The 47051-nt window shown below is 67.1% G+C and carries 32 protein-coding genes, 2 tRNA genes and 2 pseudogenes; 21 read left to right on the top strand and 15 right to left on the bottom strand.

Features of this window, described 5'->3' with window-relative positions; translation table 11 throughout:
* Window positions 1-150 precede the first annotated feature (150 nt).
* From F6X53_RS26840 to F6X53_RS26825, 4 genes are all read right to left on the bottom strand, one after another.
* Window positions 151-762 (bottom strand): PAS domain-containing protein, encoded by a 612-nt coding sequence (locus tag F6X53_RS26840; RefSeq protein WP_151004127.1) that lies wholly within the window; start codon window positions 760-762, stop codon window positions 151-153.
* Window positions 763-1169: 407 nt separating this feature from the next.
* Window positions 1170-2537 (bottom strand): aminotransferase class I/II-fold pyridoxal phosphate-dependent enzyme, encoded by a 1368-nt coding sequence (locus tag F6X53_RS26835; protein WP_151004125.1) that lies wholly within the window; start codon window positions 2535-2537, stop codon window positions 1170-1172.
* Entirely contained in the window at window positions 2534-9955 is a 7422-nt protein-coding gene (locus F6X53_RS26830; RefSeq protein WP_191971021.1) for a type I polyketide synthase, read from the bottom strand. Before F6X53_RS26830 ends, F6X53_RS26835 begins: the two co-directional genes overlap by 4 nt.
* Before the next feature lie 454 nt (window positions 9956-10409).
* A complete protein-coding gene (locus tag F6X53_RS26825) occupies window positions 10410-11735 on the bottom strand; it encodes a UDP-glucose dehydrogenase family protein (RefSeq protein ID WP_151004121.1) in 1326 nt (441 codons plus the stop codon).
* Window positions 11736-12168: 433 nt separating this feature from the next.
* On the opposite strand from F6X53_RS26825, the gene F6X53_RS26820 reads away from it, so the two are divergent.
* Window positions 12169-12243 (top strand) — tRNA-Val (locus tag F6X53_RS26820).
* Between the two features lie 151 nt (window positions 12244-12394).
* On the opposite strand, the gene F6X53_RS26815 is transcribed toward F6X53_RS26820, so the two are convergent.
* Window positions 12395-12976, bottom strand: a complete 582-nt coding sequence (locus F6X53_RS26815) for a CoA-binding protein (protein ID WP_151004119.1) — start codon at window positions 12974-12976, stop codon at window positions 12395-12397.
* 102 nt (window positions 12977-13078) lie between these two features.
* On the opposite strand from F6X53_RS26815, the gene F6X53_RS26810 reads away from it, so the two are divergent.
* The 3 genes from F6X53_RS26810 to rpsI all read left to right on the top strand — a co-directional run bounded on the left by F6X53_RS26810 (window position 13079) and on the right by rpsI (window position 14644).
* On the top strand, window positions 13079-13507 hold the full coding sequence (locus F6X53_RS26810; protein WP_151004135.1) for a PaaI family thioesterase: 429 nt from the start codon (window positions 13079-13081) through the stop codon (window positions 13505-13507).
* A gap of 190 nt (window positions 13508-13697) precedes the next feature.
* Window positions 13698-14159, top strand: a complete 462-nt coding sequence (gene rplM / locus F6X53_RS26805) for a 50S ribosomal protein L13 (protein ID WP_151004133.1) — start codon at window positions 13698-13700, stop codon at window positions 14157-14159.
* Between the two features lie 2 nt (window positions 14160-14161).
* Window positions 14162-14644: a 30S ribosomal protein S9 gene (rpsI, locus tag F6X53_RS26800; RefSeq protein ID WP_151004117.1), complete on the top strand. Its 483-nt coding sequence runs from the start codon at window positions 14162-14164 to the stop codon at window positions 14642-14644.
* A 141-nt stretch (window positions 14645-14785) separates the two neighbouring features.
* On the opposite strand, the gene F6X53_RS26795 is transcribed toward rpsI, so the two are convergent.
* Window positions 14786-15295, bottom strand: a complete 510-nt coding sequence (locus F6X53_RS26795; protein ID WP_151004115.1) for a DUF5872 domain-containing protein — start codon at window positions 15293-15295, stop codon at window positions 14786-14788.
* Window positions 15296-16051: 756 nt separating this feature from the next.
* Here F6X53_RS26795 and argC point away from each other — a divergent pair.
* From argC to F6X53_RS26765, 5 genes are all read left to right on the top strand, one after another.
* Entirely contained in the window at window positions 16052-17002 is a 951-nt protein-coding gene (argC, locus tag F6X53_RS26785; protein WP_151004111.1) for an N-acetyl-gamma-glutamyl-phosphate reductase, read from the top strand.
* Between the two features lie 128 nt (window positions 17003-17130).
* Window positions 17131-17601 carry a nuclear transport factor 2 family protein gene (locus F6X53_RS26780; RefSeq protein WP_151004109.1) on the top strand — a complete coding sequence of 157 codons (471 nt, stop codon included), beginning with the start codon at window positions 17131-17133 and terminating at the stop codon, window positions 17599-17601.
* Window positions 17602-18136: 535 nt separating this feature from the next.
* Window positions 18137-18679, top strand: a complete 543-nt coding sequence (locus F6X53_RS26775; protein ID WP_151004107.1) for a Ros/MucR family transcriptional regulator — start codon at window positions 18137-18139, stop codon at window positions 18677-18679.
* A gap of 336 nt (window positions 18680-19015) precedes the next feature.
* A complete protein-coding gene (selD, locus tag F6X53_RS26770) occupies window positions 19016-20071 on the top strand; it encodes a selenide, water dikinase SelD (protein ID WP_151004105.1) in 1056 nt (351 codons plus the stop codon).
* A 147-nt stretch (window positions 20072-20218) separates the two neighbouring features.
* Window positions 20219-20295, top strand: a tRNA-Arg gene (locus F6X53_RS26765).
* A gap of 244 nt (window positions 20296-20539) precedes the next feature.
* Here F6X53_RS26765 and F6X53_RS34080 read toward each other — a convergent pair.
* Both F6X53_RS34080 and F6X53_RS26755 read right to left on the bottom strand, forming a co-directional pair.
* Window positions 20540-20731, bottom strand: a pseudogene (locus tag F6X53_RS34080) (IS481 family transposase); the annotation flags it as partial.
* A 37-nt stretch (window positions 20732-20768) separates the two neighbouring features.
* Window positions 20769-21656: a LysR family transcriptional regulator gene (locus F6X53_RS26755; RefSeq protein ID WP_151004103.1), complete on the bottom strand. Its 888-nt coding sequence runs from the start codon at window positions 21654-21656 to the stop codon at window positions 20769-20771.
* Between the two features lie 388 nt (window positions 21657-22044).
* Here F6X53_RS26755 and F6X53_RS26750 point away from each other — a divergent pair, with 388 nt between their 5' ends.
* From F6X53_RS26750 to F6X53_RS26725, 6 genes are all read left to right on the top strand, one after another.
* The gene (locus F6X53_RS26750; protein ID WP_151004101.1) at window positions 22045-23328 is read left to right on the top strand and encodes a ribulose-bisphosphate carboxylase large subunit family protein; all 1284 of its coding nucleotides are present in this window, start codon (window positions 22045-22047) and stop codon (window positions 23326-23328) included.
* On the top strand, window positions 23325-24707 hold the full coding sequence (locus tag F6X53_RS26745; RefSeq protein WP_151004099.1) for a four-carbon acid sugar kinase family protein: 1383 nt from the start codon (window positions 23325-23327) through the stop codon (window positions 24705-24707). The genes F6X53_RS26750 and F6X53_RS26745 overlap by 4 nt, the downstream gene beginning before the upstream one ends.
* 17 nt (window positions 24708-24724) lie before the next feature.
* A complete protein-coding gene (locus F6X53_RS26740; RefSeq protein WP_151004097.1) occupies window positions 24725-25510 on the top strand; it encodes an SDR family NAD(P)-dependent oxidoreductase in 786 nt (261 codons plus the stop codon).
* A gap of 41 nt (window positions 25511-25551) precedes the next feature.
* Window positions 25552-26571 carry a TRAP transporter substrate-binding protein gene (locus F6X53_RS26735; protein WP_151004095.1) on the top strand — a complete coding sequence of 340 codons (1020 nt, stop codon included), beginning with the start codon at window positions 25552-25554 and terminating at the stop codon, window positions 26569-26571.
* A 232-nt stretch (window positions 26572-26803) separates the two neighbouring features.
* Window positions 26804-28696 carry a TRAP transporter large permease gene (locus F6X53_RS26730; RefSeq protein WP_151004093.1) on the top strand — a complete coding sequence of 631 codons (1893 nt, stop codon included), beginning with the start codon at window positions 26804-26806 and terminating at the stop codon, window positions 28694-28696.
* A gap of 59 nt (window positions 28697-28755) precedes the next feature.
* The gene (locus F6X53_RS26725; protein ID WP_151004091.1) at window positions 28756-29373 is read left to right on the top strand and encodes an FUSC family protein; all 618 of its coding nucleotides are present in this window, start codon (window positions 28756-28758) and stop codon (window positions 29371-29373) included.
* Between the two features lie 344 nt (window positions 29374-29717).
* Here F6X53_RS26725 and F6X53_RS26720 read toward each other — a convergent pair.
* The 4 genes and pseudogenes from F6X53_RS26720 to F6X53_RS32710 all read right to left on the bottom strand — a co-directional run bounded on the left by F6X53_RS26720 (window position 29718) and on the right by F6X53_RS32710 (window position 32658).
* Window positions 29718-30794: pseudogene (locus F6X53_RS26720) on the bottom strand (DUF1254 domain-containing protein).
* Between the two features lie 29 nt (window positions 30795-30823).
* Window positions 30824-31759, bottom strand: a complete 936-nt coding sequence (locus tag F6X53_RS26715) for an efflux RND transporter periplasmic adaptor subunit (protein WP_151004089.1) — start codon at window positions 31757-31759, stop codon at window positions 30824-30826.
* A complete protein-coding gene (locus F6X53_RS26710; protein ID WP_151004087.1) occupies window positions 31756-31995 on the bottom strand; it encodes a DUF3302 domain-containing protein in 240 nt (79 codons plus the stop codon). The genes F6X53_RS26715 and F6X53_RS26710 overlap by 4 nt, the downstream gene beginning before the upstream one ends.
* A gap of 522 nt (window positions 31996-32517) precedes the next feature.
* Entirely contained in the window at window positions 32518-32658 is a 141-nt protein-coding gene (locus F6X53_RS32710) for a hypothetical protein (protein ID WP_191971020.1), read from the bottom strand.
* Window positions 32659-32902: 244 nt separating this feature from the next.
* On the opposite strand from F6X53_RS32710, the gene F6X53_RS26705 reads away from it, so the two are divergent.
* Together F6X53_RS26705 and ppk2 are read left to right on the top strand one after the other, a co-directional pair.
* On the top strand, window positions 32903-33511 hold the full coding sequence (locus F6X53_RS26705; RefSeq protein WP_373875972.1) for a hypothetical protein: 609 nt from the start codon (window positions 32903-32905) through the stop codon (window positions 33509-33511).
* Between the two features lie 145 nt (window positions 33512-33656).
* Window positions 33657-34496, top strand: coding sequence for a polyphosphate kinase 2 (gene ppk2, locus F6X53_RS26700; RefSeq protein WP_151004129.1), 840 nt, complete (start codon window positions 33657-33659; stop codon window positions 34494-34496).
* 257 nt (window positions 34497-34753) lie between these two features.
* Here the strand turns inward: ppk2 and F6X53_RS33765 are convergent, their stop codons facing one another.
* Window positions 34754-34882, bottom strand: a complete 129-nt coding sequence (locus F6X53_RS33765; protein ID WP_280526073.1) for a hypothetical protein — start codon at window positions 34880-34882, stop codon at window positions 34754-34756.
* Between the two features lie 263 nt (window positions 34883-35145).
* Between F6X53_RS33765 and F6X53_RS26695 the strand changes: the two genes are divergently transcribed.
* A complete protein-coding gene (locus F6X53_RS26695; RefSeq protein WP_151004085.1) occupies window positions 35146-35574 on the top strand; it encodes a potassium channel family protein in 429 nt (142 codons plus the stop codon).
* A 165-nt stretch (window positions 35575-35739) separates the two neighbouring features.
* Window positions 35740-37410, top strand: coding sequence for a SulP family inorganic anion transporter (locus F6X53_RS26690; protein ID WP_151004083.1), 1671 nt, complete (start codon window positions 35740-35742; stop codon window positions 37408-37410).
* A gap of 210 nt (window positions 37411-37620) precedes the next feature.
* Here the strand turns inward: F6X53_RS26690 and F6X53_RS26685 are convergent, their stop codons facing one another.
* Window positions 37621-40860: a glycosyltransferase gene (locus F6X53_RS26685; protein ID WP_191971019.1), complete on the bottom strand. Its 3240-nt coding sequence runs from the start codon at window positions 40858-40860 to the stop codon at window positions 37621-37623.
* Window positions 40861-41768: 908 nt separating this feature from the next.
* On the opposite strand from F6X53_RS26685, the gene F6X53_RS26680 reads away from it, so the two are divergent.
* Together F6X53_RS26680 and F6X53_RS26675 are read left to right on the top strand one after the other, a co-directional pair.
* Window positions 41769-42818, top strand: a complete 1050-nt coding sequence (locus tag F6X53_RS26680) for a hypothetical protein (RefSeq protein WP_151004079.1) — start codon at window positions 41769-41771, stop codon at window positions 42816-42818.
* A 571-nt stretch (window positions 42819-43389) separates the two neighbouring features.
* Window positions 43390-45561 carry a glycosyltransferase family 2 protein gene (locus tag F6X53_RS26675; protein ID WP_238296502.1) on the top strand — a complete coding sequence of 724 codons (2172 nt, stop codon included), beginning with the start codon at window positions 43390-43392 and terminating at the stop codon, window positions 45559-45561.
* 114 nt (window positions 45562-45675) lie between these two features.
* Here the strand turns inward: F6X53_RS26675 and F6X53_RS26670 are convergent, their stop codons facing one another.
* A complete protein-coding gene (locus F6X53_RS26670) occupies window positions 45676-46680 on the bottom strand; it encodes a hypothetical protein (RefSeq protein WP_151004074.1) in 1005 nt (334 codons plus the stop codon).
* Between the last annotated feature and the right edge of the window lie 371 nt (window positions 46681-47051).

Below are 47051 nucleotides of genomic sequence, written 5' to 3'. Positions count from 1 at the left end.
GGTCCTGGGCGTCGCCGCCTCCGTCGCAGGACCCATCGGATCCGCCGCCTCCGTCTACGCCTATACTCGATGAGCCAAACGCGCGCGGCCGTTCCGGCCGCTGCGGGGAGAGAGGAAACCGGGTCCCGAACCGATCGTTCGGGGCCCGCCTCAGTTCATCGCCCGCCGCCGCTGCGCGCTCTCGGCGCGGGCGAGTTCGCGCCCGATCTCCCAGAGCGCCACGTCGATCAGGTTGCGAAGGGCCGGATTGTCCACGAGGTCGAGGGCGCGCCGGGCCGCGATGCAATGGTCCGCCGCCCGCTCGAGCGGATGCGCGCCGGGATCTTCCGGCGTCGCGAAGTAGCCGTCCCCGTCGAGGCGGGTCTCCGTCACGTCGATGAGGATCCCGTAGCCGCGGGCCGGATGCCCGGAGGGGCCGAGCTCGACACGTCCGCGGCTCAGCAGCCAGCGCGTGCCCTGGCTCGGATGGCACACCCGGTACTCGCACAGGAAGGGCCCGGCGGCCTTGCTGCTGTGCCGGATGTGATCGGAGAGCCAGGACGAATCGTCCGGGTGCACGCAGACGAGGTCGGTATCCAGGTCGAGGGCCTGGCCGGCGAGGTCGCCATCACCCGTAAGCAGCAGCGCTGCCCCCTCGTCGAAGACCGCGCTCGAATTGGCGATATCCCATTCCCAGATGCCCACGACGCCAGAGGCGTTCAGGGCCGCGCGCAGGCTCCCGCTCAGCCCCGCGTCACGGTCAGTCGGCTCCGAGGACGCCATACTCGCTCCCGCCTGCAGCCGCAGCGCCGGATCGGCGCAGCCATCGATCACCACTCATAGCAGCCCGCTGCGGCCATGTGAGCAAAATTTGCGTGCTTCGCTCCAGTGATCGATGCAGTTTTTGCTATTTTTGCGTCGGCTTCAAGCGGTACCCGGATCGGCGTGATTGATTTTGAGATCAAATCTTCCGGGGAGTACCAATGCCGCTATCTAAGATTGCAGTAAGACCGCAGGCACAGCCAAAATGCAGGGCGGAAAAAGCAACTAAAAGTAGAACAGGCTGCGGTTTAGGTCGATAAAATCGAAATTGCGCGGCGCCGTCCGGCAGCCGCGCAATGCGCTCGTGATTCGTCCTGGGACGCGAGGGTCTCGGCGCGGCGCTTCACCGCGCGCGTGAGGCCGCAGGCTCAGCCGCGCTTGGCCATGAGTTGCTCGATCAGCGAGCCGCCCTTCTCGATCGCGGCGAGTTCCTCGGCAATCGCCGTGACGGTCTCGCGGATCTGCTCCGGGGTGTGCTCGGAGGTGAGGAAGAAGCGCAGGCGCGACGCCCGTTCCGGCACCGCCGGATGGATGATCGGCTGCACGTTGATGCCGCGCTTGAACAGCCGGTCCGACAGGGTCACGGATTTCAGCGAATCGCCGACGATCACCGGGATGACCGCGAGGCCCAGGCTCGTGCCGGTGTCGATGCCGAGCTCCTTGGCGCAGGCCAGGAACAGGTTTCCGTTGCGGCGAAGCCGCTCGACCCGCTCGGGCTCCTCCAGCATCACCGCGAGCGCCGCCTCGGCGGCGGCCGCGAGGGGCGGCGACATGCCGACGCTGTAGACGAAGCCGCCGGCGGTGCACTTCAGGTACTCCACCAGGGCGCCGGGGCCGCAGATATAGCCGCCGCAGGTCGAGAGCGTCTTCGAGAGCGTGCCCATCCAGATGTCGACGGCGCGCGGATCGACGCCGCAATGCTCGAACAACCCGGCACCGGTCGCGCCGGTGACGCCGAGGCCGTGCGCCTCGTCGACCATCAGCCACGCATTGTAGCGCTCCTTGAGGGCGACGAACCCCGCGAGGTCGGGCGCGTCCCCGTCCATGCTGTAGAGGCCCTCGATCACGATCAGGGCGCGGCGATGCTCGTGGCGCGTCGCCGCGAGCAGGCTCTCCAGGGCATCGAGGTCGTTATGGGCGAAGGAGCGCCGCTGCGCCCCGGAGAGCTGGGCCCCCGTGACGATGCTGTTGTGGCTCAGGGCGTCGTGGAAGATCACGTCGCCGGGCTCGAGCAGGGCGCCGATCGTGGTGGTGTTGGTGGCGTGCCCGCTCACCATCACCACGCAGGCCTCGGTGCCGTAATGCCTGGCCAACGCCTTCTCCAGGGAGAGATGTCCCGGGCGCTCGCCCGCCACGATGCGGCTCGCGGAGGCCGAGGTGCCGTAGGTCTCGATCGCCTCGCGGGCGGCCGCGTTCACCCGCGGATGTCCGTTGAGGCCGAGGTAATCGTAGGACGAGAAGTTCGTGAAGGTCCGGCCGTCGATCCGCGTCGTCGCGCCGGCCTTGGCGTCGTGGACACGGAAGAACGGATTGCCGAGACCGATGAGGTCGGCGGCCGAGCGCTGGAGCTTCAGCTCACGGTAGCCGGGCAGGGTCTCGAAATCCTGCGCCGCCGCGTCGCCGGTCTTCGGCTGGGGCCGCGCCGGCGCCGGCCGGGGCGCGCTGCGCCCGAGCCGGTTCGTCACGAAACCCGCGAGCGCCGCGCGCCCATCATCCGGTCGTGCCGATTGTGTCATGGCAGGATCTCTTTGATCTCCAGGCTGTTCTGCTCGACGAGCGTCTGGAACGGCGCCAGGGCCTGCACGTCGACATCGGCCCCGACATGCTTCTGCGCGAGGCTGAGCGCCACGCCCGCGGCCTCGTCGACCGGCGCCGAGACCGACTGGATCAGCGTCTCGGACAGCTCGTTGACGGTGAGGCCCGACGAGATGCCCGAAGGCGGTGCGTCGAGGGCGAAGCGTTCCTGCAGGCTGGCGCCGAGCTCGACGCCCATCAGAGAATCGAGGCCGATCTCGGAGAGCTGGCGCACGCGGCTGATATCGTCCTTGGGCAGGCGCAGGATGCGGGCGATATCCTCCACGATGGCATCGGAGACGGTCTTGCGGACCGCGTCGATGTCCTGCGTCTTGAGCAGTGCGCCGATATTGATCGCCGCCACCGAGCCGGATTCCATCTGCTGATCGGATCCGAGCTCAGCGTAGCTCGGCGAGCGCATGGTGGCGAGGCGCTCGCGCGCCTTGCCCCAATGCATCGCCGCGATGGCGATCACGCCGTCATCCGAGCTTTGCCCCTGGCCCTCCAGCGCCTCGGCCATCAGGTCGAGGCAGCGGCGGGCATCCATCGGCGTCACGCCGACGCGACCGGCCAGGGTCTCCATCACGGCGCGGTTGCGGGCGAGGACGCCGACATCGCCGATGGCGCCCCAGGCCACCGCGAGGGCCGGCAGGCCGAGCCGCCGGCGCTGGCGGGCCAGGCCCTCCATGAAGCCGTTGGCCGCCACGTAGGCGCCCTGTCCCGGGTTGCCGATGAAGGTCGTGGCCGAGGAGAACAGCACGAAATAGTCGAGCGTCCGGTTGCGCGTCGCCGCGTCGAGGTGCTGGGCGCCGATCACCTTCGGGCGGATCACCGCCTCGAGGGCCGCCGGCTCCATGTTGGCGATGAGGCCGTCCTGCAGCACCATGGCCCCGTGGACGATGCCGGCGAGCTTGGCGCCGCCGCGCTCGATCTCGGAAAGCAGCGCGTCCACCGCCGGGCGGCTGGTGATGTCGCAGGCCTTGGCGACGACGCGGACGCCCCGCGCGGTCAGCTCGGCGAGGAGCGCCTTGGACTCCTGCGTCGTCGCGCCGTTGCGGCCGACGAGGACGATCTCCCGGGCGCCGCGATCGGCGAGCCAGCGCGCCGCCTCGAGGCCGAAGCCGCCGAGCCCGCCGGTGACGAGGTGAACGCCCGTCTCCGAGATCGCGAAGGCGCGCTTGGGCTGAGCCATGATGCGGCCCGGCGCCGGCGGCGCGATCACGATCTTCCCGATATGCCCCGATTGCTGCATCAGCCGGAAGGCGTCCGAGGTCTCGTCCGCCGTGAAGGGCTGGTAGGGCAGCGGCTTGAGGCCGCCATCGGTGAACAGCGCCATCACCTCCCGGAACAGCCGCGCCCCGTCCTCGCCCTGGTGCTGAAGCACCTGATCGAGATCGACGCCGAAATAGGTCAGGTTCCGGCGGAACGGGCGCAGGCCGATATGGGTGTTGGCTACGTAGTCGCGCTTGCCCAATTCGATGAAGCGGCCAAACGGCTTGAGGACGTTGAGCGAGCGCTCCATCGCCTCGCCGAACAGGCTGTTGAGCACGACGTCGACACCCTCGCGGGTGATGCGGCGCACGTCGTCCACGAAGGCGAGCGAGCGGGAATCGAGCACGTGCTCGGCCCCGAGCGCCTTGACCAGCGCCCGCTTCTCCCGGGAGCCGGCGGTGGCGATGACGCGCGCGCCCTTCAGCCGGGCGATCTGCAGGGCCGCGAGGCCGACGCCGCCGGCGCCGCCATGGACCAGCACCCACTCGCCCTTCTTCAGGTTGGCGAGGGAGACGAGGCCGTAATAGGCGGTCAGGAAGGCGACCGGGACGGTGGCGGCCGCGAGCGGATCGAGCCCGGGCGGGCAGGGCGCCACCACGAGCTCCGGCACCACGATGTGGGTGGAGAAGCCCGATTGCGCGAAGGCCACCACGGGATCGCCGACGCCGAAGGCCTTCACGCCCTCTCCGACGGCAACGACCCGGCCGGCGCATTCGAGGCCGAGGCGGGGCCCCGCGAAGCCGTCCTCGAGGATCTCCTCGGGCAGCATCGAGAGCGCCCAGAGCACGTCGCGGAAGTTGAGACCGGTGGCCTCGACCGCGATCTCGATCTCGCCGGCCCCGGGCTTGCGGCGCTCGGCCGGGCCCCAGGCCATCTCGTTGAGGCCGCCGGTGTTGCTGCGCTCGAGGCGCGCGGCCTCGGCCGGCACCGCGTCGGCCGCCGGCCGGCGCGGGGCCTGCCCCGGCGCGAAGCGGATCACCCGCGTGCTGTCGTCGTCGAGGATGATCTCCGTCTCCGGCGTGCCGGAGAGGATCAGGTCGCGCAGGCGCTCGGAGGCGCGCTTCGAGGACATGCTCGGCGCCAGGTCGATGCGGCGCACGTCCAGATTCGCGACCTCGTTGGCAAGCGTCCGGGTGAAGGCCCAGACGCCGGCCTCGACGCTCGCGGTCGAGCCGCCGCGGTCGCGGGTCGCGCCCGGCGCCACCACCCACAGGCGGGTCTGGCGGGTGCTCAGGTGCTCGACGCAGCGCTTGAGGCTGAGGCAGCGGTCGCGCAGGCGCTCCGCGGCCTCGCCGCCGCGGGCGAAGGCCCCGGCGAGGAACACCACGGTGTCAGGCGTCTCGCGCTCCAGCTCCAGGAGCGAGGTCTCGGAATCGAGGATGATCGAGACGTGCACGCCGCTCGCCACGAGAAGCGTCGCGAGGGACGAGGCGGTCTCGGCCGCGAAGGCGTCATCCGAGCCGATCACGAAGGCGAAGCTCTGCGCCGCCGCCGGGCCGGGGCGCGGGGGCGCCTCGCCGAGGAGGATCAGGTCGTTGCCGTTGCCCGAGGCGGCGCGGTCCACCGCGACGCTGACGAGGCCCGTGGCGCTGAGCGCGCGCTGCCAGCCGGTGATGTCGTCGAGGCGGCCGATCGGCATCTCGCCGGCGGAGGCCTCGAACCAGCCCGGGGTGAGGCCGAAGACGAGGTCGCGGAACAGCGAGGCGCCGGGCTCCACGGCGATCAGCAGGCCGCCGGTCGCGAGGGCGTCGGCGAGGCGCTTGGCGAGGTCGCGCTCGCCCCGATGCAGCACGCCGCTGGCCAGGATCACGTCGAAGCCCGCCGCCGGAAGCTCGGCGGCTTCCTCGACGACGCTCACGCCGCGCGGGAGGGCGAGGCGCGCCCGCTCGGCGAGGCGCCGGTCGGTCTCGAACACGCTGAGGCGTGCCTCGATCGTGTCCGCGAAGACGGCGGCCTGGGCGGAGAGGGGGCCGAAGCCGACCTGCAGGAGGCGCAGGGCCCGGTCCTTCGGCAGCCGCTCGCGGCTCGCCTCGACGATCCGGGCGACGACGTCGGCCGAGGCGCGGGCGGTGGCGCTGCGCAGCGCGAAGGCGTCGAGGGCGTTCTGCGGCAGGGTCGGCTGGTCGTTCAGCTCGCCCGCCAGGAGCTTGTCCGCGAGGGCGGCGACGTCGGCGATGAGCACCAGCTCGGCCGAGAGCTCGGGATGATCCGCCGCGATCCAGTGCATGATCGCGTCGGGCGCCGGGAGCGAGACGTCCTGGCGGAGCGTCCAGCGGCCGCGGTCGAGCTCGGCGAGGCCGCTGCTCTCCAGGGCATAGAGGGCGTTGACGAGCCAGAGGCGCATCTCGGCCGGGACCCGCGCGTCGATCGCGACGGCGCCGGCGCGCTGCAGGCCCGCGGCGAGGCGATAGGCGAGGGAGGTCGCCCAGCCTTCGAGGAGCAGGTGGCCGGGCGAGAGCGGCGCCTCGGCCGGCGCGCGGGCGGCCTTCGCCTGCGGCTGCAGGATCGCCGCGATGCTCGGCCGGCGCTCCATCGGGATCGCGGTCGGCTCCGTGGCGAGCTCGGGGCGCTGCGTGATGGCGTAGGCGGCCAGCTCGCCGCCGGACTTGGCGCGCAGGGCCTGGAAGCGACCCTCGCGGATCGTGGCGATGACCTCGCCGTCAGCGTCGAGCACGGTGAAATCCGCCAGGATGCTGCGCTCGTTGCAGCGGCGCGTGCGGATCACCGCCCGGGCGATCGTGGCCCCCGGACGCAGCAGCCGGACCTCGCCGAAGCGAACCGGGATGTAGGCCTTGGTGGCGTTCTCGCCGAGGAGGTCGGCGAAGAGCAGGATCAGGCCGTGGAAGCAGGCATCGAGGCGGGCCGGCACGAGGCCGTAGCGCGCATCGGCCTCGGCGGGCTGCAGCTCGGAGACGATGGTGGTCTCGTCGATGCGGGCGCTGAGCGCCACCTGGCGGAAGCTCGGGCCGAAGCCGAGGCCGGCGGCCTCGGCGCGGGCATAGAGCTCGGCGCCGCTGATCGCGTGCTCGGCCGGAACCTCGACCGCATCGGCGACCGGCGCCGAGAAGGTGCCTTCGACGATCTTGGCCGAGGCGTGGAGCTGCCAGGGCGCCTGGGTCAGGCGCGGCCGGCTCAGGATCTGGATCTGGTTGCCGCTGCCCGAGAGCCTCGCCGTGACCTCGCGCAGGGCCTCCTCGCCGAACACCATCGGCGAATGGATCTCGAAATCGGCGAGCACCACGCTGTCGCTGCGCAGGGACTCGCGGGCGGCGGCGAGCGCCATCTCGACGAAGCCGGCGCCCGGCATGATGGGCTGGCCCTCGATCCGGTGATCGTCGAGCTCCGGCACCGTGGCGACGTCGACATAGCCGTGCCAGTCGAGGCTGTCGGGGGCCGTGCGCGAGCCGATCAACGGGTGGTAGGGGCGGGGCGCGGTGGCGCCGACGCCCTCGGTGGTCTCGGCCAGGCGGAAGCTGCGGCGCTGCCAGGGATAGGTCGGCAGGGACACGTCGCCCTGCGGCTCGTCACCGAAGACACGGGCCTCGTCCACGGCCGCGCCCTGGACCAGCGCCGCCGCCAGGGTCTTGCGGATGGGGTCGCCGCCGGCGGCCTTGCGGTGCATCACGCCGACCGTGGCGGTCTCGATCCCGAGGGGCTCGATGGCATCGCCGACATGCGACATCAGGGTCGCGCGGGGGCCGACCTCGATGAAGACCCGGGCGCCGCGGCGGGTCGCCTCCTGGACGGCGTCGCAGAAGCGGACGGGCTCGCGGATGTTGCGCCACCAATAGCCGGCCCCGAACTCGGTGCCCGACAGCAGCGTGCCGGTCACGGTCGAGATCATGGTGGTGGTGCCCGCCGACGGCTTCAGGCCGGCGAGGTCGCGCAGGAGCGGCTTCTCGGTCGGATCCATGATCCGGCCGTGGAACGGATAGGCGAGGTCGAGCTTGCGCCCGCGGCGACGCTTGCGCGAGGCGGATTTGAGGGCGGCGTCGATCGTCGCCTCGGGCCCCGCGATGGTGATCGCCTTGGGGCTGTTATAGGCCGCGATGTCGAGGCTCGGGTAATCCTTGAGGAAGGCTTCGCTCTCCTCCACGGGTGCCAGCATCACCGCCATGGTGCCGAGGCCGCGCGTCGTCTCCTGATGGTGGCTGCGGTAGAAGATCACCCGCACGGCCTGTTCGAGGCTGAGGATGCCGGCGGCCTCCGCCGCCGCGATCTCGCCGACGCTGTGGCCGAGGACGAAGGACGGGTTCAGGCCCTGCGCCCGCAGGGCCGTGGTCGAGGCGCTCTGGATCGCGAAGATCAGCGGCTGCGAGACGCTCGTCAGGACGAGGCGCGTCTCGAGGTCGTCGGCGAAGAGCGCGTCCTTGAGCGACCATTTCGAGTAGGGCTCGAACAGGGAATCGATCCGGTCGAAGGCCTCGCGGAAGGCCGCGTTCTCGGCATAGGCCTCCTGGCCCATGCCGGCCCATTGGCTGCCATTGCCCGAGTAGACGAAGGCGATCTCGGCGGCACGGTCGACCGCGGTGCCGATCAGGGCGGCGTCGTGATCCTCGGATTCGCCGACGGCGCGCAGGGCCTCGACGAGATCGATCCCGGCATCGAGGGGGATCGCCAGCCGGGCGGGCAGGCGCTCCCGCCGATGGGCGGCGCCGGCGGCGATGCGCGCGGCCTCGGCGGGCTCGGCCGCCGCGAAGCGCTCGGCGTAGTCGAGGGCGAGGTCGTTCAGCGCGGCGCGGCTCTGGGCCGACAGGAGCAGGATCTCGGGTGCCGTCTCGGGCGCGCGGCCGGCGGCGGCAGGCTGGCCGTCGGTGAGGACCACGTGCGCGTTGGTGCCGCCGAAGCCGAAGGAATTCACGCCGGCGAAGCGCTCGCGCGGGCCGCGCTCCAGCGCCAGGGCGCCCTGGACCACGTGGAGGTTGAGCTCGTCGAAGCGGATCTCGGGGTTCAGCTCGGCGGAATGCAGCGAGGCCGGGACCAGATCGTGCTCGAGGGCGAGGCTCGCCTTGAGCAGGCCGGCGAGACCCGAGACCGGCTCCGTGTGGCCGATATTGGTCTTGATCGAGCCGATCGGCAGCGGTGCCCGGCGCGGACGGCCGAGCTTGCCCCCGATGGCGCTGGCCTCGATCGGGTCGCCGACCGGCGTGCCGGTGCCGTGCGCCTCGACGAACACCACGGAATCGAGGTCGATCTCGGCCTCGCGATAGACCTTCTCGAGGAGCGTGCCCTGGGCGTAGCCGGAGGGCAGCGAGATGCCGGTGGTGCGGCCATCCGAGTTGACGCCGCTCGCCGCGATGACGCCGCGCACGGTGCGGCCCTGGCGCCGGGCCGCCTCGGCCGATTGCAGCACGAGCACGACGCCGCCCTCGGAGCGCACGTAGCCGTCCGCGCTCGACGAGAAGGCCTGGCACAGGCCGGTGCGCGAGAGCATCTGCGCGTTCGAGAAGCAGATGAAGTTGAAGGGGCTCGCGAGCAGGTTCACGCCGGCGACGACGGCCGTGTCGACCCGGCCGGAGGTGATCGCCGCCACCGCCGCGTCGAGGGCGACGAGGGAGGAGGAGCAGGCGGTGTCGACCGTGAAGCTCGGGCCCTTGAGATCGAAGATGTAGGAGATGCGGTTCGACAGGATCGAGAGCGTGTTGCCGGTGGCCGCGTAGGCATCGCCCGACGACGCGTCGAGGATGCGCAGGTTGCCGTAATCGAGGGAGGAGGCCCCCACGAACACGCCGATATGGGTGCCGGCGACCGCGGAGGGGCGCAGGCCCGCATCCTCCAGGGCTTCCCAGGTGAGTTCGAGCAGGAGCCGCTGCTGCGGATCCATCTGCTCGGCCTCGCGCGGCGAGATGCCGAAGACGCCCGGATCGAAGGACCAGATCTCGTCGAGGACGCCGGCGGCCCAGGTGTAGCTCTTGCCCCGCTCCTGAGCGCGCGGATGGCCGAAGCGATCAAGCGACCAGCGGTTGTCCGGGATGCGGCTGACGGCGCACCGCGCCTCGGTCAGCATTTGCCAGAGCCCGTCGACGCTGGGGGCGCCCGGGAGCCGGCACGAACGACCGACGATCGCGATGTCTGTACGTTGTGTCACGTTCGATTCGCACACGCTCGTTAACGGGGAGACGATTCGGTTGCCGACGAGAGAGCAATCCCGTCCACCCTTAGTATGGCACCACTGTGGTGTCCAACCTGCGACCGGGGGTTGCTGGCGCGAAAGTTCGAGTTTGCGACAGCCTGTGGCACGTATTCATCAGCCCTAGCCTCGCAGAGAGGGCCAATAGGCGCCGGTCTAGGCCACCACCTTTCCGCAAAATCCACAGATCTGCACCCCACAATTGCCACAATCCAGGATGTGCCGAGCAACTGAATTTGCCTGGCCTGCGGGCGGACAGTTCCTAAACTTCGGTTAGTCGTGGTGGCAACACGCTGCCGGTGCGGCATTCAAAGCATCGCCTGCCCGATTCTAGGGCTATAGCCAAGCTGCAACACCTTCGCGCGACGACGGCGCCGCCGATCCCGACCCACCAGATCTTGGAGACGCGCCGTCACGCGCCCGCCTCCCGCGCCGATGGCCGGCCGACGCTGGTGTAGCGAAATCCGCGCCGCGCGAGGTCCTCGGCCCGGTAGACGTTGCGCAGGTCGACCACCACGGGCGCCGCCATCGTGGCGCGCAGCCGCTCGAAATCGAGGGCCCGGAACGCGTCCCACTCGGTCACGAGCACGAGCGCGTCCGCGCCTTCGGCGCAATCGTAAGGGTCGCTCGCATAGGCGATCTCCGGCAGGAGAGGGCGCGCCTGCTCCATCCCTTCCGGGTCGTAGGCCCGGATCCGCGCGCCCGCATCCTGCAGCCCCGCGATGATGGAGAGCGAGGGCGCATCGCGCATGTCGTCGGTGTTGGGCTTGAAGGTCAGCCCCAACACCGCGATCGTGCGGCCGCGCACGCTCCCGCCGCAGGCCGCCACCACCTTGCGGGCCATGGCGCGCTTGCGGCTGTCATTGACCGCCACCACGGTCTCGACGAGCCGCACCGGCGTGCCCGCATCCTGCGCGGTCTTGACCAGGGCCAGGGTGTCCTTGGGAAAGCACGAGCCGCCGTAGCCCGGGCCGGCATGCAGGAATTTCGAGCCGATGCGGTTGTCCAGCCCGATGCCGCGGGCGACCTCCTGCACGTTGGCGCCGACCTGCTCGCAGAGATCCGCGATCTCGTTGATGAAGGTGATCTTGGTGGCCAGGAACGCGTTGGCCGCGTACTTGGTCAGTTCCGCCGTGCGCCGGCCCGTCACCAGGATCGGGGCCTGGTTGAGATAGAGCGGGCGGTAGATCTCGCTCATCACCTGGGCGGCGCGGGAATCGTCCGCCCCGATGACGATGCGGTCCGGGCGCTTGAAGTCGGCGATGGCCGCGCCCTCGCGCAGGAATTCGGGGTTGGAGACCACCGCGACCTCGGCCTCGGGGGCGGCCTCGCGGATGATGCGCTCGACCTCGTCGCCGGTGCCGACCGGCACGGTCGATTTGGTGACCACCACGGTGTAGCCCGAGAGCGACGCGGCGATCTCCCTGGCGGCGGCGTAGACATAGGTGAGGTCGGCAAAGCCGTCGCCGCGGCGGGAGGGCGTCCCGACCGCGATGAAGACCGCGTCGGCACCCGCCACCGCCTCGCGCATCGCGGTGGTGAAGGTGAGCCGGCCCTGCCGCGCATTGTCGGCCACGAGGGCCTCGAGGCCGGGCTCGAAGATCGGGATCCGGCCGGCCTTCAAGGCCTCGATCTTGGCCGGATCCTTGTCGATGCAGACCACCTCATGCCCGAAATCGGCGAAGCAGGTGCCCGAGACGAGGCCGACATAGCCTGATCCAACCATCGCGATGCGCACAGGCGAAACTCCCTCGAGGCCCCGATCGGACGTCCGGCGCGGCCCCCGGGAGCCCGCTCGTTGCGCCGCACCAATACCGAGAATCGACGGGCGGGGAAACCGGCCCGGCTCGCTTCATCCGGCGCGCTCTGCGCCGCCGGGGCTCGCGGACGGGATCCGACTGGCGATGTCGAGCGGCAGCCTGTCTGCCAAAGCCCGCCGCCGCAAAGCCCGCCGCCGCGCAGGGGCGCGGCGAGGTCCGCGCGCCTCGGCCGGACGGCGCGCATCCACCGCCGGCGGGTTCGATCCCGCGCGGGCGTCCGGCGGAATGGCGGCTCCGGGGCGTCGAGGAGGGGCCTGGCGATAAACTCGCCGAGGGGGCCAATCTCAGGCTTGCGCCCCCCCACGCCAGAAGCTATAGCCGCCACCTCGCCGGAGCGGAACGGTTCCGGACGGGCGCGTAGCTCAGCGGGAGAGCACTACCTTGACATGGTAGGGGTCACAGGTTCGATCCCTGTCGCGCCCACCATTCCCTCTCGGGAATGGATCGAGAGAACAGGGGCTCCCGCACGGGGGCCCCTTCTCGTTTGAGGCCTCCCGCGACCCCAACATTGCCGAGAGCCGAGGCATCGCGCCCCGCCCTCCGGCCGATCCGCCCGCCGCTGGCGGGGCCGACGCGATCACCCCTTCGCTCCGCCCCGGTCCTCGATCGTCAGTCGCTGAACCCCGCGGCCTGCCAGGACCGGCTTCTTGGCGCTGATGATCCGCGAGTTCACGCCGGTCCAGCCGATCTCGCCCGAGAGCCGGCCATACTCGATCTTCGGGCAGCGGTTCATGATGACCGTGACGCCGCGCGCCTCGGCCCGGGCCGCCGCCGCGTCGTTGCGCACGCCAAGCTGCATCCAGATCACTTTCGGCAGCGGGTCGAGGGCGAGGGCCTCGTCCACGAGGGGGCCCGCCGCCTCGGCGTTGCGGAAGATCTCGACCATGTCGACGGGCTCGGGAAGATCCGCGAGGGATGCGACCACGGCCCGGCCGAGCAGGGTCTGGCCGGCGAGGCCCGGATTGACCGGCGTCACTGCGTAGCCGCGGTCGATCAGGTATTTCAGCACGATCCAGCTCGGCCGGGCCGGGTTCGCCGAGGCGCCGACGAGCGCCACCGTGCGGGTCTGCCGGAGCAGGGCCCGGATCTCGGCATCGGGGTAACGGTCGTGCCGGGTGGAGAGGCCGTCGGGGACCTGATCGAGACTCGGGATGCTCATGCCGGACTTGTCCGCCATCGCCGGCCGTGCTGCAAGGCAGCCGCGGTCACGGCCGCGACGAACGCGACCCCGGTGGACAAGACCTTGACCGAACAGCCCGTGATGAGCCTCACCGAGGTCGTGGATTTCCTCGAGCGGGAATTCCCCCAGATCCATCACGGCGGGCGCAGTTATCACCTGGAGGCGGTCGGCCCCTTGCGCGCGCGCATGAGGATGGACCATCACGAGCGGCACCTGCGCCCGGGGGGAACCGTCTCGGGCCCCGCCATGATGGCGCTCGCCGACCTCGCCCTCTACGCGGCGATCCTCGCCAATATCGGGCCAGTGGGGCTCGCGGTGACGACGAACCTCAACTTCAACTTCCTGCGCAAGCCCGGCACCGGCAGCCTCGTCGGGGAAGCCCGCCTGATCAAGCTCGGGCGGCGCCTCGCGGTCGGGGAGGTCCTGATCAGCTCCGCCGGATTGGACACGGATGCGGAGGATCTCGTCTGCCACGCCACCGGCACCTACTCGATCCCACCGACGCGCTAGCGCATGCGGTATCACAGTACCGTCACGTCGAAATCGTTCCAGCAACTCGGTTTTTTCGCGATGACGCGACCCGCGAATCGCTTGACCTGACGCCCGGAGCCCCGTATTGGAGCCGCCGTACGCCGCTGCGTTCCCCCGAACGCGGCGGCCATCGTTTTTCGACACACCACCAAACGCCACGGGTTCGGCCATGAAAACCTTTTCGCTGAAGCCCGCCGACGTCGACAAGAAGTGGATCGTGATCGATGCGGAGGGCCTGGTCGTCGGCCGGCTCGCCTCCATCGTCGCGATGCGCCTGCGCGGCAAGCACAAGCCCGCGTACACGCCCCACGTCGATTGCGGCGACAACGTCATCGTCATCAATGCCGACAAGGTGAAGTTCACCGGGCGGAAATACGAGCAGAAGCTGTATTTCCACCACACCGGCTATCCGGGCGGCATCAAAGAGCGCTCGGCCAAATACATCCTCGAGGGCCGTTTCCCCGAGCGGGTGGTCGAGAAGGCCGTGGAGCGCATGCTCCCGCGCGGCCCGCTCTTCCGCCAGATCATGGGCAACCTCCGGGTCTACAAGGGCACCGAGCATCCGCATGTGGCACAGCAGCCGCAGGCGCTCGACGTCGGCGCCCTCAACCGCAAGAACGTGAGCGCTTGATCATGGCGACCCTTCAGTCCCTCGCCGACCTCAACCGGGCGAACACCACGTCCCAGGGTGAGAACGAAGCCCCGGTCCACGTCCAGAAGCTGGACGCCCAGGGCCGTGCCTACGCCACCGGCAAGCGCAAGGACGCGGTCGCCCGCGTCTGGATCAAGCCCGGCTCGGGCACGATCACCATAAACAGCCGTCCGATCGACACCTACTTCGCCCGCCCGGTGCTGCGCATGATCCTGCGCCAGCCCCTGCAGGTGGTGAACCGGGTCGACCAGTACGACATCACCGTCACGGTGGCGGGCGGCGGCCTCTCGGGTCAGGCCGGCGCCGTGCGCCACGGCCTCTCGAAGGCGCTCACCTACTACGAGCCGGAGCTGCGCTCGTCCCTGAAGCGCGAGGGCTTCCTCACCCGCGACGCCCGCGTCGTGGAGCGCAAGAAGTACGGCCGCAAGAAGGCCCGCCGCAGCTTCCAGTTCTCGAAGCGCTAAGTTCGGCAGCACTGAATTCCGGAAGGGCGGGTCCTCGCGGGCCCGCCCTTTTTCATGCGCGGATGCCGAAACGCGACGCGGCCGACCCCGGAGGGCCGACCGCGATCAAGCGGATGCCGGGTTGAACCGGCTTTTGGGCGATCAGGCGTGGAGCGCGCGTTCGAGCTCGCCCTTCGACATCTTCGAGCGGCCCGGGATGTTCTTCGCCTGAGCCTTGCGCATCAAATCGGCCTTGGTCGGGCCGGCTGAGCCCGAGCCCTTGCGGGCGGCGGCGGCTTTCCGCGCCACGTCCTTCGGCTGCTGGGAGAATTGCTTGCCCTTGCGGGTGTCGGCGCGCTTCTTGTCCGACGAGCGCGCGTATTCGGCGTCCGACACGGCGTCGCGGGCCTTCTTCGGCAGGTAGCGCTCGCCGGTCTTGCCGCTCTCCTTGCCGGATTTGGTGCCCCACTTCTCGTCGGTCCACTGCTTCAGGTGGTTGTCGTCGGACTTCTTGCCCGCATATTCACCGCCCTCCTTCTTGTATTCCTGCGTCGCCATCTGGGCTTTGCGCGCGGACCATTGCCCCGGCTTGCCGCCCTTCGACGATCGGGTGACGCGCGTCTTCACCTTGTCCCACAGTTTCGGATCGGTCTTCTCGGCGGTCTGCGACATGGTCTCTGACCTCTCATCCAGGATTTGGCAGTCAACCGGGCCTGCGCGTGCAGGTTCCGGCAGCCTTGTCCCGGCGCTGTGGACGGGTGAAGCAGTCATCATCCTGTGTCAGGGCGCGGGCTAGAGCCGCGCCCGATCGCGTTGCAACGGGCTGGAAAATGGGCAGCCCCGGTCCGGTTCGGCGCGACGGCCCCCCTCTCCCGTGCGGGAGAGGGTTGGGGTGAGGGGTGCGCGCTGTCCGGAGAAGTCGCACCCCTCACCCGTTCCGCTATCGCGGATTCGACCACTCCCGGACGGGGGAGGTGAAGCACAGCGTCATTCCAGGGCTCCGTTTCGCGGTCTCGGGATGACGGCGCGGGCAGCGCGACGGACCCCCTCTCCCGTGCGGGAGAGGGTTGGGGTGAGGGATGAGCGCCTTCAGGATGGAGCATGCGGTCGTATCGCCGACTGGGCGCCGATCGGGCGCACCTCGTTCTGAAAGGTCTCAACCCTCACTCTGTCCCTCTCCCGCACGGGAGAGGGGATCCGCGCCCGCTTCGGCACGGGCGCACCCGACGGTCCCGTCGCAACGCGATCGGGAACAGCTCTAAGGGCGAATCGCGGCGTCACGGCGGGAAGGCGTGGCAGAAACGCACGGCAAGAACGCGCGGCAGGAACGCGCGCCAAGACCTTCGGGTGAGAACTCGCCGATTGACTTCACGACGCGCGCCCTCCACCTCGCGCGCAGGGTCCGACGGGACGGAACAGGCGACAGCGATGACGGACGAGACCAGCGGCCAGAAGCCCAGCGTGTTCATCGACGGCGAGGCCGGGACGACCGGCCTCGGCATCCGCGAGCGGCTGGAGCGCGACGGCCGGGTCGCCTTGCGCAGCATCCCGCACGAGAGCCGCAAGGACGCCGCGGTGAAGCGGGCGCTCCTCGCCGAGGTCGACTGCGTCGTGCTCTGCCTGCCCGACGACGCCGCCCGCGAGACCGTGGCGCTGGCCGACAGCTTGCCGGACGGTGGCCCGCGCATCCTCGATGCCAGCACGGCCCACCGGGTCAGCCCCGGCTGGACCTACGGCTTCGCCGAACTCGCCCCGGATCAGGCCGAGGCGATCCGCGCCGCGCGCCGGGTCGCCAATCCCGGCTGCTACCCGACCGGCGCGATCGCGCTCCTGCGCCCCCTCGTGGAAGGCGGCCTGATCCCGGCCGATTTCCCCATCAGCATCAACGCGGTCAGCGGCTATAGCGGCGGCGGCAAGGGCATGATCGAGAGCTACGAGAGCGGTGCCGCCGCCCCGTTCCAGCTCTATGGCCTCGGCTTCGCCCATAAGCATTTGCCGGAGACGCAGATCTACGCGCGCCTGACGCGGCGGCCGATCTTCGTGCCCTCGGTGGCCAATTTCCGCCAGGGCATGCTGGTGAGCATCCCGCTCCACCTCGACAGCCTGCCGGGGAGGCCCGGCGCGGGCGATCTCGAGGCCGCGCTCATGGCCTGGTATGCCGGCCAGGCCCAAGTACAGGTCGTGCCCGGCGCGACCACGGGCGCGCATCGCGAGCGCCTCGAGCCGGAGGAGTTGAACGACACCGACCGGCTCGAATTGCGGGTCTTCGGGTCGGATGAGCATCGCCAAGCCGTCCTGGTCGCGCGCCTCGACAATCTCGGCAAGGGCGCCTCGGGCGCGGCGGTCCAGAATATCGGCCTGATGCTCGGCCTCGATTGAGGCCGCGGGGGCGCGCCCGCGCGCGGCGTCGGGGCGGGCCGGACCAGCGATCAACCCGGCACAACCCGATTGACCGCGCGGTCGCCCGCGACGCACAGGATTGTGCCCCTCACGGAGTGACCCTGGCCATGTCGGAGATTCGCCCACCCGTTCCCCCCTTCGACGCGCAGAGCGCGGCCCGGAAGGCCCGCGGCGCCGAGGATGCCTGGAACACCCGCGACCCGGAGCGGGTCTCCCTTGCCTACACGCCGGACAGCTGGTGGCGGAACCGTTCGGAGTTCCTGGTCGGGCGCGAGGCCATCGTGGCCTTCCTCACCCGCAAGTGGGAGCGCGAGCGCGCCTACCGCCTGATCAAGGAAGTCTGGGCCTTTCACGAGAACCGGATCGCCGCGCGGTTCGCCTATGAATGGCACGATGAGGCCGGGCAGTGGTTCCGCTCGCACGGCAACGAGCAGTGGGAATTCACCGAGACCGGTTTGATGCGCCGGCGCGAGGCCAGCATCAACGACGTGCCGATCACTGACGCCGACCGCAAGTTCCACTGGCCGCAGGGGCCCCGCCCGGCCGACCATCCGGGCCTGTCGGATCTCGGGCTGTGAGACCGAGCGGGCGGACCTGCCCAACCGGGCTGTCCGCCCCGCAGGACCGCCGATTCGGCACAATCCCGCCGGCCAAGGGCCGTCGATCCCAGGCGGTCGATCCAAGGCGCCGGTTGATCGGCGGGGGCAACGCGCGAGGCCCGGACCAGCGTCGGGGCGGCTGCCCGCACCAGCACAAATCGACGAATTCAGGTTGCGCGTACGCTCTGACCTGTGCTCGCGCCGATTTCTCACCCACGCGGAGTTGAGACATCGTTCCGGGACGTTGAGCTGTTTTTGCTCAAGCTTGGTGTGAGCTTGCAACGCATGCTTTTGAGTCGGACCCGCGGGCAATAAGGGTTCCAAACCGCTCGAGAACCGCCAAGAATTGCCACCTCAGATCGTTTTTCAGCCGGATGGGTGGCGAATTCGCGCATTCCGTCCACATTTATTGATCTGCGGCCGCTTCGCTCCGCTTGAAACATCTTGCCGAATTCCGATGCTGAGCTTACGGTCATGAAGATCATCCGCCCATCATAACAACGGCACAACGATCATGAGTGAAACCGACACCGACAAGGCCCGCCTGATCACGCTCGCGGCGGACATCGTCTCGGCCTATGTCAGCAACAATCATGTTCAAAGCGCAGAATTGCCGAAGCTTCTCAGCGACGTTCACGAGGCGATCTGCGGCGTCTCCACGAATGGCGCGGCCGCGGCCGAAACCGGACCTCCGAAGGCGACCGCTCAGGAAATCCGCCGCTCGGTCACGGCCGATTACCTGGTCAGCTTCGAGGATGGAAAGCAGTACAAGACGCTGCGCCGGCACCTCACCTTGCGTGGACTGACGCCCGAACAGTATCGGGCCAAATGGGGTCTTGCCCCCGACTATCCGATGACGTCGCAGAGCTATTCCGAGCAGCGTTCGGAACTGGCCCGCGCCCTCGGCCTCGGCCAGCAGCGCCGCAAGGGCGTCGCCAAATCCGCCGCCGCGGACGTCACGCGCTCCGAACCCGTCGAGACCAAGGCCCAGGAGAGCGCCGCCGCGGCCGCTCCGGAGAAGAAGCGCCGCGCCCCGCGCAAGAAGAAGGACGCTTGAATCCTTGATCCTGTAAGATCAGGGCGCGACGTCCGGACAGGCGGAGACACCGAAAGCGGCGCCCCCCGTCCCCGTTGATCGGCGCGACGGACGGCCACGGGATCGACGCGGCCACGCGCGAGGCAGGCCGAAAGCCGTCTCAGGTCAGGCAGACAGGGAGGCGCCGCGCCGCCGGCATGGCCGGCTCGCGTGAAATATCGCCCCCTGCGCCTTGCCGGATCAGCCCGGCGGTCGAGATAGCCTGGCATCAGGCCGCCCAGGACGGCGGCCGTCGCGGGTGGGGCGGAGGGCGCGGCTCGTACTCCCGCCACGCCGGCGCCAATGCCCGGAGGAGCCATGAGTGCGGATCCCGTCCGCCTGACGAGCCTCGCCCATGGCGGCGGCTGCGGCTGCAAGCTCGACCCCGCGATTCTGCGGGGGCTCCTGGCGGACCAGCCGGTAGCGGGCCCGTTCGAGCGCCTGCTCGTCGGCAACGAGACCTCCGACGACGCCGCGATCTGGGCTCTCGACGACGCGACCTGCCTCGTTGCCACCACCGATTTCTTCACCCCGATGGTGGACGACCCGCACGATTTCGGGCGGATCGCGGCCACGAACGCGATCTCGGACGTCTATGCCATGGGCGGACGGCCCATCCTGGCGCTCGCGATCCTGGGCATGCCGCTCGGCAGGATCGCCCCCGAGACGGTGGCAGCGATTCTGAAGGGGGGCGCCGCCACCTGCGCGGAGGCGGGCATCCCGATCGCGGGCGGACATTCCATCGACACGCCCGAGCCGATCTACGGATTGGCCGTCATCGGCCTGTGCCCGCGCGGGCATGTGCGCCGCAACGCCGACGCGCAGGCGGGCGACGCCCTGATCCTGACGAAGCCGCTCGGGGTCGGCGTCTACGCGGCGGCGATCAAGCGGGAGGCTTTGCCCGACGGCGGATATGCGGAGTTCGTGGCGACCACGACTCTGCTCAATCGGATCGGCGCGGATCTGGCGGCCGACCCGGACGTGCACGCGATGACCGACGTGACCGGATTCGGCCTCCTCGGCCACAGCCTCGAGATCGCCCGCGGCGCCGGGCTCGGCCTCGTCATCGAGGCCGACGCGGTCCCGCTCCTGCCGAAGGCCGAGGCGCTGGTGCGCGAAGGCTTCGTCACCGGCGCCTCCCACCGCAACTGGTCCGCCTATGGCAGCGCGGTGGACCTCCCTGCCGGCTTCCCCGACTGGCGCCGGCATCTCCTGACCGATCCGCAGACCTCGGGGGGCCTGCTCGTCGCCTGCGCGCCGAACGGCGCCGCCGCGATCCTGGCGCGCATCCGCGCAGCCGGTCACCCGACGGCCGCGATCCTCGGACACGTCGCGGAGGGACCGGCGCGCCTGCGTCTCGCCGCGCGCGCCTGAGGCCGCTCAGGCTGGCGAGCGGAGCGGGACCGACGCGGCCCACCCTCGGCACACCGGTTTTCCGGCGAGCTTCGGAGCGACCGCCCGTGCCGCGCGAGTCTCGTGGTGACAGGCGGCGGGGGGCCTGTTACGACCCAATTCCTGGGAGGCCCCGTAGCTCAGCTGGATAGAGCAGCCGCCTTCTAAGCGGCAGGTCGCAGGTTCGAGCCCTGCCGGGGTCGCCAGCCTCCTTCCCTTCGAAAACCACCCCCTGGCGGGAGCCGCAACGGCAGACTCGGTGATTTGCGTTCCTCGGGAGGAGCCGTGTGTCGGGTGCGCGCCACACGCTGAAATTGCGACCAACTCGGAGAGCCGACGTTCGACTACCCTCCTCGACGAGGTGTCTGGTCCCGGCATCTGATGGAGCGGGTTGAGCCTGAAGCGGCTGGGGTCGGCGGTCCAGGCTTTGCCAATGGCCTCGAATGGGGTGAGCCCGCGTAAGGTCTTGAGGCGGCGGCCGTCGTTGTAGGCGGCGATGTACTCGGCCAGATGCGCGCGCACCTGCTCGTGGCCTTCATAGTGGTGGCGCCGAACCGTAGCCTCCTTGATGAGTGGGGCTGCCAAGGCGACGTTGCCGGGCGTGGTGAAATGGGTGCCGTTGTCGGTGAGAACCGTGTGCACCCGGCAGGGCACGGCCCGGCTCCTGCTGGAAAACTATTCATCGATTCGCGCGCACCGAACGCAACTCGCTTCGAAGCCAATTGGTAGCTGCCTTGAGATCAGGGCGATTACTTTGGTGGCTCGCCATCCAAAGCTGAAGGTTGTGTGGCCCGACCACGAACCCGAAAGGCGCAACGAGGTGCCCTGAGCGAATTTCATCCTCCACCAGGATGAATGGAGCGAGCGCAAAGCCCAAACCGACAGCCGCGGCTTGTATGACCAGATAGAAGTGTCCGTAGATCTCATGGGGAGCAAGTCTAAGGTCCGGCCTGCCCGCGGCCATGGCCCATTCTGACCAGGCGTTTGGGCGGGTTGCATTCACGAGAATGCGCGCATGAATGAGATCGTCAAGCTGTGAGCAACCAAGGCGCGCGGCATAATCAGGATTGCAGACTGGGCCGATCTCCTCTTGGATCACCGTTTCGGCTATAGCGCTCGGCGGCGGTCTGTACATTGTGGTTCGAATGGCGAGGCTTATTTCGTCATGAACGAAGTCGGCGTCGCCGAAGCTGATGTTGAGCCGAAGGTCGCTTGATGGGTTGGCGGTTTTGAATTTCGGAAGTCTCGGAATAAGCCACCGCATCATGATTGTCGCTGAACAGGAGAGCGTCAGCGGGCCTGGCTGCACGCGCGAGACGGCGATCTGCAGCCGCTCGAAGGCTTCGGCAACATCGGAGGCGAGCTGGGCGCCTTCACGGGTCGCCACAATTGCTCTGGGGTGCCGTTCGAACAGGGGTAGTCCGAACCGATCCTCCAAGGCCTTGATCTGACGGCTCACGGCACCGTGTGTCACGCCGAGTTCCGTTGCCGCGGCGCTCATGCTGCCGAGGCGTGCCGCTGCCTCGAAGGCGCGCAAGGCGTTCAGTGGCAGGTGGGATGTCGACATGGCAGCCTCCCTGGTTGCTGCTGTGAGTTTTTATCACATCAGACTGCGCCGATCTCGGATTTTCAGCAGCTGCTGCGCGCGCTATGCGTTAGGAAATAGCAGATTAATTCGACAGGGCGGAAACCAGTGACAAGCAATCGCCGAGAGCGGTCTTGTCCGCGCATGATTGAGAATGCATAGCATCCGATCTACGTCAGCCAAAATCATTCCAATGATTTACTTGTTAATAGTACCCGCGTCCTTCGAAAATTAGGAGCTCGTCTCTGTGACGAGTGCCGTTTGCGCGCGGGCCCTTGAGCTGTTGCGGTTTCGTGTTCCGAGCGCGCGGTGCTGCTCGTGGACGAGCATCGTGCCGCGCACGGCTGCTTACCCGTCGATGGAGGATTAGATGCAAAGCGGCGTGATCGAGGGCTCGAAATCTCCTCCCCTGCGGATCGAAGCAGACTACCTCGTCGAGACGATCGGCGACCCACGTTCCGCGGTCGAGACCATGGCGGGCGAGCAGTCGAGCGGGACCTTCGTACCGGTTCCCGGCGAGACGCCTGAACTCAAGGCGCGCTCGGCCGCTCGCGTCGAGCGTCTGGAGGTCTTCGACGAGCGTGTTGCCACCGCGTCGCTGCCGACGACCGCGAAGGCGTCAGGGGAGATCCATCGCGCCCTGGCGACCCTGTCCTGGCCCATTGAGAACTTCGGCCCCTCGCTGCCGAACCTGCTGGCGACGATCGCCGGAAATCTGTTCGAGCTACGAGCCTTCACCGGCCTGCGCCTGCTCGATATTCGCCTGCCGCAGGCATTTGCCGATGCTTACCCTGGTCCGCGCTTCGGCATTGAGGGCACCCGACGCCTGGCCGGCGTCAAGGACCGGCCGGTCATCGGCACGATCATCAAGCCGAGCGTCGGTTTTGGGCCGGAGGAGACCGCCGCCCTCGTCGAGAGGCTATGCGCGGGCGGCATCGACTTCATCAAGGACGACGAGTTGCAGGCGGACGGTCCGCACTGCCCCTTCGACGCGCGGGTCAAGGCGGTGATGGCTGTGATCAACGCTCACGCGGATCGGACGGGCAGGAAGGTGATGTACGCCTTCAACCTGACCGGCGACCTCGATCAGATGCGCCGCCGCCATGACCTCCTGCTCGCGGAAGGCGCGACCTGCCTGATGGCAAGCCTCAACTCGGTCGGGCCTGTCGGCATGATCGAGCTCGGGCGCTTCAGCACCCTGCCGATCCACGCGCACCGTAACGGCTGGGGCGCGCTGACCCGCCACCCTCTCCTCGGATGGTCCTACGTCGCTTGGCAGAAGATCTGGCGGCTCGCGGGCGCCGACCACATGCACGTCAACGGCTTGTCCAACAAGTTCTTTGAGGACGATGACAGTGTGATCGCCTCGGCGCGCGCCTGCCTGACCCCGATGTTCCCGGACAAGCCGTGCCTGGCGATGCCGGTCTTCTCGTCCGGCCAGGGCGTCAAGCAAGCCCCCGGCACCTACGCGGCGCTCGGTTCCACCGACCTCATCGTCACCGCCGGCGGCGGCATCGTTGCGCATCCGGGCGGTCCTGGCGCTGGGGTGCTGGCCCTCCGGCAAGCCTGGGATGCGGCGGTCGCCGGAATACCGCTCGACCAGCATGCGAGGGATCACCAGGAACTCGCACAGGCCTTGGGAGCAGCCGCGTGACCGCTCCTCCCTCACCACGCCGCTTGCCGGAGGGGCCGCTCATTGCCTTCTACGGCGACGACTATACCGGCTCCTCAGCCGCGATGGAGGTGCTGGCGTTCGGTGGCTTGCCGACCGTCCTGTTCCTGGATGTTCCCGCTCCCCAGCGCTTCGCGGCCTTCTCGGGCATGCGCGCGATCGGTATTGCCGGGGTTGCGCGGGCGCAATCGCCGGCCTGGATGGATGCGCACCTGCCGGGAATGTTCCGGCTCCTCGCGTCACTTGGAGCGCCAATCGGGCACTACAAGGTCTGTTCGACCTTCGACTCCGCGCCGGAGATCGGCTCGATCGGACGCGCCGCCGAGATCGCTGAGGCCATCTTCGATCCAGCCTGGACGCCGATGGTCGTGGCTGACCCCGGCATGGGCCGGTACCAGAGTTTTGGCCATCTGTTCGCCACGGCCAACGGGGCCGGCTACCGGCTCGACCGTCATCCAACGATGGCCCGCCACCCTTCGACGCCGATGGATGAGGCGGATCTCGCCCTGCATCTCGCCCGGCAGACTGAACGCCGTACCGGCCTCGTCGACTTCGTCGCGATGAAGCGCGGGGAGGGCGAGGAGCAACTCGATCGGGCCTTGGCCGAGGGGGCCAAGATCGTCTCCCTCGACGTGCTCGACCGCGAGACCCTCGTGGAAGCCGGACGGCTGATCTGGGAGCGTGGCGGATCACCGACCTTCTGCATCGGCTCGCAAGGGGTTGGTGCGGCGCTCGTCGCCTACTGGCGTGCCGCCGGTCTCATTCCGGCCGAACCGGATTTGGCACGGCCGGGGTCAGTCGAGCGGATTGCCTGTGTGTCAGGGTCAGTCTCCCCGGTTACCGCTGCTCAGATCGCGCATGCCCTCGACAACGGCTTCGAGGGTATCCGCCTCGATACCCAGCGGGTGGTGGACGCGCAGGAATGGAAGCGTGTGGTTTCTCGCGCGGGCCAGGATGCCCTGGCCGCCCTCGGTCGAGGCCGCGATCCGCTGATCTACACGGCCACCGGCCCGGACGACCCGGCTGTCGCGGCTTTCCTTGCGGCGACACGCACGGCCGGGCTGTCGGCCGAATTCGTGAACGAGCGGCTCGGCGCAGGCCTCGGCCAAGCCCTTCGCACCGTGATTTCGCAAGCAAAACTGACCCGCGCGGTGATCTCCGGTGGTGACACATCGGGGCGTGCAGCAGCGCAACTGGGCATCGATGCGCTCACAGCGATCAGCCCAATCGATCCGGGCGGACCGCTCTGCCGCTCCCATGGCGAGAACAGCCCCCTCGATGGTTTGGAGATCGCCCTCAAGGGCGGACAGGTCGGACGCCCCGACTTCCTTCGAGCCGTGAAGCGAGGCGGGCGCAAATGACCACGGAGGACGCTGCTATGTCTCGGAGATTAGAAGGGAAAGTTGCGCTCGTGACCGGCGGCGCGCGGGGTATCGGGCTCGCGACGGCCCATGCCTTTGCACGAGAAGGCGCGCGCGTCGTGATCGCCGACCTGAACGCTGACGGCGCAAGGGAGGCCGCTGCCAGCCTTGGTCAGGACGCACTCGGCCTCGGTGTTGATGTGGCCGATCCGGCCTCTGTCACCACGATGATCGCTGCGATCATCAAGGCCCAGGGGCGGATCGATATCCTGTTCAACAACGCCGGGATCGGCGCCAACACGCCGTTCCTGGAGACGCGCCTGGAGGACTGGAACCGCATCCTCGGCGTCAACCTCACCGGAGCCTTCCTGGTGGCGCAGGGCTGCGCCCGCGAGATGGTCCGGGTCGGAGAGGGCGGCAAGATCGTCAACGTCGCCTCGCTTTCGGGCCAGCGCGACGCCAATGGCCGCGCCGCCTACGGCTCGGCGAAGGCGGGGCTCGAACTGCTCACCAAGGTGATGGCCGTCGAGCTCGCCGAGCACGCCATCAACGTCAACAACGTCGTCCCGGGCGCGATCGAGACCGACATCGCCAAGATCATGCACGATCAAGCGACGCGGGCCGCCTACGGACGGCTCATTCCGATGACGCGCTACGGCACGCCTGAGGAGATCGCCGACGCCGTGGTGTTCTTGTGCTCGGACGAAGCCCGCTACGTCCACGGCCATACGTTGAACGTCGACGGTGGTTTCCGCGAGGCAGGGCTGATGTTCAAGCGCGACGCGCCCGCGCCGAGCGCCTGAACAGCGCGATCATCTCGAACCAACAACAAGAGGAGGAGACGATGGGCAGTATACTCACACGCCGACATGCGGTCACGCTAGGAGCCGCAGCCGGTATCAGTGCCGCGCTCCCCCTGCGCTACGCCCGCGCGGCGGAGTTCAGCTTCAAGTGGGGCACCAACGTGCCTGAGGCGCATCCGCTCAACGTCTATGGCCGCAAGGCCGCCGAGGCGCTGACGCAGGCCACCAACGGACGCGTTGAGCTGCGACTGTTCCCCAACAACCAGCTCGGCGGTGACGCCGACATGTTGTCACAAGTGCGCTCAGGCGCACTCGAATGCTTCTCCCTGTCGGGCGTCAACGTTCTCTCGACCATGCTGCCCGCCTCCGCGATTTCCGGCGTCGGGTTTGCGTTCAAAGACTACCCGATGCTTTGGAACGCGATGGACGGCAAGCTCGGCGCGTGGCTGCGCGGTCAGATCAACAAGGCGGGCCTCGTCGCCATGGAAAAGATCTGGGACAACGGCTTCCGACAAGTGACGACGAGCACCCGGCCGATCGTCAAACCGGAGGATTTCCGTGGCCTCAAGATCCGGGTGCCGGTCAGCTCGCTCTGGACTTCTCTGTTCCAAGGTCTCGGTGCGTCGCCGACCGGCCTCAATTTCGCAGAGGTCTACACCGCCCTTCAGACCAAGGTTGTGGACGCGCAGGAAAATCCCCCAGCGATTATCGCAGCTTCGAAATTCTATGAAGTCCAGAAGTATTGTTCTCTGACAAACCATATGTGGGATGGCTGGTGGTTCTTGATGAACCGCCGCGCCTGGGGCCAGCTGCCGCCGGACCTTCAGGAGACCTTCGCGAAGGTCGTCAACGCTGCTGCTGTCGCAGAGCGTGAGGAAGTTGCCCGACAGAATGAAAATCTGAAGGCCGAACTTGCGCAAAAAGGTCTCATCTTCAACGCCGTTGATCCTGAACCTTTCCGCATGATGCTCAGCAACGCAGGTTTCTACAAGAACTGGAAGGCGAAGTTCGGGCCTGAAGCGTGGGCGCTCCTGGAGGAAAGCACTGGACCTCTCAGCTGATGGGTCAGTCGCAGAATTTCTCCTTCTAAGCCCACCAGTTCAGCGCGGCCGGCAACACAAAAAAAATCCGTTTGATCAAAATATGATATCATAGCGTATATTCTATAAATAGCTACATCATAAACTCTGCGATTTGCTCTGCTTAAGACCTAAACAAGAAAAAAATACCTAGAATAACAGTAGATCAGATCTGTGCGTGATCAATCTACCAATGACATTGGGAGGAAACACCATGCACATCGATATCGCCGCTGCCGAGACAACTCCTGGTGCTGATCTTCACGGACCTCCTCTGACCGAGAATCTGTGGCTGAGACGCCTCGATCATGTCATCGGCTACATCGTTGAAATCCCTGCTGCGCTGCTGGTGTTGGCTGAGATCGTTGTGCTGCTCGCCGGGGTCGTAAGCCGCTATGTGTTTCATGCACCGCTGGTCTGGTCGGATGAATTGGCCGGCATTCTGTTCTTGTGGCTCGCCATGCTAGGCGCAGTCGTCGCCTTCCGTCGCTCCGAGCATATGCGCATGACGGCCATCGTTGCGATGGCCAGACCGCGGATCCGCGCTTTCTTGGAGACGATCGCGCTGGTCGCCGGCCTGATCTTCGTCGCCTTGATGCTGCACCCGGCCTACGAGTTCGCAACCGAGGAGATGTTTGTTCAGACGCCCGCGCTGGAACTCAACAACGCGTGGCGGGCGGCAGCCCTGCCGGTCGGGCTCGGGCTGATGCTCATGATCGCAATCCTGCGTCTTCTCGAAACCACCGACTGGCGTCTGACGCTCGCCGCTCTGGCCCTCGGGATCGGCGCTGCGGTCGGACTCGTCGCTTTGCAGCCGCTGCTGGCTGGCCTCGGCAACCTCAACCTGCTGCTGTTCTTCGTCCTCGGCGTCGGCGTTCTGGTCTTCTCGGGCGTGCCGATCGCCTTTGCGTTCGGGCTCTCCACCTTCGCTTATGTGACGCTGACCACGAAGTCGCCATCCATGGTCGTTGTCGGGCGCATGGACGAGGGCATGAGTCACCTCATCCTCCTCGCGGTGCCGCTCTTCGTGTTTCTCGGCCTGCTGATCGAGATGACCGGCATGGCGAAGGCGATGGTTGGCTTTCTCGCGTCGCTCCTTGGTCACGTTCGTGGCGGCCTGCACTACGTGCTCGTCGGCGCGATGTACCTCGTCTCCGGCATCTCGGGCTCGAAAGCAGCCGACATGGCCGCTGTCGCGCCTGTGCTCTTCCCCGAGATGAAGGCTCGGGGCGCGAAAGAGGGCGACCTCGTGGCTTTGCTGGCCGCTACCGGCGCTCAGACCGAAACGATCCCACCCTCGATCGTGCTGATCACCATCGGCTCGGTCACCGGCGTCTCGATCACCGCCCTCTTCACCGGGGGAATGGTGCCGGGCCTCGTGCTGGCCGTGACCCTCTGCGCTCTCGTCTGGTGGCGCTACCGTGGCGAGGATTTGAGGCATGTCGCTCGACCCTCGGGTCGAGCCATCGGCAAGGCCCTTGTCGTGGCCGTGCCGGCCTTGGCGCTGCCCTTCGTGATCCGTTTTGCGGTGGTCGAGGGCATCGCCACCGCCACGGAAGTCTCGACCATCGGCATCGTCTACGCGGTGCTGGCGGGCCTCTTGATCTATCGGCAGTTCGACTGGCGGCGGCTCTACCCGATGCTGGTGATGACTGCGGCTCTCTCGGGAGCGATCCTGCTGATCATCGGGGCGGCGAGCGGTATGGCCTGGGCACTCACGCAGTCCGGGTTCTCGCAGACGCTCGCGGTGGCGATGAAGAGCCTGCCAGGCGGAGCGCTGGGCTTCTTGTTCGTCTCGGCGGCGGCCTTCGTCATCCTGGGTTCGGTTCTGGAGGGCATCCCCGCCATCGTTCTGTTCGGCCCGCTCCTGTTCCCCATCGCCAAGGAGGTTGGCGTGCACGAGGTGCACTACGCGATGGTGGTGATCCTCGCGATGGGCGTCGGCCTGTTCGCCCCGCCCTTCGGCGTCGGCTACTACGCCGCCTGTGCCATCAGCCGGATCCACCCCGACGCCGGCATGCGGCCAATCATCGGCTACATCGTCGCACTGCTCGTCGGCCTCCTGGCGATCATCCTTGTGCCCTGGTTCTCGGTCGGGTTTCTTTGAAAGCCGTGACGGCGCAATCGCTACCGGGGCAACGCGGATGGCTCGATGAGGGTGACGGGATGCCAGTTGGCTCAGTCGAAACGCGCAATCAGGACACGACGCGCTCGATTGCTCAGGAAACGCGTGCAGCCGAGCGCAACGGAGCGCGTATTCTCTGGCTGGCGGATCAGATCTCACGCCTCCAGAAACAAGTGCCGTTCGGACGCCGCCTCACTCGCGGGACTGCGCACGGCATCATGTCCGCCATCGCTGCCCTCATTGCGTACCTGCCGACACAGTCGCTCGGTCTTAGGGAAGGCTTCTGGGGTGCGATTACCGCGCTTGCAGTTGCGCAGACAGAGTTTGGAGCAGCGCGCTTGGTCGCGCGAGACCAGTTTGTGGGAGCAGCCATCGGTGGTGTGATCGGCTTGTTTGTCTTCCTGGCGATCGGGCAGGACCTGCCGAGTTATGCGGCGGCCGTGGTGCTCTCGATCCTCGCGTGCTGGTTGGTGAATGTTGAGAGCGCGGCGCGTCTGTCCGCCATCACGGCCACGATCATCCTGCTGGTTCCCCACGTGGGCACACCCCAGCGGATGCTCGCGTCTCGCGTGTTCGAAGTCGGCTGGGGCATTTGCGCGGCGATCGGAACTGTCTGGGTGGTGGCGCGCATCAATCGCCGCTTGGGGATCAGTGTATGATAATTGCAACAATAAGTAGTCGGCTGCTCTGCGTAATCCGAGTTTGCCCAGGCTCCGTTCCAATGGGTCTTGCCTCAGCCGAACAATTCGAAGCCGTCCGCTACCTCCTTGCCGAGAAAATGACGGTTCCCCGACATAGGTAGGCGACAGCGATCGGCCCATAGCAGGCCCTGGGTCTTTCGGGCTTTCGGTGAAACAGGAACCTACGACTGGAACGGGTGGGAAGCGGGCAGTTAGCCGAGCTTACGCAAGTGGCTGCTTCTCCTCCGATAGCGGGCGTTCTCGCATCGGGCGCTATGGAGCCTCAGCCTGCCCGGGCCCTTGAGAGAGCGGAGGGCTCGACTTCAGTTTACTGGCCGGGCCACGGGGAAGGTCCATGCGCCGCTGAGGATCTCGGCTCGCGGACGGTACAGGCGCACGAGGTAGTTCCAGCCTGGCATGGTCGGAAGGCAGTTGACAACTTTGTCGTCGCAGCCGCCGAACTGGACGGCGATGGAGCCGTCTCCGCTCGTCCTCGCCGTGATGTTGTTGAGCGTGTAGGCGTTCAGGTCGTTCGGTTGGTAGTACCCCTGCGCATCGTAGACGCTGACCGACCAGAAGCCATCGACGGGCACGTTGGCGACATCGAGCTTGTAGACGGTCTTGCCGTCGTTCCTCGCCGGGGTGACGCTGAGGTAGAGGGCGTCCTTCTCCGGGTTGCCGCCCCAGGCCGAGGCCGAGCCGATCAGCCGCCTGACCGGGTCAACGGCCTCCTTGGGCCCGAACATCCCCTTGGTGTCGGGAAGCGTCGAGGCCAGGGCCAGCAGGGCCTCGCGGACCTTTCTCTGACTTGCTGGGTCCCATCGTGGCGCCGCGAATGTTCCGGGACCACCGGGCTGATCCACCTTGATTGCATCCTACAGGGCGTGGACCGCCGCCACGTCCTTCGGATCGGTGGGATCGACGAGGGTCCGGATCGCCGTGATGACGTAGCGGGTGCCGATCTTCTCTCTGGTGAGGGTGTGGGTGCCGGCGCCGTAGGCAACCTGAGGCGTGTACTGATCCTCGTCGATGACCTGCAGCGACATGAAGCGCTTGCCCGCCTCGGGCAGGGTGACCGTCACGGGCCCTGCATCGAGGTCGAAGACCGCTGCGGAATAGAGGGTGTCGCGGTTGAGCCGGATGACGGTCTGGTTGTCGATCGCCGCTGGCTCGCGCCGGTGGACGAACTGACCGAGGCCGCCGTCCTTGACGATGTTGCCGAAGTAGAGGTCGCTCTCGGCGCGGGGAAAATTGTCGGGCGTGACGGGAATGGGGCTGCCTTCGGCACCGGACGGCGTGGCGCCTTGACGTGGAGTCTCCTCAGGCGAGGTTGCGTCCCGCGCGTGGGCGGCGAAGGCGAGACCAGCCGCGGCAAGCGCTGCGAGAACGTTCCCCTTCATGGCTCTCTCCCCGTCACGCGCTGACGCGCTCAGAATGGGTTGACGTAGTTCAGGATCGCGGTCTGCCGCAGCACGACCTTTCGGATCACGTGCGCAGCCTGAACGTGCTCGGTGTAGACAGCGGCCGTGCCGGTGCTGCCCGCCGGAAGGCGGCGGCCCACAGCCGGGTCATCGAGCTTGAACCGAACCACGAAGGGTGCCGCCTGAACCTCCGATGGTGCGACCGCGAGCCCGCCAGGCTGCGTCTGGCCGGTCGCGATGGCCTGCAGCACCGCCTCGACCCGGCCGGCATGGACCTCGCCTGGGAAGGCTTTGAACGTGACCTCGACGGGCTGCCCGGGCTCGATGTAGCGCGCGTCGATCTGCGGGATCTCCGCGCCCAGGATCGTCTCGGAGGTGTCGATGAAAGCCATCACGGCCGACTGGGCGGTGACACGCGCGCCCTTCCGAAGCGCCAGGTTGGTCACGTAGCCGGCGGCGGGCGCGCGCACCGTGGTCTTGTCGAGGTTCCACGTCGCCCCATCAAGCTGGGCCTTCAGCTGATCGACCTCGGCTTGGCGCTGCTCGACGTCGAAGGCGCGGCCGGTCCCTCGGTTCTGCAGCTGCGACATCTCGGTGAGGCGGGTCTCTGCAAGCTTGAGCTGTGCATTGATGGCATCGGCCTGTGACTTGTAGGGAACTGGGTCGATGCGGAACAGGACGTCGCCTTCCTGAACGGGCGTGTTGGCGACGGCCGGCACGTCGACCACCTCGCCGGCAACCGACGGAATAATCTGGACCGAGTTGCGGATGACCGCCGCCGCGCCCCATGGCGCTCCCCAGCCCATCGGGATGAACAATCCGAGGAGCAGCGCGAGGAGCACGAGGACCGGCGAGAGTTTCCAGAACAAGTTCAGGCGGACGAAGCCAAGCCAGACGAACAGGACCAAGAGCGCGATGTAGCTGTTCAGCAGGACGACGATCATCGGACCGTATCTCGCTTGGCCGGGACATCGACGTAGGCCCAGACCAGCACCAGCGGCCAGAACACGAACCCGAAGACCAGGGTGGCCCAGCTCCCGATGGCCACCGCCTCGGCCCAGGGATGGCCGCGACGACGCGCAATCCGGCCCGGCATCACTCCCAGCGCGACGAGCGCGGCGACGAGGGTCGCGATCACGACCAGCAGGACAATCCAGGCGAAAAGGTCGATGAGCGGCATCGTGGCGACTCTCAGGATCTGAATGCGCCGGCGTCAGAATTTTTCTGTGAGGCGTTGGGACGGCTTCAGCAACGGTCTCGTCAAACTCGACCGTAGGTTGCAGGACGTCAACTGCTGCGCCTTGGTGCGGACCGGACACAGCGAGCGCGATCTCAGGGCGCCAGCGTTCCGATGGGGCTTGCCCGTGGGGAACGATCGAAACGGCCGCTCAGCCTTCTTCCAATGGATGGCATCACATTCTGGAACGCCTCGTCCCTTCAAGCCCTGGAACGCTTCGGAACAGTCACGCCCATCTGTCGTCGCTCGAAAGGCTCCATTGGAGGTCCGCTATGCCCCTATCAGCGGTCCATCATTGTAGACGCATCGAATGGCTTCTCAGGGTCGAGACCGGAGTGTCCGCTTCGCTTCATGAACCCTTCGAAGCAGCCATCCCGCGACCGTCCAGCTTCAATGACGCGCTCTCGGGGCTTTGATTGCCTGGAAGTGGATGTTTCCAAGTTGTGGATCAGGTGAACCCAGCCCTCAGGGCCAGACAAAGGTCGTGCGCGCCGTGATCCAAGCTGCGATTGCAGTTGGGGTCACACTCACGTTGCGCCACGCCATTTGACGCTGTTCAGCAAAATTACTCAAGATGACGCGAACCAGCGATTTGCGCTGGCTCATCGCCTTTCGTTCGGTCTTGTGAAATTTCGTGTCTCCCGCGCAATCTCATCGAACTGACGCTTCGCGCCCGGTCTCCCCCGATCCGTCAGGCGCTCTCACCGGTGACCCCGCGAGCCCTCCGTTGAGCCCGGATCGACCGTGGCGGGCGTCGGGATGATGGCCCGGCGTCCCGCTCGATCAAGCAGCAGAGGCAGAGACGACTAAGCTGGGGCTGCCGGCTTCCAGGCTGTGGCGAGTGGTGTCCATGCGCGAACCGCTGCCTTCCTCCCCCGTCCCGACCCTCGCTCCGGCAGCGGCGGACCAAGCCGGCGGCCGGATGCAGCGGACCGCCCGCTGGATGCTTGAGGAGGCCAAGCGGATCCTCGGCATCTTCGTCTATCTCTGGGTCGTCTTCGGGCTCTTCATCCTCCACGAGCACATCGTCCTGTCGCGCCATGGGATGAGCTACGGATTCTACGGTCTGGCTTTCATCAATGCCTGGATCCTGGCGAAGGTCATGCTCGTGGCCGAGAGCCTGGATGTGCTCCCCTATTTCCGCGGGCGACCGCTGGTCTATCCGATCCTGGCCCGGTCCTGCGTGTTCGGGGTGCTCCTCGTCGGCGCTTACGCGCTCGAGGAGACGGTGCTCGGGCTCTGGCGCGGAAAGTCCTGGGCCGACAGCGTGCCAACCATCGGCGGGGGCGGCGTCAGCGGCCTCGCGACGGCGGGCTTGATCATGGCGGTGGCGCTGATCCCGTATTTCGCGTTCCGGGAACTCGGTCGCGTCCTGGGGCGGGAGCGTTTGCGCATCCTCCTGTTCCGGGACGGAACCACCCTGGACCTCCCGGACCGACGCGGCGGGGGTGCAGCTTGACCATCCAGCCGTCCCCGCACGCCACGGCTGCGCGATCGCCCATCGTCACCGGCGGGCCGATGCGTCCGCGCGCCCGGCAGGGCAGCGGTTCTCTGGCGAACCAGCGCAGTGAGACGCTCACGGCGCGTCGTGAGGAAGATCCATGATGCACGACATCCCTACGCAGGACCCGGACCGCGATGGACCCGACGAGGCCGCACGGGACGATGCGGCCAAGCTCAAGCGCAAGACCTATGAGCGGGAGTTGCACAAGCTGCAGGTGCAGCTTTGCCACCTGCAGGACTGGGTCAAGCGCACGGGTGCCCGTATCATCGTCGTCTTCGAGGGACGGGACGCGGCCGGCAAGGGCGGCACGATCAAGGCCATCACCGAGCGGGTCAGCCCGCGCGTGTTCCGCGTCGTCGCGCTGCCGGCCCCATCCGACCGGCAGAAAACCCAGATCTTCATCCAGCGCTACGTCGAGCATTTCCCGGCCGCGGGCGAGATCGTGATCTTCGACCGCAGCTGGTACAATCGCGCCGGCGTCGAGCACGTCTTAGGCTTCTGCAGCGAGGCGGAGTATCACCGCTTCCTCGATCTCTGTCCGCGCATCGAGCGCTTCATCGTCGATGGCGGGACCCAGCTCATCAAGTTCTGGCTGGAAGTGGGCAAGCAGGAGCAGAAGCGGCGCTTCCAGGCTCGGATCGAGGATCCGCTCCGACAGTGGAAGCTGAGTCCGATGGATCTCGAATCCTACGGGCGCTGGTATGAATTCTCGAAAGCACGCGACGCGATGCTGGCGGCCACCGACACCGACGACGCGCCCTGGCACGTCATCCGCTCGGACGACAAGCGGCGGGCGCGCCTCAACTGCATCGCTCACCTCCTCCACCTCATCCCCTACAGGGAGCAGAAGCGCGAGGCGGTGACGCTGCCCAAGCGCGGCAAGGCGAATGCCTACGACGACGCACTCCGGGACAGGCGCTTCGTCCCCGAACGGTACTGAGACGGTGCGCGCCGGCCGGAACCCTTACCGCCGTCAACGGCCAGGGCTCGCCGTGACGGCAGGGCTGGCGCATCGGGGATCAGATGAGGCACAGCCGGGACAGCGCCATGGCCGAGCATTCTTTGCGGGGCACAGAGGTGTCACCGCGCGACCTCCGGGCGCCGCGTCGCGATTGCGGGGGCTTTTCAGGGCCATCGGCGAGCGGAGCAGCCTGCCAGCGCAGGGACAGGTCGCCGTCATCCGCAGGATGGTCCCCTCTACTGGGAGAGGATGCCGTACGCGGTCACCGCGCAATCGGCCGCGACGACCAGGAACACGAAGGCGTAGAGCTTCGTCAGCCCGGCCTCGGATTCGAGCTGCGCGCGAAGGGTTCGAAGATCCGCCATGGTCCGGCCCCGCATTGTCCAGACCGCATCAGAGCAGGTTCCGGCCCCTCGGTGAACGGCCAAGCTCCCGATCCGCCGAGTTTCAGCGGATTCGTCCGCGACCGCACGAATCCGGCAGCGCCCCTCCCGGGACATGGCAACCGCGCGTCGACGCTCGCATCCTGGCTCCCTCGGGGATCAGGATGCCCGCGAGAGCGCAGCGAGCTCGGACCAGTCGCCCAATCCTGTGCCGATGCTCGGGCGGAGCGCGGTGGAGGTTGGCGATGCTGGCTCAACTGGCGATCGGTGCGGGTGCGAGCATCTGCAGCATCACGATCCATTCGTTCATGATGGCCGTCATCCTCAAGGTGGCCCGCGCGCAGGCCGGGATCCGCGGATATAGCAGCCTGTCGCTGGCGCGGGTCATGTCCTCCGCCGTGTGCGTCCTCATGGCGGCCCACACCCTGGAGGTCATGATCTGGGCGGTCGTGTATCGGGCCGTGGGCGTCGCCCCGGCCGGCGCCGATCACCTGTATTTCGCCTTCGTGAACTATACGACGCTGGGCTACGGCGACATCGTCCCGGCTGCGCGCTGGCGTCTCCTCGGCCCGGTCGCCGCCATGAACGGCATCCTGCTGTTCGGCTGGTCGACCGCCGTCATCTTCGAGATCCTCCGGCGAACCCTCATCCGCATGGACGACGGCGTGCATTGAGATCATCGTCGGGGGCGAACCGACCCGCCCGGCCCTCCGCATCCGAGTGCCGGCCTCGGCCGCGGAGGGCGGGCCATGGCGACGCCGCTCGGCGCCTCCTGCCTGAAACGACGGCGCACCGGTCGGATCGGCTCACGTGCCCGCGCCGGACGCGGAGGAGCGCAGATGAGGGGCCTCGGATCGACGACGCCGGCCTTCGGGACAGGCACGCCGACAGAACTCCGCTTCGACGTCGTGGCCGGGCTCACCGCCGCGGCCGTCGTCCTTCCGAAGGCGATGGCCTTCGCCACCGTGGCCGGGCTGCCGGTGGCGGTCGGCCTCTACACCGCCTTCGTTCCCGCGCTCATCTATGGCCTGCTGGGCTCGTCGCGCGTCCTCAGCGTGAGTTCGACCACGACGCTGGCCATCCTGACAGGCGCCGAAATCGCCGGCGTGGTGCCGGGTGGCGATCCGGCGAGGCTCGTAGCCGCCACGGCAACGCTGACGGCGCTCGTCGGCGCGCTGCTGCTCGCGGCCAGATTGCTGAAGCTCGGCTTCGTCGCCAGCTTCATCTCCGTGCCGGTCCTGACGGGGTTCAAGGCCGGAATCGGCCTCGTGATCCTGCTGGACCAAGCCCCCAAGCTCCTCGGGCTCCACCCCGCCAAGCAATCGTTCTTCGTCGACCTCGCCAGCCTCGTCCGCCATCTCCCCGAGACGTCCCTGCCGACTCTGGCTGTCGCGGGGGTGACGCTCGCCGTGCTCGTCGGCGCCGAGCGCCTCAGGCCGCATTCGCCGGCCCCGCTCGTCACGGTCGCGGCCGCCATCGCGGCCACCTGGCTGCTCGGCCTCGACGCATGGGGCGTCTCGACCGTCGGGACGATCCCGCCGGGCCTCCCCTCCCTGACCATGCCCGACCTGACTTTGGTCCAGGCTCTCCTGCCGGGGGCCCTGGGCATCGCCCTGATGAGCTTCACGGAGAGCATCGCCGCGGGGCGGGCCTTCGCGGCTCCGGGCGACCCGCCGCTCAACGCCAATCGTGAGCTGGTCGCCACCGGGGCGGCAAACCTGGGAGGTGCCTTGTTCGGGGCCATGCCGGCCGGTGGCGGGACCTCGCAGACCGGGGTCGTGCGGGCCGCCGGAGGCCGGACGCAGGCGGCCTCGCTCGTGTCGGCCGCGGCTGCCCTCGCCACGATGCTGCTCCTGGCGCCGATCCTCGGCCTCCTGCCGCAGGCGACCCTCGCGGCGGTCGTGATCGTCTACTCGGCCAGCCTCATCCAGCCGGCGGAGTTCCGGGCCATCTTCAAGGTGCGGCGGATGGAATTCCGCTGGTCAATCGTCGCTTCCCTCGGAGTGCTGGTCTTCGGGACCCTCCAGGGCATTGTCGTCGCCATCGTCCTCTCGCTCCTCGGCCTCGCTCTCCAGACCGCCCATCCCCGCGTCTCGATCGTCGCGCGCAAGCACGGGGCCGACGTTCTGCGCCCCCTGTCGCCGGAGCACCCCGACGACGAGACGTTCGAGGGCCTCCTGATCCTGCGGCCGGAGGGGCGCCTGTACTTTGCCAACGCGCAGAACGTGGCCGACCGGATCCGGGCGCTGATTGCCGAGCGCGGGCCGCGCGTCGTCGCCCTCGACCTCAGCCGCGTGCCCGACATCGAGTATTCGGCGCTGCAGATGCTGCGGGACGGCACGCGACGCACCAGCGTGACCGTCTGGCTCGTGGGCCTCAACCCGGGCGTGCTCGACATGGTGCGGCGAGCAGGCCTGGATCAGGAGCTTGGTCCGGACCGGATGCTGTTCAACGCGCGAGCGGCCATCGCGCGCTACAGGGAGCTTCAGGCGCAGTCGGCCCGCCGCTAGGAAGCCTCCGTGTGCGGGATTGCCAGGCGGCCATGTCGGCGCCTGGGCTGACAGACATGGGGAGCGCGGTCTCCTCATCCTCGGTCAGAAGGGGCTCGGTCCCCAGCGTCACGCCGCCGGACCCGGCATCACGGGCGTCGGTGAGGACGTTGACGCGCGTTTCCATTCCGGCTCCCGCCCCTCGGGGGACGGCGTTCGGGCCGCGCGCCGTTACCGATTTGATCCTGATGCGGTCTTGAGCATCGCGAGCACCTGTCGGAGGCGGCTCGTGGCGAGGCGGCCCACATTCTCCGGCCCGAAGCGGGTCGCGATGAGCGTGCGGCCGGCAGCGGCGCGCGTCTGCCGCAACCGGGGCTCGTGGTAGACCTGCCGCAGGATCTCCGCCGCAGCCGTCACGTCAGGCTCGGCCCAAACCTGATGGTCGGTGAAGGCGTATTCCCCGTCGAGCAAAGGCCGTAGGGTATGCGGGACGGGAAAGCCGGTTTCCTCGGTGAGGAAGTCGGTGTTGCCCGAGTAGTCGGTCGCGACCACGGCTTTGCCGAGCGCCAGCGCCTCCGCCATGCCGAGCCCGAAGCCTTCCGCGCGGTGGAGCGAGACGTAGCAATCCGATTGTCGGATCAGCGAGATCAATTCGGCCCGCGCCAGCGTCTCGTCGATCACACGGATCCGGGGATCGCGCGCGGCGGCTTCCGCGACGAGGGCCCGCGTCCGCGGGCTGTGCTCCGGCGCGCCGGTGGACTTGATGACGAGGCCGACATTCTCGCTGCCGGGAAATGCGTCCGCGAAGGCGTTCAGGACCGCGGCCGGGTTCTTGCGCGTTGACCAGGAATTATAGTCGAAGGTGAAGAGGAAGTAGAACCGGGATCTGTCCATTCCGAAGTAGTTGCGGTTGTGATGCTCGGTGGCCTCGACGCTGACGCACGGCGGCACGATGGTGATGGGGCCGTCATAGATCTTGCGGAAAGCCTCCGCCACGAAGGTGGTCGGCGCCCAGATCTCATGCATCCGCTGGAGCAGGCGACCCCAATGCTTCGGCGTGCCCGCAAGCTCCCAATAGGTGCGGAGGATGTTGTAGCTGCCCTCCAGCCGCGGCCCGAAATGCTCGTAGAAGGCCGGCAGCTGGTCGGCGGCAGCCTCGAACACATTGACGCGGTAGCGGCGTTCAAGGTCGTAGTGCTCCGGCATGAACTGGCCGGAAAAGCGGTCTTCCACCAGCACGTTGTAGGGGTAGATCGCGAACGGGAAGGGCTCGCGCGCAACGGCCGAGATCAAGTTGCGCAGCGACTCGCCGAGCCCGAGGCTCGCCTCGACATAGCCGATGAACAGGACACCGTCTTTCATCGGCGTGCGATCAGGGCGTGCGGGCTTCGTTGCGCCTCCCAGCATGCGCTCACCGCGCAGAAGGACCTGCCGCACACGCGCGTTCGCGGCGAGATACTGGCGCGTGTCGAAATGCTCGGAGGGCCGGCGAAAGCTTTCCTTCCAGCCGGACCGAACATAATGTTCCAGCGCGTCCTGCCCATCGAGGGCAACGTCCGGATTGTGTTTGTTGTAATAGGTCTCATCGAACTCGGCGAAGTCTTTCAAGAGACGCAGGCGTGCCCGCTTACGCCCGATGGCGATGCGCTCAGCGAAACCACTCGGTCGTCCCTGCCGGTCCGGCACCTCGAGATTCGACGCGAAAGCGACGACGGCGTTATCCGCATCGGCCTGCCTCGCAGCGATGCCTGCCGGAACCACTTCGCGCGGGTGTTGAAAACGCTTGAGTGATGCGCGCAAGGCGAAGGCGGTGTGGCGCCACGTGAAACCCGCCGTGATGTGGTTCCGGCAGGCATGCGCACGCACGGCATAGTCCGCCGCATCGAGAGCACAGGCCTCGTCGAGCCGCGCCACCACCTCGGCCGCGTCCGGCTCCCACCAGGAACCGACATCCCCGAAGCCCTTGTCGCGGTAATCCGCCGGGACAGCTTGTCCCGAGAACAGGAGCGCGCCCTCGCACGCCAAGTCCGTGCTGCCGCTATAGGCGCCGAAGATCGGCACCGTGCCGCAGGCCATTGCCTCCGCGGTCGAGAAGCCGAAGCCCTCGGCCCGGGCGGTCGAGACGTAGAAGTCGACGCTGCGATAGATCAGCGCCAGCTCTGCATCCGAGAGCGGCGCTACGGTTTCCCAGACGCTCACGTTCGCGTCGGGGACCCGTGCCATGAGGAGATGTCCGGCCTGCACGGCCTCGGCGCGAAGCCCGAAGGCGTCGAGCACGTCGTGACCCAGCACGATGAGCTGCGCCTCGGGACGCCGCCTGCGCAGCTCGTTCCAGGCCGTGCGGAGGACATCGAGCCCCTTACGGTGCTGGTTGCGGGCGAACCACAGGAAGGTCGTGCCCTCGAAGGGTCGGTCGCGCAGGCCCCAGGGCGTGAAGACGTCAGTCTCGACTCCGTGCGGCACCCAGGTCACGTCCAGCACGCCCTCGGCCTCGAAGATCGCCTTGACCCAGCGAGACGCCGTCATGACGTGCTTGTAGCGGCGCGCCTGCTCGGCCCAGCCCTGCGGTAGCCGGGTCGTCTCCCAGGCGGTGTAGAGATAATCGAAAGGCTCCGTGCCCGGATGCGCGAAGATGAGTTCCGGCTTCGTCGGGTCCAGGAGGCCGTTCAGCCGCAGCGCGCGGTGCAGATGGCGGTTGATGATCTCCCATGAGGTCGAACCCTTCGAACCATGGTCGCGATGCGTGACGCCGTAGCCGAGGTGCTTTTCCGCGAAGAGAAGCCGATTCTTGCGTAGGTATTCCCGCCTGCGTGGAGCGAGGTCGCCGGAGAAGGTCGAACTCGTGAAGTGCTCGATCTGCGCTCCCGGTACGTATGCGCTCGCGTAACCGGCCTCGCGGAGACGGAAACAGAAATCCGCGTCCTCGTGGTAGAAACCGTAGGCATCGTCGAGGAACCCGACCTCGTCGGCGGCTGCGATGCGCACGAGGGCGAAGGTGAGCTCGCAGAAATCCGCCTCAAGGCGCTCGGTGCGCCGATCCGGCGCCTCGCGATCATGCAGGAAGCTCACATTTGTGAGGTTCCATTCGACGCGATAGGTCATCGTGCGCGTGCGCGCGACCTCATCCACGACCACCTGGGCCGGCGCAACGATGGCCAGATTATCGTCGCGCAGCATCTCCCGAAGAAGCTGGCGGCAGACATCGGTGACGAGCCGGACATCGTTGTTCGCGACGAGGAGGTAACGGCAGCCCCGCGCCTTCGCGAGGCTCATCCCGGCATTGCAGGCCTGGGTATAGGTCCGCGGTGCTCCGAGCTGGACGATTTCGGCCCCGAACGCGACGCAGACCGCGAGGGTGTCATCCGTGCTGCCCTGATCAAGGACCACGACCCGATGCAAAACGTCCCGCATCGAAGGGAACATGCGACGAAGCAGGTTGCCGCCATTGACGGACGGGATGACGATGAGCATCTCATCGATGGCAGCATCAACAGAACCAACGGGCTCAGTCATAAGTCACTTAAACTCATGGTTGTATTTGAATTTTTGGCAATTCGACCATGCGGAACGCAGAACAGCTTGTCTGGTACCATCCGGTGGATTCGATCACGGGTGTCGGGGGCTCTCTCACAATCCCGCTCACAATTTCCACGCAGCGGACGGGCGTGCAACCCGGAAGTCTTCCCTGCCGCGCGGTTGCGGACCGAATGGCAATTCTGGATGGCGCATGGTGGCGGTGAAGCTGGCTGACGCGCGGGCGCAGTTTGTCCGAGGAGGCGGAGCCAAGTTGAGGGGAACGCGACCGGGTCACCCCCGCCCGCGACGCGGATGCGCAAACGCCTCGGCGAACGCGCCGCAAGTCGCCCGCCGGTCCTCAGCATCATTTCGATCAGCACCGAGCGACCCTGGCGCCCTGGTGCGCGGTTGGTATAACGCGTTGGATCGCGTCCGCTTCAACGAAGCGCGCCAAAGGATTTTTGGCGTTCCTGCGCAGCACCGGTGAACGCGAAGAGCAGGGATGGAATATGATCCTAATTGTTCCTGTCACGGCACCTCAGGCGTCCCTCCGCAAACGGTCTACGGGATGATGTGATCCAATAGGCGAATCTGATGGCGCTCGCCAATGGGTGGGGCAGACCTCAGGTCTTGCTTCCTGCGGCTTTCCTCGGCGCCGATCGCGAGGGCCGGATTTAAAAGCGGATGTGCCTTTGGACGTGATGACGGTCGGACCTCACCTCAGCGTCAATAACAGACGTACAGACATCTTGCCTGACGGCCTAACCTCATCGCGCCAGGCAGGCCAGTGAAAAGGAACGCCGCCCGGATTATAGGGACCAAAATGACGCCGGCTGTTAAAATTCTCAAGAAAATGACCACCAATGCGATTTAATATTGATGGCGATACCGGTGACTTCATTCGAGGATGGGTCGTTCCGGATAATCCAACCTCCATCGGTCGCGTCGTGGTGGTGGTTGATGGTCGCCGTGTCGCTGAGATCAGTACGCTTGAGTTCGACACCAACATCGCGGCGCTGGGATGGCACGCGACCGGTCAGTGCCGCTTCGAGATTTCTGAGAACGAAGTTCCAGATCTAGCAAACGTCACACAGCTGGAAATTTACGACCTGGACACGAACGTTCTAATTTATCGACGCGTTCCCCAGCAGGCATTGCTGAATAGAAGATTTCTATTAATAAATACGAGCATTAACCCGGAAAACGCACTTCAGTCCTTGTTATTCCGTCATTTTCAGCAAAGTTACTTTGGAGTCGGAAAGCTCAACGAGCAGATGCTCCAAAGCATTTTCAGCAATTCAAGTCTGGTTTCCTGCTTCTTGTCCGGCGCCCTCATCGTGCCACGCTACGAGCATTATTTCCAGACCGAGGAATCGCTGACGACCGCGCTCATTCATGATCCGCATGTCGAGATGGCGACTCGCTTGATCTGGTTGAGAGCACGTGCGGCGGACGCGGCAGATCCGAACCTGTCCTGGCGCCTCGGGCCACTGGCGGACGCTGCGATCTTCGCGGCCGAGCACGACTTCGCCGACCTCAAGAGTCTGAAGCGTCTGTTCCGGATGCTGCCGGAGCCCGCATATCGTCTGCTTTACAATCCTCTGACACGCCAATTCGGCACGAAACTGCCGGATGACCGGGTGCATCCGGGAAACTCCATCGTGGCGATCGAGATCCTGGCCCGCGTGGGCATCGTCGGACATCGCGACTACTTCGAGGCCTTCGTGACGAGCGTGCTCGACCGCCTCGGCCTCGACGCGCCGATCCCCAAACCGGAACCCATCTCTCAGGAGGCGCAGGATTTGGCCAAGCGGCTGCGCAGCATCAAGGCGGTGGAGGACATGCTGCTGTTCGACATCGCGATGTCCGATGCCGTCCGCAGCTCAGTTGCCAAGACCTGGGACATCGCCTGATCGCTGCGCAGCGACGGCTCTGCGGCCATCTGGGGCTTGCCGCGACCCGCCCTCGTGGGCCTTGGGGTCGATCAGCCGAGGCGAGCGAGCCGCGTTGAAGGCCATCGTCCCGTCCCGCACTGCCACCGGCCCCACCACCCCGATCCGAGCCGCATCCGGGCGGTAGCCCTCGCGCGCCCGTCCATGGTGCGCTGAGGGCTTGGGCGAAACACCATCGCGGCAGGGCACCGACAGACTCGCCCCCGTTGACAGGGAGAGCCGATTTCGGGCCCTTCCTCCCGGATCGTGCCCGCAATCGAATCAGACGTGCTGCAGCCGAATTGCCCTCCCTGATCCCGTCCGCCCAGGCAGAACGCGCTGTCAGCGTTGTTCCCGTGCCACGTCGATCCCGGTTGCATCCCTCCCGCCTCACCGCCATTTCTGAGCCGCGCGAGGGCGTCTCTGCACCCGCCCCGACGCTACAGCCGAGGCGGAAGGCGAGGGCGGGCGCTGCGATTCCTCGGCAGGATCGTCAAAGAGGCTTTCTCCTCCGAAACTGCGCCGGAAGGAGATTGGAAGTGAAAGCTTGTCCATGACACGCGAGGCTTTGACGTCGGCCGGAGAGCGGCGCCGTGCGTGGGCTGCCCGTCTCGTTGGCGTCCTGAAAGCCATGTCAAAGCCAGGTTCCACGTCGTGGCCCAGGCGCATCCTCCGCAGGCGCAAACCCAATGTCGGGCATCTGGAAGGCCTCTATGGCAACGTTGCGGTCGGCTGGGTCTGGAACCCGAAGGCACCGCAGCGCCCGGCCTTCGTGGAGTTCCTGGTGGATGAGCGGGTCATTCACACATCACCAGCCAACTCCTTCCGTCCGGATGTCGCGGCCGCTGGATACGGCAACGGACTCGCCGGGTTCATCGTGGAGCTTCCCCTCGATGTCACGGCCGGTGCGGTTCAGGTAACGGCGCGCCTGGCCAAAACGAAGCATGAACTGGGCGGTTCACCGAAGGTTGCTGAGCAATCTCAAGACCTACGGCGATGGCTTGGCAGAAAGGAGCGCGTGAAAGGGCGGTTTCGCCAACGTCTGTCGCAGCGCCTGTCCAGAAGCGTCGGCGAGCGGACGCTGTCGATCGTCGTGCCGGTCTATAACACCCGCCCGGATTGGCTGCGCGAATGCCTCTCCAGCGTGGTGGAGCAGTGGTGTCCGGATTGGGAGTTGATCTGTGTCGACGATCATTCCTCCAACCCTGAGACACGTCGAGTGCTCGAGGACTTCGCGCGGGATCATGACAAGATTCGCGTCATAAGAAATGAGACGAATCTCGGGATCGCCAAATCGACGAATATCGGCATCTTCGCGTCGAGCGGCACCCATATCGCGTTCCTGGATCACGACGATTATCTTGAGCCGGACGCGGTGTTCCGCGTACTGAAAGCGGCTGACACGGGCGCAGAGCTGATTTATTCCGACGAAATTCTTACAAGCGAGTGCATCAACACGCTCGTTACCCCACAAATGCGGCCGGCTTTTAGCTGGGATTACTACATCAACCATCCCTACTTCGTACATTTCATCGGCGTCTCTGCCGCCTTGGCCAAGGCGATTGGCGGCTGGGACGAACGCATGAAAATTTCCGGCGACGTCGATTTCGTCCTGCGGGTGATCGAGCGCGCCACTTCGGTCGCGCATGTGCCGGCGATCCTGTACCGGTGGCGGACCCATGGGGCGAGCGCGGGTCACACGATGCGCGACGAGGTGGTGGCTGCCACGACGTCGGCCCTGAACCGTCACCTCGCGCGCGTCAGCCCCCGGGCGACCTCGGTTCCGACTGCACTTTTCAACTATTTCGAAGCGCGCTTCCCGGATTCCGGTGGGCGGACCCTCATCGTGATCCCGACGCGGAATCGCGTTGATCTCCTCAGGCGATGCGTCGACTCCCTCCTGGCGACGACGAAACCGGGCGAGGTCGACATCCTGGTGGTGGATCACGAATCCGACGATCCGGAAACGGTCGCGTATCTCGCCGCGAATCGGGATCGGTTCCAGGTTTACCGGCACGTTGGCCCATTCAACTTTGCGGCGCTGAACAATCGCGCTGTCGAGGCCTACGAAAGAGAGCGCGGTTCCCTGCCGCCCTTTGTCCTGTTTTCCAACAATGACATCGAGGCGATCGAGCCAGGCTGGCTTGAGCGCATGCGGGGGCTGGCTGCTCGACCGGATGTCGGTGCGGTCGGCGCGACGCTGCTCTATGCCAATGGATCCGTGCAGCATTCCGGGGTGATCGTCGGCCTGAATGGGCCTGCCGAGCACGCGCATAAATTCGCATCGTTCCGCCACGGCCGCACCACCCGCAATGCCGGCCCCCTCGGCATGCTGGTCTGCACGCGCGAGTACTCGGCGGTGACCGCAGCCTTCATGATGATGCGGTCCGACGTGTTCCGGCAGGTCGGGGGCTTCGACGAAACGTTCGAGGTTGGTTTCAACGACACGGATCTGTGCCTGCGCATCGGCGAAGCCGGGCTGAAAATCCTCAATGACGCGTCCTCAGCGCTCTCCCACCATGAATCGGCAACGCGACGCGCGGCGGATGGTGTCTCGCATCCGGAGGATACGCGGCGCTTTTTCGAGCGTTGGGCGAAAATTCTCGCGGATGGCGACCCCTTCTACAACCCACTGATGAGCCTCGAGGGGCCGGACCACCGGCAACGGCGGTTCTGCACGGACTGCCCGCGCCCGCGCGTTCGCCCCGGCCTGGGCCTCAAGTAAGAAGCCGAGGTCGTCCCGCCGGTTCGCGCACCCGATCCCAACCATGCGGATCGAAGCAGGGTTTCTGCTTCGGCGGTGAGAGGCGCGAAGTTCTCGGTTATGCCGGGGCCAGGCTCAGTGACCGGACGTGAAGACGCGATTGACGTTCTGCTGGATGGTGCCGAGATTTCCGACGAGGAGGTGTGAGATCAGCTCGATCCCTTGTCCCGGTGCCAGCGTGCCGCTGGTCTGATCGACGACCGACAGGTTGTTGGTGCCGTGGTTGGGGAAGGCTTGCGTGGCGAAGTTCGGGCATTGTCCGGCCTGCATCGGCAGGGCCATCGGGAACGTCACGCCGTGGCAACCCTGATCGAGCGTTCGGCGGCTATAGAAGCCCACACCCCAGGACAGGTCGGGCCGCATCCACGCCATCGCGCGAAAGCGGTAGTTGGATGGCGCGTAATTGCCGTCGCGGCTCACGGTTGGCGCCACCTCCTGCCAGTCCGCGCCATCGATCGAGAGGCCGTAAAGCCGCGTGAGCGTCTTGCTGTCGAAATAGGCTGCCGGGATGAAGGGGACCGGCGTCGCGCCATTGCCAGCGCCCACCGCGTGTTTCACCGGCAAGGGCTTCTGGCCGGCGAAGGTTGCGTCCCAGAAGATCTGGTACTTCAGCTCGGCGATTTCGAGCGCATCGCTATAGGCAAGCGGCCCGAGCGTGACATGCGTCTCATGGCGCAGGCCCGGAAAGGTCTCGCCCGTCGCCCATTCCCTTGGGCGCATTCCGGCGTTGAGCCGCTTCCGATCGCTGCTCCCGAGGGCGTAAACCTGGGACGTGCCGCCGCATTGGTCGCCGGCATCCTGCGGGGCGGCCCAGGGCGGCTTGGGGCCGTTGCAGCTCGGCGTCCCGGCGGGCAGATCGGCAAAGGGGAAGAAGTGCACGGCTTGGATGTGACGCCCGAGATCGGCCGTGTTGACGGTCTCGACGCCCAGGACCCGCAGCGAGTCGATGGCACCGCCATGAGCCCCGCTGATGCCGATGGAGAGGACGTTGTTGGCGACCTCCTCCGCGCGCGTGCCGGAGGAGAGCACCGCGAGACAGGCGGCGATCGCCAGTAGCCGGCTTGTGGAAATGCGCTTCAAATCACGATCCTGCTGGAAGACGCCCTGTCTGACTGGCCGCCCGGCCGGGCGGTTTCAGACCCTCCGGCTGCCGAACCTCGGGGCGATAGCCTGCGCGGGCTTTGCGGGCCAGTCCGGACCCTATGGCGATGTCGGGCTCTCGATGGCCCATGACGACGTCCGCTTCAAGGAAGAAAGCCGACCTCGCTTCACCCGGAGCCTGTGTCTTGGCGATTCGCGTCCCCGGGAGGGGTTTGTCCGCAGCGCAACCGCGGCGATCGCGCTGATGCGGCTGCGCCTCATGACGATGAAAGGGCTCAGCCGCCCAGGATGTCGGCCTCCGCCTTTCCGACCGCCTCGGCCTGCTCGTGGGCGATCTCCCGCGTGCTTCT

Origin of the sequence: Methylobacterium soli, assembly GCF_008806385.1 — a bacterium.
GTDB classification, from domain to species: Bacteria; Pseudomonadota; Alphaproteobacteria; order Rhizobiales; family Beijerinckiaceae; genus Methylobacterium; species Methylobacterium soli.
This window is presented reverse-complemented; position numbering and strand designations above follow the sequence as displayed.

Bases quoted from the DNA above. Each gene is read 5' to 3' on its own strand.
- F6X53_RS26705 (WP_373875972.1), top strand. From the start codon at position 32,903: ATGCGCGAACCGCTGCCTTCCTCCCCCGTCCCGACCCTCGCTCCGGCA.
- F6X53_RS26815 (WP_151004119.1), bottom strand. From the start codon at position 12,976: ATGAGCATCCCGAGTCTCGATCAGGTCCCCGACGGCCTCTCCACCCGG.
- ppk2 (WP_151004129.1), top strand. From the start codon at position 33,657: ATGCACGACATCCCTACGCAGGACCCGGACCGCGATGGACCCGACGAG.
- F6X53_RS26835 (WP_151004125.1), bottom strand. From the start codon at position 2,537: ATGACACAATCGGCACGACCGGATGATGGGCGCGCGGCGCTCGCGGGT.
- F6X53_RS26810 (WP_151004135.1), top strand. From the start codon at position 13,079: ATGAGCCTCACCGAGGTCGTGGATTTCCTCGAGCGGGAATTCCCCCAG.
- F6X53_RS26775 (WP_151004107.1), top strand. From the start codon at position 18,137: ATGAGTGAAACCGACACCGACAAGGCCCGCCTGATCACGCTCGCGGCG.
- F6X53_RS26725 (WP_151004091.1), top strand. From the start codon at position 28,756: ATGCCAGTTGGCTCAGTCGAAACGCGCAATCAGGACACGACGCGCTCG.
- F6X53_RS26695 (WP_151004085.1), top strand. From the start codon at position 35,146: ATGCTGGCTCAACTGGCGATCGGTGCGGGTGCGAGCATCTGCAGCATC.
- F6X53_RS26715 (WP_151004089.1), bottom strand. From the start codon at position 31,759: ATGATCGTCGTCCTGCTGAACAGCTACATCGCGCTCTTGGTCCTGTTC.
- F6X53_RS26685 (WP_191971019.1), bottom strand. From the start codon at position 40,860: ATGCTCATCGTCATCCCGTCCGTCAATGGCGGCAACCTGCTTCGTCGC.
- F6X53_RS26735 (WP_151004095.1), top strand. From the start codon at position 25,552: ATGGGCAGTATACTCACACGCCGACATGCGGTCACGCTAGGAGCCGCA.
- selD (WP_151004105.1), top strand. From the start codon at position 19,016: ATGAGTGCGGATCCCGTCCGCCTGACGAGCCTCGCCCATGGCGGCGGC.
- F6X53_RS26755 (WP_151004103.1), bottom strand. From the start codon at position 21,656: ATGTCGACATCCCACCTGCCACTGAACGCCTTGCGCGCCTTCGAGGCA.
- F6X53_RS26780 (WP_151004109.1), top strand. From the start codon at position 17,131: ATGTCGGAGATTCGCCCACCCGTTCCCCCCTTCGACGCGCAGAGCGCG.
- F6X53_RS26730 (WP_151004093.1), top strand. From the start codon at position 26,804: ATGCACATCGATATCGCCGCTGCCGAGACAACTCCTGGTGCTGATCTT.
- F6X53_RS26710 (WP_151004087.1), bottom strand. From the start codon at position 31,995: ATGCCGCTCATCGACCTTTTCGCCTGGATTGTCCTGCTGGTCGTGATC.
- F6X53_RS26795 (WP_151004115.1), bottom strand. From the start codon at position 15,295: ATGTCGCAGACCGCCGAGAAGACCGATCCGAAACTGTGGGACAAGGTG.
- F6X53_RS26680 (WP_151004079.1), top strand. From the start codon at position 41,769: ATGCGATTTAATATTGATGGCGATACCGGTGACTTCATTCGAGGATGG.
- F6X53_RS26750 (WP_151004101.1), top strand. From the start codon at position 22,045: ATGCAAAGCGGCGTGATCGAGGGCTCGAAATCTCCTCCCCTGCGGATC.
- F6X53_RS26740 (WP_151004097.1), top strand. From the start codon at position 24,725: ATGTCTCGGAGATTAGAAGGGAAAGTTGCGCTCGTGACCGGCGGCGCG.
- F6X53_RS26690 (WP_151004083.1), top strand. From the start codon at position 35,740: ATGAGGGGCCTCGGATCGACGACGCCGGCCTTCGGGACAGGCACGCCG.
- F6X53_RS26675 (WP_238296502.1), top strand. From the start codon at position 43,390: ATGACACGCGAGGCTTTGACGTCGGCCGGAGAGCGGCGCCGTGCGTGG.
- F6X53_RS33765 (WP_280526073.1), bottom strand. From the start codon at position 34,882: ATGGCGGATCTTCGAACCCTTCGCGCGCAGCTCGAATCCGAGGCCGGG.
- F6X53_RS26840 (WP_151004127.1), bottom strand. From the start codon at position 762: ATGGCGTCCTCGGAGCCGACTGACCGTGACGCGGGGCTGAGCGGGAGC.
- rpsI (WP_151004117.1), top strand. From the start codon at position 14,162: ATGGCGACCCTTCAGTCCCTCGCCGACCTCAACCGGGCGAACACCACG.
- rplM (WP_151004133.1), top strand. From the start codon at position 13,698: ATGAAAACCTTTTCGCTGAAGCCCGCCGACGTCGACAAGAAGTGGATC.
- F6X53_RS32710 (WP_191971020.1), bottom strand. From the start codon at position 32,658: ATGAGCCAGCGCAAATCGCTGGTTCGCGTCATCTTGAGTAATTTTGCT.
- argC (WP_151004111.1), top strand. From the start codon at position 16,052: ATGACGGACGAGACCAGCGGCCAGAAGCCCAGCGTGTTCATCGACGGC.